Here is a 56441-nt window from a genome sequence, read left to right as displayed (position 1 = left end):
GAGAACCTGCTCAAGGGGCTGAAGTACCCGAGGACGGCGTACGCGGAGGCGAAGGCCGGGCGGATGCGGCCGATGATCCTGGTGATGCTGCGTCCGACGGTGGCGCCGCCGCGTGACACCGAGTGCGTGGACATCCCCGGGGGTCCGCAGACGGAGACCTTCTTCGCGGAGGACCTGCCGAAGGCGGTGTCGGAGACGTACCGGGTGGGGACGAAGCCCCGGAACTGGGGCTTCATGGGGCACTCGACGGGTGCGTACTGCGCGCTGAAGATCGCGTTGCACCACCCGGACCGGTACGCGGCGGGGGCGGGTTTCTCGGCGTACTACAAGGCGGCGGAGGACGTGACGACGGGGGACCTCTTCCACGGCGACGACCGGCTGCGCAAGCGGGCCGACCTGCTGTGGAGCCTGGACCATCTGCCGCAGGGGAAGACGTCGTTCCTGGTGACGACGTCGAAGCAGGGCGAGGGCAACCTGAAGGGGACGCTCGACTTCGTCAGGAAGGTGAGGAGCCCGGCGCGGGTCTCGTCGATCACGCTGGAGAGCGGCGGCCACAACTTCAACACGTGGAACCGGGAGATCCCGCCGGGGATGGTCTGGATGGGCGCGCGGCTCAGCGCTTCCTGACGCTCAGGCGACGGTGGCCCTGCGGAGCGCGCGGTGGACTCCCTCCGGGGTGAGGACGCCGACCGGGCGGTCGTCGGCGCCGGTCACGGTGAGCCGGCCGGTGTCGTGCTGGAGGAGTACGGCGAGCGCGTCCTTGAGGGAGGTCCCGAGGGGTACGGGGGCGGGGGCGCCGGCGCTGTTCGCTCCGATGTCCTTGGAGAGCGGGTCGAGGTCGGCCTCGGTGACGGGTGTGACGGCGAGCCGCTTGAGCCCGCGGTCGCTGCCGACGAAGTCCGCGACGTACGGGGTGGCGGGGGCGCCGAGCACGGTGGCGGGGGTGTCGAACTGCTCGATGCGGCCCTGCCCGTAGACGGCCATGCGGTCGCCCATGCGGACGGCTTCCTCGATGTCGTGGGTGACGAGGAGGACGGTCTTGCGGACGGTGGCCTGGAGCGCGAGGAACTCGTTCTGGAGGCGCTCGCGGACGACGGGGTCGACGGCGCCGAAGGGCTCGTCCATGAGGAGGACGGGCGGGTCGGCGGCGAGCGCGCGGGCGACGCCGACGCGCTGGCGCTGTCCGCCGGAGAGCTGGGCGGGGTAGCGGGAGCCGTAGACGGCCGGGTCGAGGCCGACGAGGTCGAGGAGTTCGGCGGCACGCGCGCGTGCGGCGGCCTTCTTCCAGCCGAGGAGGGCGGGGACGGTCGCGGTGTTGTCGAGGACCGTGCGGTGGGGGAAGAGCCCGACCTGCTGGATGACGTAACCGATCTTGCGGCGCAGGGCGACGGGGTCGACGCCGGCGATGTCCCGGCCGTCGACGAGGACGCGTCCCGAGGTCGGTTCGACGAGCCGGTTGACCATCATCATCGTGGTCGTCTTGCCGCAGCCGGACGGCCCCACCAGGGTGACGAGTTCGCCCTCGGCGACCTCGAAGGAGAGGTCGTCGACGGCGGTGGTGCCGTCCTCGTACCGCTTGGTGACGTTCTCGAACCGGATCATGGTTCCCCATTCTTACCCGTCGGCACCGGGGGTGTGTGAAGGGCGTGTTGCCGCATTGTGGCGGATCCCGGTGATTGTCAGTGGCGGGGGTTAGGGTCGTCAGACATACGTTCGGAGCGAGCGGACGACCCGGGGGGAGGGACGGATGAGCACGCCGAACTGTCTGGTCACCAACGACTGGATCTGCGGGGAGTATCTGCGCACGCGCGGCGAGGAACTGACGGAGGCGACCCTCCAGCATGTGGGAATCACGGTCGTGTCCGTGCTCCTCGCGCTCCTCGTCGCGGTGCCGCTGGCGCTGCTCGTGCGGGCCAGGCCGCGGTTCGCGGGACCGGTCCTCGGGCTGACGACCCTGCTCTACACGGTGCCGTCGCTCGCCATGTTCTCGCTGCTCCTGCCCGTCTTCGGGCTCTCGGCGGCGCTCGTCGTGACCGGCCTCGTGCTGTACGCGCTGACGATCCTCGTGCGGAACACCCTGGCGGGGCTCGACGCCGTCCCGGCCGAGGCGCGCGAGGCCGCCCGGGGCATGGGGTACGGCTCGTGGCGACTGCTGTGGCAGGTCGAACTCCCCCTGGCGCTCCCGGTGCTGATGGCCGGCATACGGATGGCGACGGTCTCCACGATCGCGCTGACCACGGTCGGCTCGGTCGTGGGCCGCGGCGGGCTCGGCAATCTCATCGAGGACGCGCTGCCGACCTTCTTCAAGGCGCAGGTGCTCGCGGCCTCCGTGCTGTGCGTGCTGCTCGCCGTCACCGCTGACCTGCTGCTCCTGGGCCTCCAGCGGCTCCTCACGCCCTGGGCCCGCATACGGACCGTGCGGGGAAGTGCGTGAGAGGGGGTGCCTGAGATGGGGATCGTGACGGACGCCTGGGCCTGGCTCAGCACCGGCGCGCACTGGACCGGCGAGGAGGGCATAGGACAGCGCCTCGCGGAGCACGTGTACGTGAGCGGGGCGGCCCTGCTGATCGCCTCGGCGATCGCACTGCCGCTCGGGCTGTGGCTCGGCCATCTCGGCCGGGGCGGGGCGCTCGCGGTGAACGTGTCCAACGTGGGGCGGGCGGTCCCGGTCTTCGCGGTGCTGGCCCTGTTCATGGTCTCGCCCCTGCGGAACGCCGGCTATGTGCCGACCGTCGTCGCCCTGGTGCTGTTCGCGATACCGCCGCTCCTCACCAACGCGTACGTGGGGATGCGGGAGGTGGACCGGGCCGCGGTGCGGGCCGCGCGGGGCATGGGTATGACCGGCGGCCAGCTCTTCCGGCGCGTCGAACTCCCGCTCGCGCGACCGGTGGTGATGACCGGGGTGCGCTCGGCGGCGGTGCAGGTGATCGCCACGGCGACGGTCGCGGCGATGGTCGGCCAGGGCGGCCTGGGCCGGATCATCACGGCCGGCTTCGCCCTCTACGACACCGCGCAAGTCGTCGCGGGCGCCGTGCTCGTGGCGCTGCTCGCCCTCCTGGTGGAGGCGGTGCTCGCGGGAGCGGACCGGCTCCTGGCGGGGCCGTCGCGGGCGCGCGCCGAATGACGGAACGACCTACGGAAGCCGATGAATGAGATGGGTGGTCTTGTGAACAGGGTCTCGCGTATCGCGGGTGCGGTGCTGGGGACGACGGCGCTGGCCGTCGCGCTCGCCGCGTGTGGCGGTGACAGCCTGGAGGGCGGCAAGAAGAAGGAATCCGGCAGCTCGGGCGGCGCGTCCGCGGGCGGGGAGAAGGGCTCGCTGGTCGTGGGCGCCGCGGCCTTCACCGAGTCGAAGGTGCTGGCCGAGCTGTACGCCCAGTCGCTGCGGGCCGCCGGATACTCCGTATCCGTCACCACCGTGAAGAATCGCGAGCTGTACGAGCCGTCGCTGGAGAACGGCGAGATCGACGTCGTTCCGGAATACGCGGCGACGATCGCGGAATTCCTCAACGCGAAGGTGAACGGCCCGAAGGCGCCCGAGGACAAGCCGGTCGCCTCCGGTGACGCGGCCGCCACGGTCGAGGGGCTGCGGAAGCTCGCCGAACCGCGCGGCCTCAAGGTTCTCGCGGTCGGTGAGGCGGTCGATCAGAACGCCTTCGCGGTGACCAAGGAATTCGCCGAGAAGAACAAGCTGACGACGCTTTCCGATCTCGGCCGCGCGAAGATCAAGGTGAAGATCGCGGCCGGTGACGAATGCGCCGTACGGCCCTTCTGCGCGCCCGGTCTGAAGAAGACGTACGGGATCGACGTGGCCGGCATCGACCCCAAGGGGGTCGGGACCCCGCAGGCCAAGCAGGCCGTCAAGGACGGGGTGGACCAGCTGGTCCTGACGACCACCACGGACGCCACGATCGACAGCTTCGGACTCGTCTTCCTGGAGGACGACAAGAAGCTGCAGAACGCCGACAACGTACTGCCGGTGGTCAACGCCAAGGATGCAGGCGCCCCCGAGATAGCCACCGCCCTCGACGGCATCACCAAGGTGCTGACCACAGCGGATCTCGCCGAACTCAACCGCAAGGTGGACGCCGAGCGGGCCAAGCCGGAGGACGTCGCGAAGGAGTATCTGACGGCGAAGGGGCTGCTCAACAAGTAGGTGCCGGGTGAGGGGAGTCGGCCCGAAACGGAACCGGAAGGGTTCATATCCACTTCTTGTGGCGAGAAGTGGCCAAGAGATTGCCGGGCCGACACCCCACATGGCGCCTACGCACGGTAAATTTCAGGCCATGCCACGTGGACGCCACCGCCATTCCCCGCCTCTGCACAAGTTGCTGCCGCCGTCCGCGGTCGCGGGCGCCGCGGTCGTGTGCGCCGCGGTCGCCTGGCTGCCCGGCGACCTGTTGGTCGTCCGGCTGCTCGCGGTCGCCGCGGCTGCCGCGGCCGTCACCGGTGCCGTCCTCATGCGCAGTTGGGACCGGAGCGCCGGCGCCCGGGTCGCCGAGTTGAACCGGGCCCGCACCGCGGACCAGTGGAAGGCCGAGGAGCGGGTCGCCGAGCTGGAGTCCGACCTGGAGGAGTCCCGCGGCCTGCGGACCCGGCTCGACGCCAAGCTCCGCGCCAAGCGCGTGGAGCTCGCGGCGCTGCGCGGCGAGCACGCCGACCTCCTCCGCCGGTACGCGACGGCGGAGACCGAGCGGGCCAGCGCCCTGGAGGGCCGCCGCGTCCTCGCCCTGGAGGCGACCGCCACGGCCGCGACGACCGACACGCCGGGTGCGACCGGCCCGACCGGCGCCGGGGCGAAGGAGCTGCCGGCCGCCGGGTCCACGCCCACCCCGGAGGCGTACCGCCGCGCCGCTCAGGCCCTGAAGGACCTCCCGCGCAACGCCGCGGCCCAGCACGCCCGGCGCACCGCCGAGGCGGCCCGCGCGCGGGACCTCGCCGAGCGGGCCCGCGAGCCGGAGGAGCCGCGGGGGAAGCACGCTGCGGCCGCCGGGACCGAGCAGCACAGCCGTACGGCCGCCCCCGCCCTCGGGCCCGCCCCCGCACCGGCGGCACTGCCCGCCGGTCCCACCACGCCCGCCGCGCCCTCGTCGGGCTCCGCGGCGGAGTCGGTCCCGGGGGCGGACGCCTCCGCGCCCGTGCCCGTCGCCCCCACCGGCCTCGCGCGCGTGCCCGCCGTCCAGGCCGCCGCGGCGATCGTCCCGTACGCGGCCCGCAGGCCCGCCCCGCGCCCCGAGGGCGGTTTCGACTTCTTCGGTACGCAGAAGGTGGCGGCGGCCATCGAGGCCGTGCAGCACACCGACCTCGCCGACGTCGTGGGCGAGGAGGTCCTCGAAGAGGCCCTGGCCGCCGAGACCCCGTTCCTCGTCCCGCTCGCCCCGCTCGCGGCGAAGGTGCCGCCCCGGGCCATCGGCCAGGTCATCGACCTGACCGCGCACGACGAGACCGAGCAGATCGACGTGGCCGAACTGCGCGGCGCGGTCAGCTCGTGACGTACCGCCTCGCCCTGCTCCCGGCGGCCGAGCTGGCCGGGCGCAGGGACGAGCTGATCGCCCTGTGCGCCCAGGCCTTCGGCGGATCCCCCTGGTACGAGCCGCCGCTCGGCGCCGTACGGACCGTGGACCGGCTGCTCGACAGCGCCGAGCGGCGGGACGGCTTCCGCGCGGCGGCCGCGTACGCCGCCGACACCGACACCGACACCGACACCGACACCGACACCGTCACCGACACCGTCACCGACACCGTCACCGACGACTCCGCCGCCGCCCTGCTCGGCTTCGCGGCCGGCTGGACCGACACCGTCCTGTCCGGCGACGCGCCCTTCTTCGAACTGGCCGAGCTGGTCGTCGTCCCCGGCCGCCAGGGCCAGGGCATCGGCCGCGCCCTCCACGACGGGCTGCTCGTGGCCGGGGCACCGGGACCGGCCCTGCTCATGACCCTCGACGTCCCCGAACTGACGGACAGGTACGTGCGCTGGGGCTGGACGGTCGTGGACCGCCGCCGCCCCGGCAAGGAGCAGTGCGACTACGTCGTGATGCGCCACGCCTGACCCCCCGGACGAGGGGGGAGGCTGGAGAGCGGCCTACTTGTCGATGTCGCCGACGACGAAGAACAGTGAGCCGAGGATCGCGACCATGTCGGCGACGAGCGTCCCCGGCAGCAGCTCGACCAGCGCCTGGATGTTGTTGAACGACGCCGAGCGGAGCTTCAGCCGGTACGGCGTCTTCTCGCCCTTGGACACCAGGTAGTAGCCGTTGACGCCGAGCGGGTTCTCGGTCCAGGCGTACGTGTGCCCCTCCGGCGCCTTCAGCACCTTCGGCAGCCGCTGGTTGATCGGCCCCTGCGGCAGCTCGGCCATCCGGTCCAGGCAGGCGTCCGCCAGGTCCAGGGAGTTGTGCGTCTGGTCGAGCAGGCACTCGAAGCGGGCCAGGCAGTCGCCCTCCTCGCGCACGGCGACCCGCAGGGTGTTCTGGAGCTCCCCGTAGGCGAGGTACGGCTCGTCGCGGCGCAGGTCGAAGTCGACGCCCGAGGCGCGGGCGATGGGCCCGGACACCCCGTACGCGTGGACCGCGGCCTGCGACAGGACGCCGACCCCGCGCGTACGGCCCCGGAAGATCTCGTTGCCGAGGACCAGCCGGTCGTACACGTCCATCCGCGACCGCACGTCCGCGACGGCCTGCCGCGCCCGCCCCAGCCAGCCGGCGGGCAGGTCCTCCTTGAGGCCGCCGACCCGGTTGAACATGTAGTGCATCCGGCCGCCGGAGACCTCCTCCATCACGGCCTGGAGCTCCTCGCGCTCCCGGAAGGCGTGGAAGACAGGGGTGATCCCGCCCAGTTCGAGGGGGTACGAGCCGAGGAACATCAGGTGGTTGAGGACCCGGTTCAGCTCGGCGAGGAGCGTACGGGTCCACACGGCGCGCTCGGGGACCTCCATGCCCAGCATCCGCTCGACGGCCATGACCACGCCGAGCTCGTTGGAGAAGGCGGAGAGCCAGTCGTGACGGTTGGCCAGCATGATGATCTGCCGGTAGTCACGCGCCTCGAAGAGCTTCTCGGCGCCGCGGTGCATGTAGCCGATCACCGGCTCGGCCTGCCGGACGACCTCGCCGTCGAGGACGAGCCGGAGGCGGAGCACGCCATGGGTCGAGGGATGCTGCGGTCCGATGTTCAGCACCATGTCGGTGCTCTCCGCCGCGCCGCCGATTCCGACCGTCGTCTCCGTCATGCGGGACAGTATCCCCTGCCCCGCATCGCCGGGTCCCCTGGCCCGCATCGCCGGATCGTCTGCCCCGCATCCCGCTGCCCGCGGGTCATCCGGTGGCGGGCGGGACCCGTCGGGTCAGCCACAGGAAATCGCCGAGGCCGCCGCGGGCGGTCAGCTCGGCGGCCTCGCCGGCGGAGGCGAGCGCGCGGACATAGCCGGCGGGATCGGTCGAGGCCAGGGAGAGCGGTGGCCGCCCTCCGGACACCCCGAGCCGGTGCAGGGCCTCCCGCTGCGTGACCAGTTCGGTGACGGGTCCTGCGGTGGCTCCCCTCTCCGTCGCCTCTGCCGTAGCCGCCGCGCACGCGTCCAGGGCCACGTGGGCCGTGATGTCGCAGCTGCCGTCCGGGACCGGCGGCACCTCGCGGCCCGCCCGGAAGCCGGTCAGGGTGCCGAAGGGCGGCCGGGAGTCCCGTACGTGCGCGTAGTCCACGGCCACCGCGCGGCCCGCCGCGAGCGAGCCCGCCGCCGCCGCCCACGCCTCGTCCCGTGGCCGCCCGATCTCGGCCCGCGCGCCGGGCTCCCGTAGGGGCCACCAGCGGGCCAGCCACGCCGCGTCGGCGCCCGAGACGGGCGCGCCGAGCCGCTCCGTACCGTCCGCGCGGACCTCCACGTACCGGGCGACGCCCGCCGCGTCGACCTCGGCGACGTCCACCGGCACGTTGTCGAGCCACTCGTTCGCGAAGAGCAGGCCGCGCACGCTCCCCGGCTCCGGCAGCCGGTCCGTCCAGGTGATCCGCGGGTCGAGCCCCGCCGGGCGCTCGGCGCGCTCGACCGCGTACGCCCGCACCCCAAGGCCCGTCCCCGCGGTCGCCGCGAGCACCGCCGTGAGCAGCTCGCCCCGCCCCGCGCCCACGTCCACCAGCGCGACCTCGGCCGTTCCCAGCTCCTCCGCGACCTCACCGAGCAGCCCGGCCACGGCCCCCGCGAAGAGCGGCCCCGCGTGGACCGAGGTGCGGAAGTGCCCCGCGGGACCCTCGGGGCGCCGGTAGAAGCCTCCCGGGCCGTACAGCGCCTGCTCCGTGGCCTCGCGCCACCCCTGCCACTGACACGTCTCACCAGGGACGTCGCCAAGTACGTCCCCCGGCACGTCATCCGTCACGTCATCCGTCACGCGCCCCAGTCTCCACCTCGGGGAGTACGGGCCCGTCGCCAAGGATCGACCCCACGGTTGATCCCTGCACCTATCCGCTTTCCCTACTCTGGGTGACGTGCAGCGCCTCTACGACTTCCTCCGCAGACACCCGACGGGCGTCGACACCTTCTGGGCCGTCGTCCTCCTCGGGTTCTCCCTGCTGTGGGTGGGGACGACCTACCCGGCGGTCGGGCAGCCCTTCGCCTTCGGGGCCGTCGCCGTACTCTTCTCCCTGGTCGTGGCCCTGCGCCGACGCGCCCCCGAGAAGATGCTGCTGCTGTCGGTCGCCCTCGGCACGGCCCAGCTCGCCCTCGGCCTGGAACCGTTCATGGCCGACTTCGCCATGCTCGTCATCGTCTTCACGGTCGCGGCGCACGACGGGCCCCGCTGGGCGTCCCGCCTCGCCCTCGTCGGCGGACTCAGTGCCTCCGCGCTCTCGCAGCTGCGCTGGAACACGGAGGGCATCGACTCCGTCGCGGCCCGGATCTTCTTCACGGTCATCATGACCGTGCCGTTCGCGCTCGCCTGGGTCCTCGGCGACTCGCTCCGCACCCGCCGCGCCTACTTCGCGCAGCTGGAGGAGCGGGCGTCCCGCCTGGAGCGGGAGCGCGAGGCCCAGGCCAAGGTCGCGGTCGCCGCCGAGCGGGCCCGGATCGCCCGCGAGCTGCACGACGTCGTCGCGCACAACGTGTCGGTGATGGTCGTCCAGGCCGACGGCGCCGCCTACGTCATGGACTCCTCACCCGAGACCGCCAAGCAGGCCCTGGAGACGATCTCCACCACGGGCCGGCAGGCCCTCGCCGAGATGCGCCGCCTCCTCGGCATCCTGCGCACCGGGGAGCACCAGGAGGCCGGCGAGTACGTGCCGCAGCCCGACGTGGGCCAGATCGAGGACCTCGTCGAGCAGGTCAGGAGCGCCGGTCTGGCCGTCGACTTCGCGATCGAGGGGAGCCCGCGCCCGCTGCCCAGCGGCGTCGAGCTCACGGCGTACCGGATCGTGCAGGAGGCGCTCACCAACACGCGCAAGCACGGCGGGCCCGACGTCGGCGCGAGTGTCCGGCTGGTCTACTTCGACGACGGTCTCGGGCTGCTCGTCGAGGACGACGGCCGTGGCGCTCCGCAGGAGATGTACGAGGACGGGGGCGCCGACGGGCGCGGTCATGGTCTGATCGGAATGCGCGAGCGGGTCGGCATGGTCGGCGGCACGCTGGACGCGGGGCCGCGTCCGGGCGGCGGGTTCCGCATCAGCGCGCTGCTCCCTCTCAAGCCCGCCCACTGACGAAGCCGTCCACTGACGAAGCCGCTCGAAGACGAAGCCCGCTCGACGAAGCCCGCTCACGGCGAAGCCCGCTCACAGACGACCTGTAAGGAACTGACCTCATGTCCATCCGCGTGATGCTCGTCGACGACCAGGTGCTGCTGCGCACCGGTTTCCGCATGGTGCTCGCCGCCCAGCCGGACATGGAGGTCGTGGCGGAGGCCGGCGACGGTGTGGAGGCGCTGGAGGTCCTGCGGTCCACGGCCGTGGACGTCGTCCTGATGGACGTGCGCATGCCGAAGCTGGACGGGGTGGAGACGACCCGGCGGATCTGCTCCCAGCCGGACGCGCCGAAGGTGCTGATCCTGACCACGTTCGACCTCGACGAGTACGCCTTCTCGGGGCTGAAAGCGGGCGCGAGCGGCTTCATGCTGAAGGACGTGCCGCCGGCGGAGCTGCTGGGCGCGATCCGCTCGGTGCACAGCGGTGACGCGGTGGTGGCGCCCTCGACGACCCGCCGACTGCTCGACCGCTTCTCGCCGATGCTGCCGTCCACGGGCAAGGAGACCCGGGCCGTCGACACGGCGCTCGCGCGGCTCACCGACCGGGAGCGCGAGGTGATGATGCTGGTCGCGCAGGGCCTGTCGAACGGCGAGATCGCCGCCCGGCTCGTCCTCTCGGAGGCGACGGTGAAGACCCACGTGGGCCGGATCCTGACCAAGCTGGGCCTGCGCGACCGGGTGCAGGTCGTGGTCCTGGCGTACGAGTCGGGCCTGGTCCGCGCGGGCGGCGGCACCGCGTAGCGCCTGCCCGGCGGATCAGGGTCGGACACCCCTAGCTAGGGGGCGTCTTGCCGATCACGCTGGACTAGCGCAGCACGCTTTCCAGGAAGTCGCTGCCGATCCTGGCGACGACCGTCACGTCGAGCTGGTGGAGCACGTACCGGCCGCGGCGCTGGGTGGTGATCAGGCCCGCCTTCTTCATGACCGCGAGGTGCCGGGAGACCTCGGGGGCGGAGATGTTGTAGGCGTCGGCCAGCTCGCTCGTCGTGTTCGCGCTCCGGGCCAGGCTGCGGCAGAGCCGCATCCGCATGGGGTGGGAGAGGGCCTCAAGGCGCAGGGTGACCGCCTCGGTCGCGGCGGCGCCGCCGAGGTCGCGGGTGGGCACGGGGTACTGGACGACCGGCTGCCAGCCGGGCGCGTGCAGCGCGAAGAGGTGCGGCCAGCCGAAGGCGGTCGGCAGGAACGTCACGCCCGAGCCCTCGGCGCTCGTCCGCCCCTGGACCAGCTTGTCGACGACGATCCGGGAACCCCGCTCGTCCTCCTCCAGGACCATCGCGGCCGAGGCGGCGGAGACGGCCTCGCCCAGCCCCTTGTGGCGCATCAGCTCCGTCTTGTGGCGGGCGTCGGCGGCGAGCTGCACGCCGACGCGACGCCAGGTGTCGGCGAAGAAGGCCTCGTCGCAGTCCTCCAGGAGCCGCCGGATCCACGCGCGCGTGCCGGGCGGGTCGGCCAGCATCCGCTCCACGAAGGCGACCTGCCGGGGCCCGCGCGCGGTGGCCAGATCGAGGGCGCGGCGGCGCATCGGCTCGTCGACGAGCGGGGAGGGGGCGCCGTGCTTGTACTTGCTGTTGCAGGAGATCTCCAGGGCCGAGCCCACGAACTTCTCGTCGTCCATGCGGTCGAGGTCGTCCAGCTCCTCCGCGAGGGTCTCCCGTGGTTGTGCCGGCAGCAGGATGTCCGAGCGGGTGGCGTTCCACATGAAGTCGGCCTCGAGGAGCCGGTCCGCGAGCTCGGGCTTGAGGGCGGCGGCGGTCGTGGTCGTCCAGGCGTGGAGCCGCGGGTGGTGCGCGGGCTCGGAGAGGGCATGCAGGGCGGCGCCCAGTTCGGCCAGGGGCGAGGGGCAGAAGACGATGCGCTCCTGCGGCAGTCCGGTGATGTCGATCGTCACGCTCACGCCCCCATGGTGCGGGGTGCGGCGGGGGTGGTGTCGCGCCGTTTGACGAGGGCCGTCAATCGACGCGCAGGACGGCCCGTGGCACCGTTTGACGAGGGCCGTCAATCGACGCGCCGGACCGTGGTGGCGCGGCGCACGGTGGGGTCATGAACGCCCTGCATCAGTACCTCTTCGACACGTACCGCGCCGAGCAGCTCGGCGAGCCGCTGCCACCGGCGCCCGGCACCCACGACGTCGCCGTCCTGCGGGCGATCGCCGACCGCCGCCGCTTCGAGCGGGTCCTCGCGGGCCGCCTGGCGCGCGGCGGCCCGAGGACGGCCCTGCGCCGGTGGCTGCGCCCCCTGTGAGGCCCGTACGGCGGCCTCAGCCCTCGATCCGGGCCAGGAAGTCCCGTACCGCCTCCTTCACGTCCTCGGCCGTCCACTCGAGACCGTGCCCCGCCACGGTGCACTCGGTCTTGGCGACCCCCGGCGGGCCACCGGCGCCGGGGGAGAACCAGCGGCGGAAGAGGACGGTTCCGGTGGCCTCGGCCTGCGCGACGGACGCGGCGGTGAGGGCCTCGGGGGCGTACGGGAGCCAGACCTGGAACTGGTGGGTGTGCGGGACCTCCGGGTGGACCCGGAACCAGCCCACGCCCGCCTCCGAGAGAGCCTCCCGCAGCGCTTCGGTCACCACGCGCGCGTGCGCCACGTACGAGGGCAGCCGGGGCAGCTCGACGTCCATGCCGCGGAGCGCGGAGAGCGCCGCCGGGTACTGCTGGAAGACGAGCCCTCCGTACCGGTGCCGCCAGATCCGTGCCTCCTCCATGACGTCCTCGGGGCCTGCGAGCACGGCCCCGGACATGCCGCCGAGGGACTTGTAGAACGAGACGTACACGCTGTCGGCGAGCCCGGCGATCTCCGCCAGCCCGCGGCCGAAACGCGTCGTGCACTCCCACAGGCGCGCGCCGTCGAAGTGGACCACCGCGTCCCGCTCCCGGGCCGCCTCGACGACGTCCGTCAGCTCTTCCCAGGACGGCAGGACGAAGCCGGCGTCGCGCAGCGGCAGCTCCAGCATCAGCGTCCCGAAGGGCTCCGGGTGGTCCCGTACCTCCTCGGCGGTCGGCAGCCTCGGGGCGTCGGTCGGGTGGACCGTACGGAGCCCGGAGACGGTCCCGAGCGCCCCGCCCTCGTGGACCTCGGGGTGGGCGAGCGGGTGGAGGGCGACGACGGGGTTGCCGGTGCGCCCGGCCCAGCAGCGCAGCGCGACCTGCTGGGCCATGGTGCCGGTCGGGAAGAAGACGGCGGCGGCCAGTCCGAGCTCCTCGGCGACGCGCCGCTCGACCTCCTCCACGAGGTCGGTGCCGTACATGTCGACGGGGGCGTCCCCGTGCCCCGCGAGGTCCGCCCAGTCGGCGAGCTCGCGCAGCCGCTGTCCGGCCGTCCCGTCGACGGAGGTGTGCCACAGCTTCCGCTCGGCGCCTCCCCAGAGCTTCGCCCGGTACAGCCGGGCGGCTTCCTCGTCTGCGGGATCCTTGTCCACAACCGTCTCCGCCATTTCCACGTCCATGGGTCGATCATCACACCGCCGCCCACACCCTGTGGACAGCCACGGAGCAGCGCGAAACGCTGGCGTAGCATGACCAGAAATCGTCCGGTACCCGCCGAGGACTGGAACGGAAGGCCGTCCCCACCGTGAACGCACCAGCAGCGCCAGAGCCCCGAGCCACGGAGCCCCGCCCCGAGGACCGTCCCGCCCGGCTCACCGTCGGAGTCGTCGGCGCGGGCCGCGTGGGCCCCGCCCTCGCCGCCTCGCTCCGGCTCGCGGGCCACCACCCCGTCGCCGTCTCGGCGGTCTCCGACCGCTCCCGGCGCCGCGCCGCCGAGCTCCTGCCCGACGTGCCGGTCGTCGAGCCCGCCCGCGTCCTCGCCCTCGCCGACCTGGTCCTGCTGACGGTCCCGGACGACGCGCTGCCGGGTCTCGTCGAGGGCCTCGCCGACACCGGGGCCGTACGGCCGGGGCAGCTGCTCGTCCACACCTCCGGGCGGTACGGCGTACGGGTCCTCGACCCCGCCCGCCGAGCCGGCGCCCTCCCGCTCGCCCTGCACCCCGCCATGACCTTCACCGGCACCGCCGTGGACGTCCAGCGGCTCGCCGGCTGCTCCTTCGGGGTGACCGCGCCCGAGGAGCTGCGGCTCGCGGCCGAGGCCCTGGTCATCGAGATGGGCGGCGAGCCCGAGTGGATCGCCGAGGACGCCCGCCCGCTCTACCACGCGGCCCTGGCCCTCGGCGCGAACCACCTGGTCACCCTGGTGGCCCAGTCGATGGAGCTGCTCCGCAAGGCCGGCGTCGCCGCGCCCGACCGGATGCTGGGCCCGCTCCTCGGCGCGGCCCTGGACAACGCCCTGCGGTCCGGAGACGCGGCCCTCACCGGCCCCGTAGCGCGCGGTGACGCCGGCACGGTCGCCGCCCACGTCGCGGAGCTGCGCAAGCACGCGCCCGGCACCGTCGCCGGCTATCTGGCGATGGCCCGCACGACCGCCGACCGGGCGCTCGCGCACGGGCTGCTCAAGCCCGAGCTGGCCGAGGACCTGCTCGGCGTGCTCGCCGCCGACACCACCGCCACCGCCGACGGGCCGCAAGGAGACGACCGATGACCCTGTTCGCCCGCAAGAGCGCCGGGAGCGCCGGGAGCGGCAAGAGCGGCCGGCCGGTCCGCTACGAGCCGGCCGAACTCGTCCCCACGGTGGAGGACCTGGAGTACGCGGCCGCCCACTGGGGCGTGTCCGCCCCAACCGCCGTCGTCATGACCATGGGCGCCCTCCACGACGGCCACGCCACCCTGATCCGTACGGCACGCGAGCGCGTCGGCGCGAAGGGCTTCGTCGTCGTCACCGTCTTCGTCAACCCCCTCCAGTTCGGCGCGGGCGAGGACCTCGACCGCTACCCCCGCACCCTTGAGGCCGACCTGGAGCTGGCCTTCGACGCCGGCGCGAGCGTCGTCTTCGCGCCCTCCGTCGACGAGGTCTACCCGGGCGGCGAGCCCCAGGTCCGGATCACCGCCGGCCCCATGGGCGAGCGCCTCGAAGGCGCCTCCCGGCCCGGTCACTTCGACGGCATGCTGACCGTCGTCGCCAAGCTCCTCCACCTCACCTCGCCCGACCTGGCCTTCTTCGGCCAGAAGGACGCCCAGCAGCTGGCCCTGATCCGCCGCATGGCCCGCGACCTGAACTTCCCCGTCGAGATCGTCGGCGTGGAGACCGTCCGCGAGGACGACGGCCTCGCCCTCTCCAGCCGCAACCGCTACCTGTCGGCCGAGGAGCGCCGTACGGCCCTCGCGCTGTCCGGCGCGCTGTTCGCGGCCCGTGAGCGGCTCGCCGCCCAGGAGGCGCTGCGCGCGCGTGCCACCTCCCTGCCGGGCGCCCAGGGCCGGGCGGGGAACCGCGCGGAGGCGCTCTCGCGGCTCGGCGAGGCCCGGGCCGCCGCCGACGCCCACGCGGTCGCGCAGGCGGCCGAGGGCGGCGGCGCCGAGGCCGTCCGGGCCGCGGCCCGTGCCGTCCTCGACGACGCGGCGAAGGCCGAGCCGCCGCTCACCCTCGACTACCTGGCCCTCGTCGATCCGGCGGACTTCACCGAGGTCGCCGACGACCACGACGGCGAGGCGGTCCTCGCCGTCGCCGCGCGGGTGGGGACCACGCGGCTCATCGACAACATCCCCCTGACCTTCGGAGCCACCAAGTGACCGGAATACGGCTGCACGCGCCCGCACCGGGCTGGGCCATCGACGCCGATGTCGTCGTGGTCGGCTCCGGCGTCGCGGGCCTCACCGCCGCCCTGCGCTGTACGGCCGCAGGGCTCCGTACCGTCGTCGTCACCAAGGCCCGGCTCGACGACGGCTCCACCCGCTGGGCGCAGGGCGGCATCGCCGCCGCGCTCGGCGACGGCGACACCCCCGAGCAGCACCTCGACGACACCCTCGTCGCCGGTGCCGGTCTCTGCGACGAGGAGGCCGTGCGGCTGCTCGTCACCGAGGGCCCCGCCGCCGTCCGCCGTCTCATCGCGACCGGCGCCGACTTCGACAAGACCGCCGACGGCGAGATCGCCCTGACCCGCGAGGGCGGCCACCACCGCCGCCGGATCGCCCACGCCGGCGGCGACGCGACCGGCGCCGAGATCTCCCGCGCCCTCGTCGAGGCGATACGGGACCGGGGCGTGCGCACCATCGAGCACGCCCTCGTCCTGGACCTCCTGACGGACGCCGAGGGCCGTACGGCGGGCGTCACCCTGCACGTCATGGGCGAGGGGCAGCACGACGGCGTCGGAGCCGTCCACGCCCCCGCCGTGGTCCTCGCGACCGGCGGCATGGGCCAGGTCTTCTCCGCCACGACCAACCCGGCGGTCTCCACCGGCGACGGCGTCGCGCTCGCGCTGCGCGCCGGGGCCGAGGTCTCCGACCTGGAGTTCGTCCAGTTCCACCCGACGGTGCTCTTCCTCGGCGCCGACTCCGAGGGCCAGCAGCCGCTGGTCTCCGAGGCGGTCCGGGGCGAGGGCGCGTATCTGGTCGACGCCGACGGGGTCCGCTTCATGCTCGGGCAGCACGAGCTGGCCGAGCTCGCGCCCCGCGACATCGTCGCCAAGGCGATCATGCGCCGGATGCAGGAGCAGGGCACCGAGCACATGTACCTCGACGCCCGGCACTTCGGCGCCGAGATGTGGGCGGAGCGCTTCCCCACGATCCTGGCGGCCTGCCGCTCCCACGGCATCGACCCGGTGACCGGGCCGATCCCGGTCGCGCCCGCCGCGCACTACGCCTCCGGCGGCGTCCGCACGGACCTGCGCGGCCGGACGACGGTCCCGGGCCTGTACGCGTGCGGCGAGGTCGCCTGCACGGGCGTCCACGGCGCCAACCGGCTCGCCTCGAACTCGCTCCTGGAGGGCCTGGTCTTCGCCGAGCGGATCGCCGACGAGATCATCGAGGACCTGGGAGGAAACCTCGGAGCGGACCTCACGGGGAACCCCGGAGCGGCGGACCTCACGGGGAGCCTCGGAGCGGCGGACCCCACGGGGAAGCTCGGAGCAGGGGACCTCACGGGGAACCTCGGAGCGGTGGAGCCCACAGGGAACCTCGCCGGGGAGACCAAGGCCGCCGCCCCGCGCGTGCCCGGCGCCCCGGTGCCGCACCCGGCCCCGGTGACCCTGCCCCTGCCGGTGGCGGGCGCCCGGACCCGTATCCAGCGGGTCATGACGGCCGGCGCCGGCGTGCTCCGCTCCGAGCGCAGCCTGCGCGAGGCCGCCGAGGCCCTCGACGCCCTGCACAGCGACGCCCTGGCCGGCGGCACCGACGACACCAAGGCGGCCGAGCCCGGCGTGGAGTCCTGGGAGACCACCAACCTGCTGTGCGTCGCCCGGGTCCTGGTCGCCGCCGCCCGCCGCCGCGAGGAGACCCGCGGCTGCCACTGGCGCGAGGACCACCCCGACCGGGACGACGAGACCTGGCACCGCCACCTCGTCGTGCGCCTCACCCCGGAGCGGACGCTCGACGTCCGCACCACCGGGACCCCCGACTTCCCCCCGACCCTCGACGCCCCCAGGGAGCCGTAAGTGACCACGCCCGAGGAAGCCCGTCCCGAGCCCGTGGACGTCCCTCTGATCCAGATCAGCGCCCCCTCCGCCGCCCCCGAGGCCGGCGGCTGCGGCGACGGCTGTGCCTGCGGCGAGGGCGAGGAGTTCGAGTGCGGGCTCGACCCCGCGCTCGCCGAGCTCCTCGCGGACGCCGGCCTCGACCCCGTACAGGTCGAGGACATCGCCCATCTCGCGATCGCCGAGGACCTCGACGGCGGCGTGGACGTGACGACCGTGGCGACCGTCCCCGAGGACGCCGTCGCCACCGCCGACTTCACCGCCCGCGAGGCCGGTGTCGTGGCGGGCCTGCGGGTCGCCGAGGCCGTCCTGTCCATCGTGTGCGCGGACGAGTTCGAGGTCGAGCGGCACGTCGAGGACGGCGAGCGCGTCGAGGCGGGACAGACGCTCCTCAGCGTCACCGCCCGCACGCGCGACCTGCTCACCGGCGAGCGCAGCGCGCTCAACATCCTCTGCCGCCTCTCCGGCATCGCCACCGCCACGCGCGCGTGGGCGGACGCCCTGGAGGGCACGAAGGCCAAGGTCCGCGACACCCGCAAGACGACCCCGGGCCTGCGCGCCCTGGAGAAGTACGCGGTGCGCTGCGGCGGCGGCGTCAACCACCGCATGTCGCTCTCCGACGCGGCCCTGGTGAAGGACAACCACGTGGTGGCGGCCGGCGGCGTGGCCCAGGCCTTCAAGGCCGTACGGGAGCTGTTCCCCGAGGTCCCGATCGAGGTCGAGGTCGACACGCTGGACCAGGTCCACGAGGTCCTGGCCGCGGGCGCCGACCTGATCCTGCTCGACAACTTCACCCCGGCGGAGACGGAGGAGGCCGTCGCCCTCGTCGCAGGCCGTGCGGTCCTGGAGTCCTCGGGCCGGCTGACCCTGGAGAACGCGGCGGCCTACGCGGCGACCGGCGTCGACTACCTGGCGGTCGGCGGGCTCACCCACTCCTCCCCGATCCTCGACATCGGCCTCGACCTGCGCGAGGTGCGGGCCTGATGCTGCTCACCATCGACGTCGGCAACACGCACACGGTCCTCGGCCTCTTCGACGGCGAGGAGATCGTCGAGCACTGGCGGATCTCCACGGACCCGCGCAGGACGGCCGACGAGATGGCGGTCCTGCTCCAGGGCCTCATGGGCATGCACCCGCTGCTCGGCGTCGAGCTGAGCGACGGCATCGAGGGGATCGCCATCTGCGCGACGGTCCCCTCGGTGCTGCACGAGCTGCGCGAGGTGACTCGCCGGTACTACGGGGACGTGCCGGCGGTCCTGGTGGAGCCGGGCGTCAAGACGGGCGTCCCGGTCATCACCGACAACCCGAAGGAGGTCGGCGCGGACCGCGTGATCAACGCGGCCGCGGCGGTCGAGCTGTACGGCGGCCCGGCGATCGTCGTCGACTTCGGTACGGCGACGACGTACGACGCGGTCACCGCGCGCGGCGAGTACGCGGGCGGGGCGATCGCGCCGGGCATCGAGATCTCGGTCGAGGCGCTGGGCGTGAAGGGGGCCATGCTCCGCAAGATCGAGCTGGCCCGCCCGCGGAACGTGATCGGCAAGAACACGGTCGAGGCGATGCAGTCCGGCATCATCTACGGCTACGCGGGCCAGGTCGACGGCGTGGTCGCCCGGATGAAGCGCGAGCTCGTCGGCCCGCAGGGTGACCCCTCCGACGTGACGGTGATCGCGACGGGCGGACTGGCCCCGATGGTCCTCGGCGAGTCGGCGGAGATCGACGAGCACGAGCCCTGGCTGACCCTGATCGGCCTGCGCCTCGTCTACGAGCGGAACGTCTCCCGCATGTGAGGCCGGCGCCCGGCGCCGCGGCGACGGGCCGAGTGGCGACGGGCCGAGTGGCGACGGGCCGAGTGGCGATCGTTCCGGCGGCGATCATTCCGGCGCGCCGGAATGATCGCTAAGAGAAAATTGTCCGATTAGCGCGTATCGTCGGCCCATGCCCACGCCATACGGATCTCGCGGCGGCATGGCATTCAGTGCGGACGAGCTGCGTGTGCTCCGACGCGCCCTTGCCATCGCCCTCCACCCTGCCCCCCTCCAGGACGAGGACGTCCAGGACTGCCTGCGCCTGGCCGAATCCGTGGACGAGGCGGTACGCGAGGCCGGCCGGCTGCGCGCCTTCCTCCTCGACGACCTGGCCCGCTACCGCGAGGCCCTCCCCGGGGCGCTCACCGGCTATCTGCGGCTCCTCCGGGACGCCCTGGCCGCCGGGTACGACCCCGGGGTCGACGACCTCGCCGCCCTGCGCGCCCTGCGCCGCAACCCGGCCGCGGCCTCGCTGCTCGCCCGCTGTCAGATCCTCGCCGAGCGCTCCGTACGCGCCCGGCTCGCCCGGGTCTCCCAGGCGACGGGCTCCGTCGCCCCCGCTGTCCCCGTCGGTGCGGCGATCGCGCCCCGGGCGCGGCTGCTGGCCCTCCCGGGCGGGCTGGCGGCGGCCGGCGACCCGAAGCCGAACCCGCCGTCGGGCCCCACTCCCGGCGAGCGCCCGGTGCCCAAGCCCTCCGAGGTGTTCCCGCCGCGCCGGCGGCCCGTCCCGCCGCCCCCGCCAGAGGAGCGGGTCGCCGGATAGCTACTCTGGACGCCATGGACTACGTATCCGCGCTCCTGCCCCCCGTCGTGATGGCCGCCTTCTTCATCGGCCTCGTCGTCACGATCGTCAAGAGCCAGGGCGGCCCGAACAAGGCCAAGGAGGACGCGGTCGTCGACGCCGCGATCGCCCGCGCCGAGGCCACCCGCCAGGCGGAGGGCTCCGCCTAGACCCCGCCGAGGCGGAGGGCCGCCTGAGCCCCCGTCGAGGGACCCCGCACCACCGGGACGTGCGACCTTTCGAGGTCGCGCGTCCTTTTTGTTGCGTTTCTCCATGTAAATAGCCGCTTATCAACCCTTTGCGAACTATGGTGGCACTGTGCCCCGCCCATTGGGAGACCTTGAGGACGCCGTCATGACGCGCGTCTGGCAATGGAACCGCCCGGTGACCGTCCGGGAAGTTCTGGAAGACCTCCAGCAGGAACGGTCCATCGCCTACACCACCGTCATGACCGTCATGGACAATCTCCATCAGAAGGGCTGGGTGCGCAGGGAAGTCGACGGCCGCGCCTATCGATATACGGCGGTCTCCACCAGGGCCGCTTACTCGGCCGCGCTGATGAACGAGGCCTGGGCCCAGAGCGACAACCCGGCCGCCGCCCTCGTCGCCTTCTTCGGGATGATGTCGCAGGACCAGCGCGAGGCGCTGAACGACGCCATCCGTATCGTCCAGCGAGACAACCCCCTTCCCGCCCCGCCCGAAGAGGCCGTGGGCGACAAGGGCGCCGAAGGATCCGAGGGCCGGGAGCGATAGCGTCCCCCCATGTCGCCGTCTGCTTCCCCGGCCGCTTCCGCGGCCTCAGCCAAAGCCGTCACCGTACGCAGGGCCCGCACCAGCGATGTCGCCGCGGTCCGCCGTCTCGTCGATCCTTTCGTCCAGCGCGGCATCCTTCTCGACAAGGCGACCGTGACTCTTTACGAGTCCATCCAGGAGTTCTGGGTCGCGGAACGCGACGAGGACGCCACGGTCGTCGGTTGCGGCGCTCTGCACGTCATGTGGGAAGACCTCGCGGAAGTCCGCACACTCGCCGTCGATCCCGAGTTCAAGGGAGCCGGCGTAGGACATCAGGTACTGGGCAAGTTGTTGCAGACCGCCCGATGGCTCGGGGTGCGGCGCGTATTCTGCCTGACCTTCGAAGTCGACTTCTTCGCGAAGCACGGCTTCGTCGAGATCGGCGAGACCCCGGTCGACGGAGATGTCTACAGCGAGCTCCTCCGTTCCTATGACGAGGGCGTCGCCGAGTTCCTCGGTCTCGAACGAGTGAAGCCGAACACCTTGGGCAACAGCCGCATGCTTCTGCACCTGTGACCCGGAACCCCGCGGCGATCCCGAACCCATCGTCAAGCGATCCCGAACCGGATCCCTATGTCCGAATCGCGCATGTTTCCCGTGCCGTCGGGGTTCTGAACCTCTCCCAGGGGTTTGTGTTTTTCCGGGAAAAGCGGTTTCCTTTCCGCGTACTGCATTTTCGATGAAAGGAAATCCGGTGGCACAGAAGGTTCAGGTCCTTCTTGTCGACGACCTCGACGGCGTCGAGGCGGACGAGACGGTGACGTTCGCGCTGGACGGCAAGACCTACGAGATCGATCTCACCACCGCAAACGCGGAAAAGCTCCGCGGCCTGCTCGAGCCGTACACCGCGGGCGGTCGTCGCACCGGTGGCCGCACCACGGGTGGACGTGGCAAGGGCCGTGTGGCGGCCGGTAGCCCCGACACCGCGAAGATCCGCGCGTGGGCCAAGGAGAACGGCTACGACGTGAACGACCGCGGTCGTGTGCCCGCCACCGTCAAGGCGGCCTACGAGGACGCGAACCGCTGAGGCGGCCGCTGCTGAGGCGCCGGGCCGCCGGTCCGGGCACTCAGCAGCCGCACCCGGTGGCACTCCGCGGCGGCGGCGGCCACGAGCCGCACCAGGGAAGGGGCGTCCGCACCGCCCCAGGGCGCGGACCGCAGGGCCGGAAGCGAGGTCTCGACCTCACGCCCCGGCACGGGCGCCCGCAGCCAGAGCGCCGGACCCGGCGCGCCGGAACCGCCCCGCCCCGGGGGGAGGGGCGCGGTCATCCGGCCGTCGGTGCCCAGCATCGCGAGATCCAGCGAGATCCCGCCCCATTCGAGCCAGTCGAGCAGCCCAGGCAGCTCCTCCGCGCTCCCCGCGGCCACGAGCAGCCGCATCCGGCGGCCCATGAGGGCCACCGGCCCAGTCGCCGCGCCCATCCTGCGCAGCACCCCACGGCCGGCCGTGGCGGGCAGCTCAAGGACGTCGAAGCGCAGCCCCGTGACCAGCTGCACCGGGGGACCGGCCACCGCCGCCCAGCCGAGCTCGTGCTCGTACCACCGCACCAGACCACTGTCGCCGTGGCCGGGGCCGATGCCGTCGCGGACGCCATCGCCGTCGAGCGGCGAGCGGGGAAACGGGACGGTGAAGGGCATGCCCTGCGCAACTCCCGCGAAGCCCTCTTGGTTACGCCGGGGCCTCGTCCGCGCTCGCACGTGCCTCGATCCCGGCTCGTACGTGCCTCGATCCCGGCTCGCTCGCGCCTCACTCGCGCCACATCCGCGGTGACGTACGGTCCCGATCCGGATGCGCAAGGTGTCCGTGATGGGGCGTACGGGCGCATTCGGCAGCGCAAGGGTGTTCGCTGGTAGCGGAGGGAACCGGGGTGCGCCGCATGGAGTGTCAGTGCTTACGGGTAAGACATTCCTAGTGGAGTGGGGTGACTCGCGGGCTTCGGCGTCTCACGTTCGCCATCGGCGTACTCAAGGCGCGGGTAACTACTTGGCCTGCGGGAACATCGTCTCGCACCATCGGGTTGGAGCATTTGTCGGTTGTTCGGCGGCAGGTCTCCCCGCGGAAGAGGGGTGATCCGGACGGATGTCGGCAGTTGGAATGAGCGGTCCCCGCTTGCGGGACTAAGCTGCGGAAGGACAGGGAGGGGATCGACCCCTAACTGACTGACCGCTCTGAGGAGCGATTAACGATGTTCGAGAGGTTCACCGACCGCGCGCGGCGGGTTGTCGTCCTGGCTCAGGAAGAAGCCCGGATGCTCAACCACAACTACATCGGCACCGAGCACATCCTTCTGGGCCTTATCCACGAGGGTGAGGGTGTCGCCGCTAAGGCCCTGGAGAGCCTCGGGATTTCGCTCGAGGCGGTCCGCCAGCAGGTGGAGGAGATCATCGGACAGGGGCAGCAGGCCCCGTCCGGGCACATCCCCTTCACTCCTCGTGCCAAGAAGGTCCTGGAGCTCTCGCTCCGCGAGGCACTCCAGCTCGGCCACAACTACATCGGCACCGAGCACATCCTGCTCGGCCTGATCCGCGAGGGCGAGGGCGTCGCCGCCCAGGTCCTCGTGAAGCTGGGCGCCGACCTCAACCGGGTGCGGCAGCAGGTCATCCAGCTGCTCTCCGGCTACCAGGGCAAGGAAGCCGCCACGGCCGGCGGCCCTGCCGAGGGCACCCCCTCGACGTCCCTGGTCCTCGACCAGTTCGGCCGGAACCTCACCCAGGCGGCCCGCGAATCCAAGCTCGACCCGGTCATCGGGCGCGAGAAGGAGATCGAGCGGGTCATGCAGGTGCTGTCCCGCCGTACGAAGAACAACCCGGTCCTCATCGGCGAGCCCGGCGTCGGCAAGACCGCCGTCGTCGAAGGCCTGGCGCAGGCCATCGTCAAGGGCGAGGTGCCCGAGACCCTCAAGGACAAGCACCTCTACACCCTGGACCTCGGCGCGCTGGTCGCCGGCTCCCGCTACCGCGGTGACTTCGAGGAGCGCCTGAAGAAGGTCCTCAAGGAGATCCGCACCCGCGGCGACATCATCCTGTTCATCGACGAGCTCCACACCCTCGTGGGTGCGGGTGCCGCCGAGGGCGCGATCGACGCCGCCAGCATCCTCAAGCCGATGCTGGCCCGTGGTGAGCTCCAGACGATCGGTGCCACGACGCTCGACGAGTACCGGAAGTACCTGGAGAAGGACGCGGCCCTCGAGCGCCGCTTCCAGCCCATCCAGGTCGCCGAGCCGTCGCTGCCGCACACCATCGAGATCCTCAAGGGTCTCCGCGACCGGTACGAGGCCCACCACCGGGTCTCCATCACCGACGAGGCCCTCGTCCAGGCCGCGACCCTGGCCGACCGGTACATCTCGGACCGCTTCCTCCCGGACAAGGCGATCGACCTGATCGACGAGGCCGGCTCCCGGATGCGCATCCGCCGGATGACCGCGCCGCCGGACCTCCGCGAGTTCGACGAGAAGATCGCCGGCGTCCGCCGGGACAAGGAGTCCGCGATCGACTCGCAGGACTTCGAGAAGGCCGCCTCTCTCCGTGACAAGGAGAAGCAGCTCCTCGCCGCGAAGGCCAAGCGGGAGAAGGAGTGGAAGGCCGGCGACATGGACGTCGTCGCCGAGGTCGACGGCGAGCTGATCGCCGAGGTCCTCGCGACCGCCACCGGCATCCCGGTCTTCAAGCTGACCGAGGAGGAGTCCAGCCGCCTGCTCCGCATGGAGGACGAGCTCCACAAGCGCGTCATCGGCCAGAAGGACGCCGTCATCGGCCTCTCCCGGGCGATCCGTCGTACGCGAGCCGGTCTGAAGGACCCGAAGCGCCCCGGTGGCTCGTTCATCTTCGCCGGTCCGTCCGGTGTCGGTAAGACCGAGCTTTCGAAGGCCCTCGCCGAATTCCTCTTCGGCGACGAGGACGCGATGATCTCCCTCGACATGTCGGAGTTCAGCGAGAAGCACACGGTTTCCCGCCTCTTCGGTTCGCCGCCCGGATACGTCGGCTACGAAGAGGGCGGCCAGCTCACCGAGAAGGTGCGCCGCAAGCCGTTCTCCGTCGTGCTCTTCGACGAGGTCGAGAAGGCCCACCCCGATATCTTCAATTCCCTTCTCCAGATCCTGGAGGACGGTCGCCTGACCGACTCCCAGGGCCGGGTCGTGGACTTCAAGAACACGGTCATCATCATGACGACCAACCTCGGGACCAGGGACATCTCGAAGGGCTTCAACCTCGGCTTCGCGGCCCAGGGCGACACGAAGTCCAACTACGAGCGGATGAAGGCGAAGGTCAGCGACGAGCTGAAGCAGCACTTCCGCCCCGAGTTCCTCAACCGTGTGGACGACATCATCGTCTTCCCGCAGCTGACGCAGGACGACATCCTCCAGATCGTCGACCTGATGATCGGCCGCGTGGACGAGCGACTCAAGGACCGGGACATGGGCATCGAGCTCTCCCAGTCCGCGAAGGAGCTGCTCGCCAAGAAGGGCTACGACCCCGTGATGGGCGCCCGGCCGCTGCGCCGGACGATCCAGCGCGAGATCGAGGACACGCTGTCGGAGAAGATCCTCTTCGGCGAGCTGCGCCCCGGTCACATCGTGGTCGTGGACACGGAGGGCGAGGGCGAGGAGCGCACGTTCACCTTCCGCGGCGAGGAGAAGTCGGCCCTGCCGGACGCCCCGCCGATCGAGGCCACGGGCGGCACCGGCCCGAACCTCTCGAAGGACGCGTAACGCTTCCGCTGAGCCGGTAGCACCGAAGGGGCGGCCCCGGAACCATCACGGTTCCGGGGCCGCCCCTTTGCGCGTACTCAGGTGAGTACGCGCACCGTGGGCGCGAGGTGCTCGGTGCCCGTCAGACGCAGGTCGTCGGCGTGGAGCTCGGTCAGACCCGCCAACCCCGCCAGCGGGGTCACGTCCACCTCACTCCCCGGGTCGGAGAAGAGCGCCAACACCTGGAGTCCGGGAAAGGCCCGCACAGCCTGCTCGAACCGCGGCGACTCGTCGTGGGCGGAGACCACGATCTCGCTGATCCATGGGAGGACGACATCCTCCGGGAGCTCTTCGAGATCCACGGACGCGACGGCGAGCTGCCGGAGCTGTGTCAGCAGCGTCAGCTCTCGCCAGTCGTACGCGGTGACCGCGTGGGCGTCCCAGAGGGTGAGCTGGCGGAGATGGGAGGCGTGGCGCAGACCCTTGATGCCTTCCGCCGGCCAGCCGCCGAAGGAGAGTCTCCGCAGGGGCGCCCTGGAGGGGAGGCCGCTCAGGGGCCAGAACAGGCCATCGGGGAACTCCAGGGCCAGTTCTTCGAGCCGGGTGAGGCCGACGAGCGCGGTGAGGTCGGGGTCGTTGCCCTCGCGCGCCAGGAACAGCATGCGCGGGTCGCAGGCGGCCAGGAGCTCGTCCAGCGCCCGGCCCGAGACGCCGTCGCCGATCTCCAGCCGGTCCGGGGCGATGCCGAGCCGCAGCAGCTCGGCCGCCTGGTCGTCGTGCAGGACGGTGAAGTGGAGATCGGTCGGGTCGATGACGGCGATGACCGCCTCGGCGTACGCGAGGGTGTCGAAGCGCTGCCATCCCCAGACGAGCTGGGCGCGGACGTCCAGCGTGGATCCGCGGGCGAAGCGGGCCAGGTAGGGGATGGCGGCGTCCGAGGGGATGTGCGTCGCGGTGGTCACCGCCAAGAGGGCGTTTAATTCGCTCAGCCCCTCCGGGCCGGGGAGCAGGTCCAGCACCATGCGGCCCGCCGTCGCCAGCTCGCGGGCCTCGTCGGGCGTGCGGGGCGGGACCAGTTCCGCCGCCCGGGACAGGACTTGTTCCCGTACCTCCGGTGTCACCTCGGTCGCGTGGTTCAGCGCGGTCGCCGCCAGGATCAGGAGGCGGAGCTGGTCCCGGCGGTCCTCGGCGGCGTCCGCCGCCTTCAGGAGCTCGCGGAGGATCTCCGCGCACTCGTGGGGGCGGGCGTGGCCCACCGCCATGCGGATGACGTCCTCCCAGGTGTCGTCCGTGGCGTGCTGGATCAGGACGCCGATGTCCCAGACGTCCACCAGGGCCTTGGCGGCCAGGTAGTCCTGGAAGGTGCGGTGGACGAAGTCGACGGTGTCGGTGGTCGGCTCGCGCAGCAGGCCGCTGCGGTGGAGGAGGTGGGCGAAGACCCGGTCCGGGGCGTAGGCGGACGCCTCGACCATGGCGGGGACGGCCTCCGCGATGACCGACTCGGCGTGGGCGCGGTCCATCTGGAGCCGGCCGTTCCGGGTGAGCCAGTAGGCGAGCCGCTGGACCAGCTGGATCTGCGGGGCCGCGTCGAGATCGATCCCGTACGGGTTCCCCATGCCCCGCTCCCGGTCGCGGCGGGACAGGAGCATCGACAGCGCGGACTCGTAGAGCGCCTTGCGGCCCCGGGGCAGATAGCCGCGCCGGTCGAGGTGCAGGGCGCAGACGAGGCCGCACATCAGGGGGTTGGTGGCGAGCTGGGCGACGTGTTCGGTGGCGCGGAGCGCGTCGAGGAGCTGCTGCTCGTACGGCTCCGCCCCGGGCCCGGCGGCCTGGTGCCAGCGGCGTACGAAGGTGGCGACCTCGGTGCGGGACATGGGGGAGAGGGTCAGGTCGGTGAAGCCGTCCCGGGCCAGCCAGTCGTTGTCCACGGCGGTGGGGCGGGCGGTCACGAGCCAGCGGTTGCCCTCGTACGCGCTGAGCAGGTCGCGGAGCCACTCACGGGCCCGGCCGCGCTCGGTCTCGGGGATCTCGTCGATGCCGTCGACGAGGACCAGGCCCCGCCCGGCGGCCAGGACCCGGTCGGCCCAGCCCTCGGGGGCGGTGAGCGGGCAGCCGGCGGCGGAGAGGAAGCGGTCGGGGCCCGGGAGCCGCTCGCCGTGGCGGGTGAGCGTGCGCAGGGGGAGGACGAAGGGGATGCGGCCGTAGAGGTACGCCATGCCGTCCGCGCGGTCGTCCGAGGCGGCGGCGACGGTCAGCCACTGGACGAGGGTGGTCTTGCCCGAACCGGCCAGGCCCCGTAGGAGGACCTTGTCGTGGCGGGCGAGGGCATGGTCGGCACGGAGGTGGGTCTTGGCGAGTTCCTGCCGTACGGGAGCGGGCGTGGCCGGCTCGGCGGGTCCCGCCGCCTCAAGGGACAGGTACGCCACGTCCAGCGGCCACTCCTTCGCCGAGTGGTGCAGATCGATGCCGTAGATCGTCAGGCTGCCGTGCTTCTTCGCCAGGTGCCCCAGGTACCGCCGCTCGAACTCCGCGTGCCGGACGTCGACGTGCGGCGTGCGGGCGAGGACGGCGTCCACCTTCGCGATCAGCTCCGCCTGCCCCCGGGTCTGCTCCACCAGGCTGCGGGCGACGAACGTCGAGCGCTGGGTGAAGAACTCCAGGAGGTGGAGGGAGGCCCACTCGGTCATGGAGTCCAGGTAGAGGACGGAGTCGGTGGAGAGGCCGTCGGGGGCCGGGGCAGCCGCCCGCAGTCGGCGGGCGAGGGTGCGGTGGCCGAGGCGGACCGCCTGGACGTCGTCCATGTCGAGGTCGCCGAGGGCGAGGAGGGTCGTCCCCAGGGTGTGGGCGACGGCCTCGGTCTCGTCGGCCGGGAACGGCGCTTCGCCGGGCCCGCCGCCCGAGCGCTCGACGAGGGCGGTGGCGAGCTTCCGGACGTCCTTCTCCGTGAGGGTGCGCTTCTCACCGCGGAAGGAGACCAGGGAGGAGAGCCGGATGGCACGGGCCCCACCGGTGAGCCCGGCCCCTGGACCGTCACTGACCAGCAGTTTCTTCAGCAATGGGCTGATCGCTGCCGAAGCGAGACGGGTGCCGATGAGTGCCGGTTCCATGTCTGTCCCCCTGAAGATCACCGAATCCGCCAGCGTAGTGCTGGACGGCCTTTCCGATCGCTCGGTTGCGTGACCCAGGTCCCATTCACCGTCGGCGCCGGGTGACAAGGCGCACAGGCGTTTTGGCGGGTACTAACCGGAATAGTGGCGACCTTTAGGTGGGATTCGGGACGTTCAGTGATCAATTATCGGGACTTTGGTCCCAGAGGGTCCCGAACCGGGCGGTGTACGGCCTTTCGGGCAGTTTCGGCCCCCTGTCACATGCGGTTGAACCGTTTCCCTTGTGGCGGTATGTCCGGTTTCAGGAGTTGAAGTCAAGGGCGTCAAGGGTCGATCTCCCCCGGAGATCGCTACGACGCTATGTCGTAGATGGGGTGTTTTGGGCTGGGCGGGGGTCCGGGTTACCAAGGATGAGCAAGCCCGGCGCCACGCACCGTTCGCGTCGGGTCCCGTTCTTCCCCGGAGGTTTTCCCCCGTATGTCGAAGCGCGTTATGAACCCCGCCGCCCGTGTCACCGCCGTCGCTCTCACCGTCGCCGGTCTGGGAGCGTCGCTGGTGGCCGGGGCAGGGTCCGCCTTCGCCGCCGAGGGCAAGGCCGTCGCCCCGGTCGCCGCGACCGCGTCCGCCGCCGTCGCGGCCCAGGCCGAGGCCCAGGCGCACGTCGCCGCCCAGGTGAAGGCCGCCGCCGCGAAGGCCGCCACGGCCAAGGCGGCCACCGCCAAGGCCGTCGCCGTGAAGGCGACCCCGGTGAAGGCCGCCAAGAAGGCGACCCCGTCCTGGGTCAAGCCGGTCACCTCGTACACCCTCTCGGCCAGCTACAACCAGGGCGGCGCCATGTGGGCCCACAAGCACTCCGGCCAGGACTTCGCCGTCCCGACCGGCACCCCGGTCAAGGCCGCGGGCTCGGGCACCGTCGTGAAGGCCGGCCCGAACGGCGGCGGTGACGGCCCCGCGTACGGCAACGCGATCGTCGTCAAGCACGCCAACGGCACGTACTCGCAGTACGCCCACCTGTCGAAGATCAAGGTGAACGTCGGCCAGAAGGTCGCCGCCGGCCAGCAGATCGCCCTCTCGGGTAACACCGGCAACTCCTCCGGCCCGCACCTGCACTTCGAGATCCGCACGACCCCGAACTACGGCTCCTCCGTGAACCCGGCCGCCTTCCTGCGGTCCCACGGCGTGAGCATCTGATCCGGCTGACGGACTCCCGCTACTTGGCCCCGTGGGCCTGGTTCAGCAGATCGAGGGCGACCTCGAGGACGGCTTCGCGCTTGTCCTCGGAGTCGCCCTCGACGTTGTCCATGAAGAACATCCCCGCGTGCAGGGTGAAGATCGCGCTCACGCAGCGGACCCGGTCGCGCACGGTGAAGTCGGGCTCCTGGATCAGACCGCTCAGTTCGAGCATCCGCTCCTTGAAGGTCAGGCCGATGCTCAGCTCGCGGACGGCCGCCTGGTTCTCCTGCATGAAGCGGAACAGCGGATACGCGCTGATCAGGGACTCCTGGTAGCGGCGCAGGATCTCCTCCCTGACCTCCAGCGTCCGTGGCTGCTCCCGTGCCCACTCGATCAGCTCGTCCACGGGCCGGGTGAGGTCCTGGAAGATGCTGATGATGATGTCTTCCTTGGTCTTGAAGTGGTAGTAGAGCGCGGCCTTGGTGACATCGAGGTGCTCGGCGATCTCGCGCAGCGAGGTCTTCTCGTAGCCCTGCTCGGCGAAGAGTTCGAGGGCCACGTCCTGGATGCGCTGGCGGGTGTTGCCTCGTGCCTGGGCCATGACTGCTCTCGCTCTCCGACTTTTACTTACTTGACGACCGGCAAGTTACGGGTCTACCGTCCCCATCATAGTAACTAGCCGGGCGGCAAGTAAGGGGATGGCGATGGCGACCGACGGGACAGTGCGAGCAGTCGAGGAGAAGGCACCGCCGGCGCGCAGCGTCCGCGTCGTCCTCCTCGCCCTGATGATCGCGATGCTGCTCGCGATGCTGGACAACATGATCATCGGCACCGCGATGCCGACGATCGTCGGCGAGCTCGGCGGCCTGGAGCACCTCTCCTGGGTCGTCACCGCCTACACCCTGGCCACCGCCGCCTCCACGCCCCTCTGGGGCAAGGTCGGCGACATGTTCGGCCGCAAGGGCGTCTTCCTCACCTCGATCGTGATCTTCCTGATCGGCTCGGCGCTCAGCGGCATGGCCCAGGACATGGGCCAGCTCATCGGCTTCCGCACGATCCAGGGCCTCGGCGCCGGCGGCCTCATGGTCGGCGTCATGGCCATCATCGGCGACCTGATCCCGCCCCGCGAGCGCGGCAAGTACCAGGGCATGATGGCCGGCGTCATGGCCCTCGCCATGATCGGCGGACCGCTCGTCGGCGGCACCATCACCGACCACTGGGGCTGGCGTTGGTCCTTCTACATCAACCTGCCGCTCGGCGCCGTCGCCCTCGCCATGGTCACCACCGTCCTGCACCTGCCGAAGAAGCAGCGCGCCACGGGCACCCGGATCGACTTCCTCGGCGCCGCGCTGCTGACCGTCGGCATCACCGCGATCGTCCTCGTCACCACCTGGGGCGGTACGGAGTACGCCTGGGGCTCGGCCACGATCGTCGGCCTCACGGTCGCCGGACTCGCCTCCCTCGCGGCCTTCCTGTGGGTGGAGACCAGGGCCGAGGACCCGATCGTGCCGCTGCACATCTTCCGCAGCCGCAACTTCACCCTGATGTCCCTGATCGGCTTCATCACCGGCTTCGTGATGTTCGGCGCGGTCCTCTACCTGCCGATCTTCCAGCAGTCCGTCCAGGGCGCGTCGGCGACCAACTCCGGCCTCCTGCTCCTGCCGATGCTGCTGGCCATGATGATCGTCTCGCTCCTCGTCGGCCGGTTCACCACCAGCACCGGCAAGTACAAGATCTTCCCGATCGTCGGCGGCGTCCTCATGACGGCCGGCCTCTTCCTGCTCGCCACGATGGACACCGGCACCTCGCGGCTGACCTCCGGTGTCTACATGGCCGTCCTCGGCGCCGGCATGGGCTTCCTCATGCAGATCACCATGCTCGTCGCGCAGAACAGCGTCGAGATGAAGGACATGGGCGTCGCCTCGTCCTCCACCACCCTCTTCCGGACGCTCGGCTCCTCCTTCGGCGTCGCGATCATGGGCGCGCTCTTCACGAGCCGCGTCCAGGACGAGATGGCGGCGCGCGGCGGGTCCGGGCTGACGGAGCGGACCGCCCAGCTCGACGCGGCGAGCCTGGCCAAGCTGCCGGAGGCGCTGCGCGAGGCCTACCAGTACGCGGTCTCCGCAGGCACCCACTCCGCCTTCCTGGTCGCCGCTTCGGTCTCCGTCCTCGGCTTCGTCCTCGCCTTCTTCGTCAAGGAGGTGGCGCTGCGCGGTGCGGGACCGGCGGAGCCGAAGGCGCCCGAGGGTGACGACGCACCGAAGGTCGCCGAGACGGTCTGACGATGTGACGGTCGGACGCCCGGGCGCTCGTGCGGCCGAGAGGGCCTGACGCCCGGGCGCTCGTACGGCCGAGAGGGCCTGACGCCCGGGCGCTCGTACGGCCGAGAGGGCCTGACGGCCGGGCGCTCGTACGGCGAGACGGTCCGACGCTCGGACGCTTGTGTACGGCGGTGGGGCCGGTCCCGGAAAAGGGGCCGGCCCCACCGCCGTACGCGCTCCGCCAGGACGGGTCAGTCCGGCAGCCGCAGCATCGGGAAACTGCCCGTCGCCGTCGGCGCGTGGTCCGGCAGCCACAGCACCGCGATCGCGCCGCCGACCCCCTCGGGGGCCGTCGCCGAGGCCACGTTCCGGAAGGTCAGCCGGGCGCCCAGCACCCGCGCCTGGCCCGCCGCGATCGTCAGCCCCAGGCCGTGGCCCTGGCCCGCGCGGTCGCTCGTCCCCGTACGGAACCGGCTCGGGCCCTCCTTGAGGAGCGCCTCGGGGAAGCCCGGACCGTGGTCGCGGACCCGCACGACCCGGCCCTCGACGGTGACCTCCACCGGCGGCTTGCCGTGCTTGGCGGCGTTGGCGAGCAGATTGCCCAGGATGCGCTCCAGGCGGCGCGGATCGGTGCTCACCCAGGACTCGTGGACGACCCGGACGACCACCTCGGGATCGAGGCTCCGCACCCGCCGCTCCACGAACTCGCCGAGCGCGATCTCCTGGAGCTCGGCCCGCTCCGACGCGCTGTCGAGCCGGGCCACCTCCAGGACGTCCTCGACCAGCGTCCGCATCGCCTGCGCCCGGTCCCGTACGAGCTCGGTCGGACGCCCCGGCGGCAGCAGCTCGGCCGCCGTGAGCAGCCCCGTCACGGGGGTGCGCAGCTCGTGCGCGATGTCCGCGGTGACCCGGCGCTCGGCCTCGATCCGCTCGTTCAGCGCGTCCGTCAGGGCGTCGATCGCCCGGGCCAGCTCGTCGGTCTCGTCCCGGACGACCCCGCCGATCGCGTCCCGTACGCGGACGTCCGTGTTGCCCTGGGCGACCCGCCCGGCCGCGGCGGCGGCCTTCCGCAGCCGCCGCGAGAGCTGGCCGCCGATGAGCACGCCGAGGGCACAGCCGCCGAACACCACCGAGACCGAGCCGATGACGAGCGCCCGGTCCAGATCGGTCATGATCGCCGCGCTGCGGTCGGCGAAGGGGATGTGCAGCGACAGCACGTCGCCGTTGGCGAGCGGTACGGCGGCCCACACGTCCGGTGGCCCGCCGTGCCGGTGCTCCTGCACGAACGTGCCGCGCCGCCGGTCGCGCATCAGCTGGTCGAGCTGAGGCGGCAGCGCCGGGTCGTTGATCTTCGTGCCGAAGCGGGGATCCTTCGGCTTGGACGTCTCGTACATCCGCTGGGCGAAGAGCAGCCGCTCCATCTGCACCTCGCGCGCGTTGTCGAGCATCGAGATGCGGGCGGCGTTGTGCACGACCACGCTCAGGGTGACCGCGATGAGCGCGCCGACCGCCGCGATGGCGACGGCGATCTTCCAGCGGACCCCGGTACGGAGGGCGAGCGGCTTCACGGGCCGGCGGAGGCGCGGCTTCACGGAGCGGAGGGAACGCGGGCTCACGGGGCGGCGGAGGCGCGGGCTCACGGGGCGGAAGGACACCGTCCGCTAGCCCTTGAGCTTGTAGCCGAAGCCCCGGACCGTCTCGATCCGGTCCTGGCCGATCTTGGCGCGCAGCCGCTGCACATGGACGTCCACAACCCGGGTGTCGCCGCCCCAGCCGTAGTCCCAGACCCGCTCAAGGAGCTTGTCCCGGGACAGGACGGTGCCCGGGGCGGACGAGAACTCCAGGAGCAGCCGCATCTCGGTCGGGGTCAGCGCCACCGGCGTCCCGTCCTTGCGGACCTCCATGCCCTCGGTGTCGACCTCCAGGTCGCCGAAGGCGAGCAGCCCGCCGCCGTCCGCCGCCCCGTCCCCGCGCTCTCCGGCGCCGGGGCCGCCCGCGTGCCCGAAGCGCCGCAGGACGGCCCGGATGCGGGCCATGAGGACGGAGCCGTCGAAGGGCTTCGTGACGTAGTCGTCGGCCCCGGCCTCCAGGCCGAGGACGACGTCGATCGAGTCGGCGCGCGCCGAGAGCATGATCACCGGCACGGTCGACTCGTCGCGGATGCGGCGGCAGAGGCTGACGCCGTCCATGCCCGGCAGCATCACGTCGAGGAGCGCGATGTCCGGTCGCCGCGCCCGGAAGGCGTCCAGGCCGGAGAGCCCGTCGGGCATCGCCGTGACCCGGAAGCCGTCCCGCTCCAGGGCGAGCTGGGTGGCCTCACGGATGACGTCGTCGTCCTCGACGAACAGGACATGGGTTTCGGCCATCGTGCGTGCCCTTCGGGGTCTGTGCTGCTGCGGTGCTGCGGTGCTGCTCGGGTGGTGCGCGGTGCTGCTCGTGCGGTGGGGACTCAGCTCTGGGCTGGTTGGCTCGTGGCAGGCTCCACGACGGCCTCGCCGTCCTCCCCGACGGCACGGCTGTAGTCGTTGTGCACCCAGTCGTGCTGGGTGAACCTGTTCCCCGACCAGCGGTACGTGATCACGTCCTCGCCCGAGGGATACGCGACGGGGTCGCCCTTCGCGTACACCTGCTTGGTGACGATCAGGTCGCCCCGGTCGATCGTGGCGTAGACCGCCGCGTCCTCCGCCATGAACACGTTCTCGTACCGGTCGCTCTGCTTCCGGTAGACGTACGTACCGATACCGACGGCATCACCGCAGGTCATCACGTTCACGACGACATCGGGGGCGGCGCTGCCCGTGAGATTGCCGTAGGACGCGTCCACCGGGTAGGCGTCCGCGACGCACGGCTTCAGATCGTCCTTGAGCCGCTCGCCGATCTTCGGGTCGGCCTTCAGCAGCGCGATCGGATCCACCCGCTCGGCGGACTGCGGACCGCTGGTGGCGGCGGGGGAGGAGGGGCTGGGTGCCGCCGCAGCGGTCTCGTCGACGCGCGCCGCGCCCTCGTCGCGGGAGCCCGTACCGCCCGTGGAGCAGGCGGCCATGGACAGCCCGACGGCGACGAGCCCGGCCACCGCCGTGACACTCGCCGCCTTGACGGTACGGCGAGGGCGGCGCCGCCCGGTGCCGTACCGGTCGTCGCCGCCACTCCTGCCGTCTTCGTCGCCGCCGTGCTTTCTGCCGTCGTCGTGCACTCTGCCGTCGTCGGCTTCGGCGTCTAGGCCGCGCACCGCCCCCGCCCCCCTTCGTCACCTCGTACGTCCGTCCGCTCCCCCGTCCGTCCCAGGGCGCGGGCGTCGAGGTCGCGGCTCTCCAGCTCCTGGCGGAGCCGGGCCAGCGCGCGGTGGAGCGTCGACTTCACCGTACCCGTCGACATCCCGAGCGCCGCCGCCGTCTCCTCCGTGCTCATCTGCTCCCAGTGGCGGAGGACGACGACGCTGCGCTGCTTCGGTGCGAGCACCTTCAGGATGTCCATGAGGAGGGCCCGGTCGGCGTGCTGCTCGGTCGGGTCGTCGACGCTCGCGTCGGGCAGCTGCTCGGTGGGGACCTCTTCGAGCTTGCGGGAGCGCCACCACTCCGTACGGGTGTTGATCATGACGCGGCGCAGGTAGGCGTCGGCGAGGGACTTGTCGGCGATGCCGTCCCAGCGGCCGTACGTCCGGGCCAGCGCGGTCTGGAGGAGGTCCTGGGCGTCGACAGGGTCGGGTACGAGACGACGGGCACTGCGCAGCAGCGCGTCCTGCCGCGTGCGTACGTACTCCTCGAAGTCGAGCACCTCTCCGTGCCTCATCCGAACCGCCTCCATCCCCGTGACCTGCCATTTCCTCGTGTCGTGGACGACGCTACGGAGGAGTTGTCACGGGGCTGTGCGGGGCAGCCGTCGGTGGACGCACGGCTACCCATCGGTTGTGTAACAGAGGGCACGGAGGTGGTTTCGCGGAGGCGGCCCCGGGAGAGCGCCTGCCCGGGAGAGCGCCTCCCTCAGGAGAGCGGCAGCCGGTAGAGCCCGCCCTCCAGCGGTTCGACGAGACCGTCCGCGACCAGGCCGTCCAGGGCCCGGCCCCGCTGCATCGGCTCGTCCCAGACCGCGTCCAGGGCGGCCTGCCCGACCGGGTCCGTCGACTCGCGCAGCACGGCGAGGAGCCGGCCCCGCACCTGCCGGTCCGTGCCCGCGTACGTCTGGCCGCGCCGCGGCGGCCCGTCGTGCGCCGGCTTCCCCGCCAGCTGCCACGCGCAGCGCTCGGCGATCGGGCAGCGCCCGCAGTCCTCGTTCCGCGCCGTGCACACCAGCGCGCCCAGCTCCATCGAGGCCGCGGCCCAGCGCGAGGCCGTCGCCTCGTCCTCCGGGAGCAGCGCCCTGGCGAGGCGGCGCTCGGCGGCCGTGGTCGCGTTCGGCGGGTACTGGACGCCGGTCGCGGCCCGCGCGAAGACCCGGCGCACATTGGTGTCCAGGACCGCGTGCCGCTGCCCGTACGCGAAGGAGGCCACCGCCGCCGCCGTGTACTCGCCGATGCCGGGCAGCGAGAGCAGCTGCCCGTGGTCGCGGGGGACGTCGCCGCGGTGCCGTTCCGTTATGGCCGTGGCCGCCGCGTGCAGCCGCAGGGCCCGGCGGGGATAGCCGAGCCTGCCCCAGGCGCGCACCGCCTCGCCGGGGGCCTCCGCGGCCAGGTCGGCGGGGCGCGGCCAGCGCGCGAGCCACTGCTCGTACACCGGCAGGACCCGGACGACCGGGGTCTGCTGGAGCATGAACTCGCTGACCATCACCCCCCAGGCGCCGGCCTCGGGGTGGCGCCAGGGCAGGTCACGGGCGTGCCGGTCGAACCACGCGAGGACGGGCCCGTGCAGCTCCGGGGGAAGAGAAGGAGCTACGGGGGCCTCGGGACCGGGGGGAGTGTCGATGGAAGTCATGGCACCCCGATCCTGGCACGTCCGCGGTGGGATCACCGCGCGCCGTGGCGCGAGCGTTCGGGCCGGTCGGCGCGCGGGGAGGCGTGCGTAGGAGCGTACGCCGAGGCGTGCGCGACGGCGTGCGCCCGGGGCCCGCGCCCCGCGCACCACACGACGGCCGAGCTCCGGCTCGACCTGGCCGTCTCCACGAGCGCCCGCACGGGCCGCTCAGCCGCCCGCATGACGAGGAAGGCGACCAGGGCGCCGAGCAGCAGGCCGACGGTCACGTCGTGCGGGTAGTGCACGCCCACGAAGACCCGGGAGAACGCCATGAGCAGCGCCATCGGCGCGGTCAGCCAGACCATCCCGCGCCAGGACAGGGCGAGCGCGACGGCGGCGGCGCCCGCGATGGCCGAGTGGTTGCTCGGGAAGGACCAGTCGCCGTACGGCGGGCACTGCACGAGCGCGGTGGGCGCTCCGAGGACCGCCCGGCACGGCCGCTCCTCGTCGACCAGCGACTTCAGCGCCTCGCTCACCACGTAACCGAAGGCGGTGGCGAGCGGGGCGAGCAGCGCGAGCGCCATCATCCCGCTCGATCCCGTACGGGAGCGCCACCAGCCGGCGAGGAACAGCACGCCGAAGAGCAGCAGTCCCGCCTCGGTCCACACCTCCGCGAGCCACTGGAACCAGTGCGGGGTGGAGTGGGCGAAGTCGGCGACGTCGAGGTAGAGCCGATCGGAGAGGTCGAGGAGGGAGTCCATGGGGGACGACGCTAACCGGAATCCGGAGCTCTCCGCCCCGGGCCAACGGCCAGAGCGACCCCCGACGAAAGTCGGGGGCCCCGCCGGAACCCGGCGAATCCCCGCCGCTACGGCCCTGTTCGGGAAAAGTTCCCGGCACCGAAGGATGTGATCATCGGCAAAACTTGACGCCTCGGGCGGCGGGTGGGGCGGGAGTTGGGCCGGATCTCTCGTAAGGTTCGGGTCGTGGGATCTTTGCGCAATCCGGTCGGGCCGCTTCCCTCCACCATCTACTGGCGACGGAGGGCGGTCGCGCTGTGCCTGGTGGCGGTTCTCGCTGTGCTCGCCCTATGGGCCGTCACCTCGGGTGACGGCGACGGGAAGAAGACGAACGACGCGGCCAACGGCTCGTCGCCCACGCCCCCTTCGATCACTCCGGGCCCCGCCGGCACGGGCCCGGCGATCACCCAACGCCCCGGCGGCCGCGACGAGTCGGACGACTCCGACGAGACGCCGGGCGGCGGAGGCGGCGATGGCGGCTCCGGTACGGGCGCAGGCTCCGGTTCCGGTTCCGGTACGAGCTCCGGTACGGGCGCCGACGCCAATACGGGCTCGGGCGCCGGCGGCACCGGGAAGAACGGCGACACCGACGGCGCCGGCGGCGACGGCGGCGCGGGCACCGGAGCGGGACAGCAGGTTCCGGCCGATTCTCCGCTCCCGAACTGCCCGTCCGGAGCACTGCAGTTGACGTTGCGCAGCACCAAGCTCTCCTACGAGGCGGGCGAGAAGCCCCGCTTCCACCTGGTCGCCAAGAACACCTCGAAGACCGCCTGCAAGGCCGACTTCGGGCCGCGCAGCGCGGTGCTGACGATCAGTGACAAGCAGGCCGACGCGGTCTGGGCCTCCGACGACTGCCCGCGCCCCGGCGACCCGCTCCTGCTGAGCGTCCCCGCGGGGGCGACGGTCACCCACACCGTCGAGTGGGACCGCGGGCGCAGCGCGCCGCGGTGCGCCACCGCCCCGGCGGGCCAGGCCGGTCCGGGGACCTACCTGGTGGAGGCGACGATGGCGGGCGCGAAGGTGCCCCCGGCCTCGTTCACCCTGGCCAAGGACTGAGCGAAACAACCCGGCGCCCTGGCCAAGGACCGAGCGAACAACCCGACGCCCGGCCTCCGACCTCAGCCCGATCCAGGACCCCGCCCCCGGCCCAGTCCTCTTGCCGGATCAGACGTAGCGCTCCAGGATCGAGGACTCCGCCAGTCGCGAGAGGCCCTCGCGCACGCTGCGGGCGCGGGCCTCGCCGACGCCGTCGACGGTCTGCAGGTCGTCGACGCTCGCCGCGAGGAGCTTCTGCAGCCCGCCGAAGTGCTCGACGAGCCGCTCGATGATCGCGCCCGGCAGTCGCGGCACCTTCGCGAGGAGCCGGTAGCCGCGCGGCGAGACGGCCGAGTCGAGGGTCTCGGGCGAGCCGCTGTAGCCCAGTGCCCTCGCCACGACGGGAAGTTCGAGCAGCTCGGTGTGGGTGAGCGCGTCCAGCTCGGTGAGCGCCTCGGCGACCGTCCGCGAACGCTTGGCCGTGGGCTCGGGCACGTAGTCCCGGACCACCAGCTCACGCTCCGGCTCCACGCCCGCGATCAGCTCGTCGAGCTGGAGCGACAGGAGCCGTCCGTCGGTGCCGAGCTCGACCACGTACTCGGCGATCTCGGTGGCGATCCGGCGCACCATCTCCAGGCGCTGGGCGACGGCGGTGACGTCCCGGACGGTGACCAGGTCCTCGATCTCCAGCGCGGAGAGCGTGCCGGCCACCTCGTCGAGCCGGAGCTTGTACCGCTCCAGCGTCGCGAGCGCCTGGTTGGCGCGGGAGAGGATCGCGGCCGACTCCTCCAGGACCCGGCGCTCACCGTTCACGTACAGCGCGATGAGCCGCATCGACTGGGAGACGGAGACGACCGGGTAGTTGCACTGCTTGGAGACCCGGTCCGCGGTGCGGTGGCGGGTACCGGTCTCCTCGGTGGGGATGGAGGCGTCCGGGACCAGCTGCACACCGGCGCGGTGGATCTTGGTGATGTCCTTGTCGAGGACGAGCGCGCCGTCGAGCTTGCACAGCTCGCGCAGGCGCGTCGCGGCGAACTCGACGTCCAGCACGAAGCCGCCGGTGCACATCGAGTCGACCGTCTTGTCCAGGCCGAGCACGATGAGACCGCCGGTGTTTCCCCGGAGGATCCGCTCCAGGCCGTCGCGCAGCGCGGTGCCCGGGGCGACCGCGCTGAGAGCGGCACGCATCAGTGCTTCGTTGCCGGAGCCCGCGCCGGACTTCCCGGGAGCTGCTGCCCCGTCCTTCGCTGCCACTGCACTCCTCCGGCTCGTACGGATGGGCGAGACCAGGGCAAAGTCTAGCGACACCACCCCGCCGCCCTCCGCCTCGCGCCGGTCAAGGGTGCGGCGGAAGCGGCCGGAGGCACCCGGTCGTGCCCCCTCGCCTACCCCTCAGGGCCCTTCGTCTATCCCCCGGCGCCCGCCCGGCACTCCCCGGGCGCTGCCCTCGGCTGCCCCTCGTCGACCGCCCGGGCACCCCTCGGCGACCGCCCGGCTACCCCTCTGCGTTCTTCGGGCTCGGCGCGCGGCGGCTGCGCGGCAGGACCCGCAGGGCGTCTCCCATGTCCGCGACCTCCGTGACCTTCATGCCCGTCGGCACCTTGCCCGGGTCGGGCGGGACCAGCGCGTGGGTGAAGCCCAGCCGGTGCGCCTCGGCCAGCCGGCGCTGGACGCCCGTCACCCGGCGGACCTCGCCCGCGAGCCCGACCTCACCGATCGCGACCAGGTTCTTCGGCAGCGGGGTGTCGCTCGCCGCGGAGGCGAGGGCGAGGGCGATGGCCAGGTCGGCGGCCGGCTCGGAGAGCTTCACGCCGCCCACGGTCGCGCTGTAGATGTCCCGCTTGCCCAGCGCGCTGATCCGGCCGCGCTGCTCCAGGACCGCCAGCATCATGGAGACCCGGGAGGTCTCCAGACCGGAGACGGTCCGCCGCGGGGAGGGGATCTGGGAGTCCACGGTCAGCGACTGGACCTCCGCGACGAGCGGCCGGCGGCCTTCCAGGGTGACCGTCAGACAGGTGCCCGGCACGGCCACGTCACGCCGGGTCAGGAAGAGCCCGGACGGGTCGGCCAGGCCCGTGATGCCCTCGTCGTGCAGCTCGAAGCAGCCGACCTCGTCGGTCGCCCCGTAGCGGTTCTTCACACCCCGGACCAGGCGCAGGCGCGCGTGCCGGTCGCCCTCGAAGCTCAGGACGACGTCGACCAGGTGCTCCAGGAGCCGGGGCCCGGCGATGGCGCCGTCCTTGGTGACGTGGCCGACGAGGAGCGTGGACATGCCCCGCTCCTTGGAGACCCGGATGAGGGCTCCGGCGACCTCGCGGACCTGCGCCATGCCGCCGGGCGCGCCGTCGATCTCGGGGGAGGCGACCGTCTGCACCGAGTCCATGATCAGCAGCGAGGGCTTCACGGCGTCGAGGTGCCCGAGGACGGCCGACAGATCGGTCTCGGCCGCCAGGTAGAGGTGGTCGCTGAGCGCGTTGATCCGGTCGGCGCGGAGCCGGACCTGGCTCGCGGACTCCTCGCCCGTGACGTAGAGCGTGCGGTGCTCGTCGCTGGCCGCCTTGGCCGCCACGTCGAGCAGGAGCGTGGACTTGCCGACGCCGGGCTCGCCCGCGAGCAGCACGACGGCGCCGGGCACCAGGCCCCCGCCGAGGACCCGGTCGAGCTCGTCGACGCCGGTCGAGCGCGCGGTCGCCTGCCGGCCGTCGACCTGGCCGATGGGGACGGCGGCGGTGGAGACCCGGCCGGCCGCGGTCGTCCGGACAGCGGGCGCGCCGTACTCCTCGACCGTCCCCCAGGCCTGGCACTCGGGGCAGCGGCCGAGCCACTTGGCCGTCTGCCATCCGCACTCGGTGCAGCGGTAGGACGGCCTGTCCTTGGCGGTTTTCGTACGGGCAGCCATGGTCCACACCGTAGCGGCCCCCACTGACAGCGGGCCGACGGCGAGGCACCGGCAGGAGCCTTCGCCCACCCAGAGCGAGGCGCAGGCCCGCGCCCGACCTCGATCGAGTGACGGAATGTGAGGTTCCTGTCCCCTTTCGAGCGATAGCTTCACCCGTAAGAATGAGAAGTGTTCAACCGGTACGAAGAGTGCCCCCCTCCCTGCCTACGGTCGCCCCGTGACGAGCAGCAGGCTGGATTCCCCCACACGCACCACCGGCGCACACCGGGCGCACCGCGGCGCCGCGGAACAGGGACCGCGCACGCTCGGCCGCCGGCCCCCCGCCCGCTACGAGGCCGCCCTCGACGGCCTCTACACGTACTGCCTCTCCGTGCTCTGCGAGCACGACACGGCCACCGCCGTCCTCGGTGACGTCCTCGCCGTCGCCGAGCGCCACCACGGCCGCTGCCCCTCCGACGAGGAGGGCCGTACGGCCTGGCTGTACGCGCTCGCCCGGTGGGCCTGCCTGCGCAGCCTCGGCGAGCAGCGCCGCAAGCGCCAGGGCGCCCACACCGGCCGCCCCGCCGTCACCGCGCCCGAGCCGCCCCCGGTCTCCGAGGAGACCGCCGAGCGCCGCCGCGCCGAACTGGCCCGGCTCGCCTGGCCCGAGGCCGCCGGCACCAGCCCGGAGCAGCGGGAGGCCCTGGAGCTCGCCGTCCGGCACGGCCTGAGCCACCGCCAGGTCGCCGCCGTGCTCTCCCTCGACCCGCTCGCCGCCCGCGAGCTCCTCGCCACGGCGGCCTGCGAGGTCGAGCGGACCCGCGCCGCCCTCGCCGTCGTCGAGACCGGCGGCTGCCCCACCGTCGCCCGGCTCACCGGCGATCACCAGGTGCTCCTCTCCGCCGCCCTGCGCGCCGAGCTCGTCCGGCACGTCGACGACTGCCCCCGCTGCCGCCGGGTCGCCGAGCGCGTGGGCGCCGCGGGCGCCTGGCCCGGCGCCGCGCCCCTCCCGCCGGACCGGCTGCCGCTCGTCGAGGCGCCGAGGGCCGCCGCGTACCTGGCGATGCTGCACGTCCCCCGCGCGCGTGCCGGTGCCCCGCGCTTCGCCCCGACCGGCTTCCCCCTGGACCCGAAGGACCACACGGCCCGCCGCGACCGGCTGCGGGCCCGCGCGGTGACGACCACCGTCGTCGCGGCCGTCGTGGCCGCCCCGGTCCTCGCCCTGTGGACCTCGTACCGCGGCACCCCGGTAGCCGACGAGGGCGTCAAGGACGGGCCCAGGATCAGCGCGCGCGAGGCGGACGAACCGGTGGACGGCGACGGCCGCCCGTACGACCGCTACGAGAACGCGGGCAACGCCCGCACCACCCCCGAACCCCGCTTCACCCGCGGCAGCCGCGCCCCGGACGTCTCGGTCGAGGTCGTCAGCCCCGGCGGCCCCACGGGTCCCTCCCGGCCCGGCGATCCCGCCGCCGGTCGGCTCACGGTCGGCGCGCGCTGCTCCGGCGACCTGACGCTGCTCACGCTCACCGCCGACGGCGGCTCGCCCGTCGCCTGGTCGCTGTGGACGGACGCCCCCTGGCTGTACGTGAGCCGGGCCTCCGGCATGCTCCGCCCCGGCGAGACGGTCACGATCGTCGTACGCGTCGACCACGGGCGCGCGCCCGCGGGCGCGTGGAGCGCCCGCGTGGGCGTGAACCCCTCGGGCGCGGTCGTCAGGATCGACGGTCAGGAGCGGACCGCACCGCCGCAGACCAGCGGCCCGGGCACCCCGCCACCGACGACGACCGACCCGACCACACCCCCGACGAGCCCGCCCACGACGGACCCGACCACACCTCCGCCGACGACCGACCCGGGCACGACGGACCCGGGCACGCCGACGACACCGCCGACATCACCGCCGACGACGGATCCGACGACACCTCCGCCGACGACGGACCCGACCACGCCTCCGACGACGACGGACCCGACGACACCCCCGCCGACCACGGATCCGACCACGCCCCCGCCGACGACCGACCCGGGCACGACGGCCCCCGGCACGCCCCCGCCGGCGACGGACGACCCGCCGCCGTCCGGCTCCTGAGACCCGTTACGAGGCCGGGCCCGCCGGACCGACGGGGTCGGCCGGGTGCGGGGCGACGAGCGGCAGCCGCGAGGCCAGCCGGGCCTCGCACAGTCCGACCAGGACCTCGTACGCCTCCTTGCCCATCATCTCCGTCAGCTCCGGCCGGTACGTGACGTAGACGGGCTCGCCCGCCCCGTGCGCCGAGGTGGCCGAGGTGCACCACCAGTGCAGGTCATGGCCGCCCGGACCCCAGCCCCGGCGGTCGTACTCGCCGATCGACACCTGGAGGACCTTGGTGTCGTCGGGCCGCTCGATCCAGTCGTACGTCCGGCGCACCGGCAGCTGCCAGCACACGTCCGGCTTGGTCTCCAGCGGCTCCTTGCCCTCCTTGAGGGCCAGGATGTGCAGCGAGCAGCCCGCGCCGCCCGCGAAACCGGGACGGTTCTGGAAGATGCAGGACCCCTCCCAGCGGCGGGTCTGCCGGTCGCCGTCCTCGTCGAGCTGCACCCAGCCCGAGTCCGTACCGACGTCGTGGAACTGCCACAGCTCCGGCGTGAGCCGGGCCACGTGCGACGCGACCCGCTTCTCGTCGTCGTCATCGGAGAAGTGCGCGCCCAGCGTGCAGCAGCCGTCGTCGGCCCGGCCCGCCTGGATGCCCTGGCAGCCGCTGCCGAAGACACACGTCCAGCGCGAGGTCAGCCAGGTCAGGTCGCAGCGGAACACCTGCTCGGCGTCGGCCGGATCGGGAAACTCGACCCACGCCCGCGCGAAATCCAGCCCCTTCTCGTCCGGCTCCATGCCCTTGCCCCGCTTCTTGCCGCTCTTCGCGGCCTTGTCCGCCTTGGCGGCCTTCACACCCGTCTCGCCGCTGCTGTCCTTGCCCGGCTTCGCCTGCTTCGTCTTTGGCACAACCACAAGCGTATGCGGGCGGGAGCAGTAGCGTTCCGCCCATGAGACTCGGAGTCCTCGACGTCGGTTCGAACACAGTGCACCTGCTGGTGGTGGACGCACACCCCGGTGCCCGCCCGCTGCCCGCGCACTCCCACAAGGCGGAGCTGCGGCTCGCCGAGCTGCTCGACGAGCGGGGCGCGATCGCGCCCGACGGAGTCGAGCGGCTCATCGCGACCGTCCGTGACGCGCTCCTGGCGGCCGAGGACAAGGGCTGCGAGGAGGTGCTGCCCTTCGCGACCTCCGCGGTGCGCGAGGCCAGCAACGCCGACGCCGTCCTGGCCCGGGTCAAGGACGAGACCGGCGTCGACCTCCAGGTCCTCACCGGCGAGGAGGAGGCCCGGCTCACCTTCCTCGCCGCCCGCCGCTGGTTCGGCTGGTCCGCGGGCAAGCTGTTGCTCCTCGACATCGGCGGCGGCTCCCTCGAAGTCGCGTACGGCATCGACGAGGACCCGGACACGGCGGTCTCCCTGCCGCTCGGCGCGGGCCGGCTCACCTCGGGCTGGCTGCCCGGCGACCGGGCCGACGCCGACGCCGTGAAGGCGCTGCGCCGGCACGTCCGCGCGCAGATCGCCCGCACGGTCGGGGAGTTCCGCCGCTTCGGCCGCCCCGACCACGTCGTGGCCACCTCCAAGACCTTCAAGCAGCTCGCCCGGATCGCCGGCGCGCCCGGCTCGGGGGACGGCCTCTACGTCCAGCGCGTCCTGTCCCGCAAGTCCCTGGAGGAGTGGGTCCCGCGCCTCGCCGCGATGACGGTCCCCGAGCGTGCGGCCCTGCCGGGCGTCTCGGAGGGCCGCGCCCCGCAGCTCCTCGCGGGCGCGCTCGTCGCGGAGGGCGCGATGGACCTGCTCGGCGTGGAGGAGCTGGAGATCTGCCCGTGGGCACTGCGCGAGGGCGTGATCCTGCGCCGCCTGGACCACCTGCCGGAGGAGTAGCGGCCGAACGGCGGCAGCCCCGCCGCACGCGCGCGCGTGCCCGGGACACCGGCCCCACGCGCGCGTGCCCGGGACCGAGCCCCACGCGCGCGTGCCCGGGACCCAGCCCCGCGCGCGTGGGACGCGGCGGGGGCCGTGGCCAGGACCGGCGCGACCAGCGTGACCGGAAGCACCTCCCGGCCCCCCGGCCCGCCCCGTACCCTGTCGGGGTGGCAGAACCAGTGGTGCGCATCCCGGATGCGAAGGTCGCCCTGTCGACGGCCTCGGTCTATCCGGAGTCGACGGCGACGGCCTTCGAGATCGCCGCGCGCCTCGGCTACGACGGCGTCGAGGTCATGGTGTGGACCGACCCGGTCAGCCAGGACATCGAGGCGCTGCGCCGCCTCTCCGACTACCACCAGGTCCCGATCCTGGCCGTCCACGCCCCCTGCCTCCTCATCACCCAGCGCGTCTGGTCCACCGACCCGTGGGTCAAGCTCCAGCGCGCGCGGGCGGCCGCCGAGAAGCTCGGCGCGTCGACGGTCGTCGTGCACCCGCCGTTCCGCTGGCAGCGCCAGTACGCCAAGGACTTCGTCACCGGCATCTGGCGGATGGCGGACGAGACCGACGTCCGGTTCGCCGTCGAGAACATGTACCCGTGGCGGTACAAGGACCGCGAGATGCTCGCGTACGCCCCCGAGTGGGACGTCACGAAGGACGACTACCGGCACTTCACCGTCGACCTCTCGCACACCGCGACCGCCCGCACCGACGCCCTCGCGATGATCGACCGCATGGGCGACCGCCTCGGCCACGTCCACCTCGCCGACGGCAAGGGCTCCGCCAAGGACGAGCACCTGGTCCCGGGGCGCGGCACGCAGCCCTGCGCCGAACTCCTGGAGCGCCTCGCGCTCACCGGCTTCGACGGCCACGTCGTCATCGAGGTCAACACCCGCCGCGCGATGTCAGCCGCCGAACGCGAGGCCGACCTCGCGGAGGCCCTCGCCTTCACCCGGCTCCACCTCGCGTCCGCCGCGGGCCGCCCCACCCGGGTCCCGCGCCCATGACCGAACCGGCCCCGCGCCGGCGCGGCCGCCCGTCCCGTACCGAAGAGGACAGCGGACCGGGCGCGCGTGAACGCATCCTGGAGTCGGCCCGTACGCAGTTCGCCGAGCGCGGCTACGACAAGGCCTCGGTCCGCGGCATCGCCAAGGCCGCCGGCGTGGACCCGGCCCTCGTGCACCACTACTTCGGTACGAAGGACGAGGTCTTCGCCGCCGCGATCGAGGTCTCCTTCGAACCGGCGCTCGTCGTCCCGGCGATCCTCGGAGGCCCGCGCGAGGCCATCGGCGAACGGCTCGCGCGCTTCTTCATCGGCGTCTGGGAGAACCCGGTCAGCCGCGCCCCGCTCCTCGCGATCGTCCGCTCCGCGCTGACCCACGAGGCGGCGGCGAAGGTGCTGAGGACCTTCGTGCTCCGGCGGCTCCTGGAACGGATCGCGGCGGAACTCGACGTACCGGACCCGCGCTTCCGGGCGGAGCTGGCGGCGTCCCACATGATCGGGATCGTGATCCTGCGGTACGTGATCGAGGTCGAGCCGCTGGCCTCGGCCGACCCGGAGGAGATCGTGGCCCAGGTGGCCCCGACACTCCAGCGGTACCTGACCGAGAGCTGACAACGTCGGGGGAGCGGCACCCGACCGAAAGCTGAACACCGAGTCCGCCATACGGACACCCTGTCCAGATCTTGGAGCGTCGGCGTACGCTCGAAGGCAAGCACACCCATCACGAGGAGCGAGCGACGATGCCCGAGCTGAGGTCCCGCACAGTCACCCACGGCCGCAACATGGCGGGCGCACGCGCCCTTATGCGCGCCTCCGGTGTACCGGGCGCGGACATCGGCCGTAAGCCGATCATCGCGGTCGCCAACTCCTTCACGGAGTTCGTCCCCGGCCACACCCACCTCCAGCCGGTCGGCCGGATCGTCTCCGAGGCCATCACGGCCGCCGGCGGCATCGCCCGCGAGTTCAACACGATCGCGGTCGACGACGGCATCGCGATGGGCCACGGAGGCATGCTCTACAGCCTGCCGTCCCGCGACCTGATCGCGGACAGCGTGGAGTACATGGTCGAGGCGCACTGCGCCGACGCCCTGATCTGCATCTCCAACTGCGACAAGATCACCCCCGGCATGCTGATGGCCGCGCTGCGCCTCAACATCCCGACGGTCTTCGTCTCCGGCGGTCCGATGGAGTCCGGCCGCGCGGTCCTCGTCGACGGCACGGTCCGCACGCTCGACCTGGTCGACGCGATGTCCGACGCCGTGAACCCGAAGATCTCGGACGAGGACATGCTCCGGATCGAGGAGAACGCCTGTCCGACCTGCGGGTCGTGTTCCGGCATGTTCACCGCCAACTCGATGAACTGCCTGACCGAGGCGATCGGCCTCTCCCTCCCCGGCAACGGCTCGCTGCTCGCCACGCACACCGGCCGCAAGGCGCTGTACGAGGACGCGGCGCGCACGGTCGTCGACATCACCCGCCGGTACTACGACGAGGACGACGCCTCCGTCCTGCCGCGCGCGGTCGCGACCCGCGCGGCCTTCGAGAACGCCATGGCGCTCGACATCGCCATGGGCGGCTCGACCAACACGATCCTGCACCTGCTCGCCGCCGCCCAGGAGGCCGAGCTCGACTACGGCCTCTCGGACATGGACGAGGTCTCGCGGCGGGTGCCCTGCCTGGCCAAGGTCGCGCCGAACGTCGCCAAGGACCGCACGTACTACATGGAGGACGTGCACCGGGCCGGCGGCATCCCGGCCATCCTCGGCGAGCTCTACCGCGCGGGCCTCCTCAACGAGGACGTCCACTCCGTCCACTCCCGCTCCATCAAGGAGTGGCTGGACGCCTGGGACGTGCGCGGCGGCTCCCCGTCGGCCGAGGCCGTCGAGCTGTTCCACGCGGCCCCCGGCTGCGTCCGCTCCGCGACCGCCTTCTCGCAGTCCGAGCGCTGGGAGGCGCTGGACGTGGACGCCTCCGGCGGCTGCATCCGCGACGCGGCCCACGCGTACTCGAAGGACGGCGGCCTCGCGGTCCTGCGCGGCAACCTCGCCGTCGACGGCTGTGTCGTGAAGACGGCCGGTGTCGACGAGTCGATCTGGACCTTCGAGGGCCCGGCCGTCGTCTGCGAGTCGCAGGACGAGGCCGTCGAGAAGATCCTGAACAAGCAGGTCACCGACGGCGACGTGGTCGTCATCCGTTACGAGGGCCCGCGCGGCGGCCCCGGTATGCAGGAGATGCTCTACCCGACCTCCTTCCTCAAGGGCCGGGGCCTGGGCAAGACCTGCGCGCTGGTGACGGACGGCCGCTTCTCCGGCGGTACGTCGGGCCTGTCCATCGGCCACGCCTCGCCGGAGGCGGCCTCGGGCGGCACGATCGCCCTCGTCGAGGACGGCGACCGGATCCGTATCGACATCCCGAACCGCTCGATCGAGCTCCTCGTCGACGAGGCCACCCTGGCGGCCCGTCGCGAGGCGCTGAACGGCGTGTACGCGCCGAAGAACCGTGAGCGCAAGGTGTCGGCGGCGCTGAAGGCGTACGCGGCGATGGCGACGAGCGCCGACAAGGGCGCGGTCCGGGACGTGTCGAAGCTGGGCTGAGCCCGGCGGGCGACCGCACAGAAGGACGCACACGCGACATACGACGGCGGGGAGCGGGCACAGCGCCTGCTCCCCGCCGTCGTACGTGTATGAGGTACGTGTACGTGTCAGGGCCTCACCAGGACTCCGGCTCCCGCGCGTCCACCGCGAAGACGGAGCCGTCGGGCGCCGTCCCGAACACCCGGTCCCCGGCGACCAGCGGCTCGGGGACCATGGGCGCGTAACCGAGCCGCCCGTTCCGCAGCCGCGGCCGGGTCTGGCCGATCAGCGCCCCGCGCTGGGTGTTGACGGCGAGCAGCCGTCCGTCCTGGACGGAGAAGTACAGCCGGTCGTCGCCGCCGAGGACCGGTACGGAGACGTTTCCGGCGCCCGTCTCCAGCTCCCACAGCACCCGTCCCTTCTCCGCGGCGGTGTCGAAGGCGGTGAGGTGCCCGTTCGCGTCGAGGACGTGGACGACCGCGCCGCGCACGGCGACGCCCCTGACGTCGATCCGGTGGGGCAGGGCCAGCCGCCGCACGGAGTCCGCCGAGCCGTCGGGGCCCATCAGGACGAGGCCGTCGATCAGCGGGTCCTGGTAGTGGTCGGCGAGGACGAGCGCGCCGTCGCCGGTGCGGCCCAGCGGGGAGAGGTTGCCGTCCAGACTCCGCTGCCAGACCACCTCGCCGGTCCGGGGACGGACCGTGCCGATCCGGGTGCTCGACCCGTCGGCCGAGGGCTCGGCGACGGACAGCAGCCCGGACGGAGCGTCGTACGTACCGAGCCGGGGGGCCGTGAAACCGGTCAGGCCATGCCGCCAGAGCTCTTTCCCGCTCCGGCTGTCGAGGGCCCGGAACCCGCCGCGGCCGTCGGACAGGACGACGGCGTCACCGGCCGTGCGGTACAGCTCGGGGGCGCCGCCGGTCGCTGCGACGCTCCAGCCCGGGGCGCCGGTCCCGGCCGCGTACGCCCGCAGCGGTTCCGTGGGAGCGGCGGCGCCGACGAGGCCTTCGGCCAGGAGGACGGGGGAGGTCGGGGTCTCCGAGTCGATGGGTGTGGTCCGCGACCAGAGGACCTGCCCGGTGACGGGGTCGAGCCGGGCGATGCCGACGCCCCGGGCCACGCAGTAGAGCGCGCCGCCGCCGTGCGCGCAGGCGGGGGCGGCCGTCGGGCCCCGCTCCTGGAGCGGCGTCCGCCAGCCCGCGAAGGCCGTGGCCACCTCGTCCGGACGGGCGGGGACCTCGGGCCCGGGGTCCGCCGGGGTGCTCAGTGCTCCGTAGAGGCCGGCGCCGGTGAGCGCGAGGACGGCGATGAGGGCGGCGGTCAGCCGCGGCCGGATCCGCGGGCGCCGGCGGCGGGCGGGGGGCACGGTGGTCGCCCGGACGCGTGTGTCCGCGTCCCAGGCCGGGGTGGAGCCGGGCTCGGTCTCCGGGAGGGTGGGGCGCCTGCGCTGAGCCGGTATGAACGCCTCAGCCTCGTACGAGGGCGGCAGCAGCCCCGACATGATCTCGGCGGGGGTCGGCCGCTCGGTGGGCTCCTTGGAGAGGCAGCGCGCGACGAGCGGCGCCAGCTCCTCCGGCACGCCCGACAGATCCGGCTCGTCGTGGACGACCTGGTAGGCCACGATGTACGGGCTGTCGGAGTCGAACGGCCCGTGCCCGGTCGCCGCGTGCACCAGCACGGAGCCCAGTGCGAACACGTCCGCGGCGGGCCCGACCTCCCTCGGCCGCTGGAACTGCTCGGGCGCCATGAAGGGCGGCGAGCCGATGAGCTTGCCCGTCTCGGTGTGCAGGTCGCTGTCGACGGGCCGGGAGATGCCGAAGTCGATGACCTTCGGGCCGGTGTCGGTGAGCAGGACGTTGCTGGGCTTGAGGTCCCGGTGGACGACCCCGGCCCGGTGGATGTCCCGCAGCGCCTCCGCGAGCCCGGCGGTGAGCCGGCGCAGTTCGGCGGGGGACAGGGGGCCGTTCCGCTTCACCTGGTCGGCGAGGGTCGGCCCGGGCACGTAGAGCGTGGCCATCCAGGGGCGTACGGCATCGGGGTCGGCGTCGACGACGGGCGCCGTGAAGGCCCCGCTCACCCGCCGCGCGGCCGCGACCTCCTGGCGGAAACGGGCCCTGAACTCAGGGTCCTCCGCATACCGAGCGTGCACGACCTTGACCGCGAGCCGGAGGCCGGAGGCCGAGGCGGCGAGGTGGACGACCCCCATGCCGCCGGCCCCCAGACACGCCTGAAGGCGGTAGTCGCCCGCGTACTCGGGCCCCTCCGCATCCCGCTCGGCGCCCGTACTGCGCAACGGTGGCATACCCACCCCCGTGTGATTGCCCGTCACCTCGCGCGCGTGCGCGACCCGACGGAGCCTAGTCCATGGTGCCCACGATGTCGGTGGGGCTTGCTAGCCTGCGCGTCGCAGAGAGTGAAACTCGGCGGAGCGCTTTTGCGCCAAGGGGGAGAGCACCATGGGAACCGACGACAAGCAGGCCACCGAAGCCGTGACGGCGACGGCGGCCGTGACGACGACGAGCACGGTCAACCGGTACGCGATCGCCCCGGGCTACCGGGTCAACGTGCGCTCGGGACCGAGCACCCAGTACCCGATCGTCCGGTCACTGGCCGCCGGCTCGACGGTCCCGATCCACTGCCAGAAGCCCGGCGAATGGATCACCGGCCCCTACGGCACCACCAACCTCTGGGACAACATAGCCCCGGGGGAGTACGTCTCCGACGCCTACGTGAGGACGGGCAGCGACGGCTACGTCGCACCGCGCTGCGCCTGAGGCCCCCCTCCGCCGCTCCGGGGATAATCGACCTCGTGAGCGACGACGAGCAGAGCCCCGGCACGGAGCAGAACCCCAGCGCGACGGCAGGCGGCCCGCAGCCCGAGGAGATCCGTTTCTTCGGGACGACCTGGGTCGACCACGGCGGCAACTACGCGCTGCGCCGCGTCGGCGTGGCCGCCGGCTCGCTGGCCGCCGCCGTCGCGGCCTGCTTCGTGCTGCGCTTCGCCTACCAGGGCCTGGAGATCGCGGACATCGGCGGCTTCGTCAACCTGCTGGTCGTCGTCATGTTCGCGGTCTGCAGCGCCATCGCCTTCCGCAAGACCTGGGAGGGCTTCACCCGGCGGCCCGCCGACCCCGGCCGCGAGGAGTCACTGCGCAGCCTGAAGGCGATCGGCTTCATCGGCTCGCTCCTCGCCTACTTCCTCCGCTGCTTCACCGAAGCGCCCGGCGAGAAGCTGCGCCGCACGGAGTACGAGACGTCCCGCGCCCAGTACGAGAAGCGCCGCGGCGCCCGCACGGGCAACCCGGCCGCCCGCAAGAAGCCCAAGCGCAAGTAACACCGGCCCCGTCCAGTACCCCTCCGGATGCTTGACGGTCGGCACCCCCAGGAGCACTATTCATCACATGATGAATTCCCCGACGGGCGCGACAGGCTCGACGGACCCGGCCCGGACAGCCGACGACGACGCCGCCGTCACCGCCCACGCCCTCACCGCCGTCCGCGGCGAGCGCACCGTCCTCCGCGGCCTCGACTTCACCGTCCCGTCAGGCCGTATCACCGGCCTGCTCGGCCCCTCCGGCTGCGGCAAGACCACCCTCATGCGCGCGATCGTCGGCACCCAGGCCAAGGTCGGCGGCACCCTCCAGGTCCTCGGCCGCCCCGCCGGCGACCCCGCCCTCCGCTCCCGCATCGGCTACGTCACCCAGGACCCCTCGGTCTACGGCGACCTCACCGTCCGCCAGAACCTCGACTACTTCGCTGCCGTCCTCTTCCCCGGCCGCGCCCTCCGCCACGACCGCCGCACCGCCGTCGACCGGGCCATCACCGACGTCGACCTCACCTCGCACGCCGACGCCCTCGCCGGCCGGCTCTCCGGCGGCCAGCGCAGCCGCGTCTCCCTCGCCGTCGCCCTCCTCGGCACCCCCGAACTCCTCGTCCTCGACGAACCCACCGTCGGCCTCGACCCCGTCCTCCGCCGGGACCTGTGGAACCTCTTCCATCAGATCGCCGCCGACCGCGGCACGACGTTCTTCGTCTCCTCCCACGTCATGGACGAGGCGGAGCGCTGCCACCGACTCCTCCTCATGCGCGAGGGCGAGATCCTCGCCGAGGACACCCCCGAAGCCCTCCGCCGCCGCAACGACACGGCCACCGTCGAAGAGGCCTTCCTCCACCTCGTCGACGCGGCAGCCGCCCGAGCCGCACACCCCGAACCCCCGCGGACCGCCGACGAGGAGCCCCGCCCATGAACAGCGCCCGCACCCTCGCCACCGCCGCCCGCGTCCTGCGTCAGCTGCGCCACGACCCCCGCTCGATCGCGCTGATGCTCCTCGTGCCCTGCGTCATGCTCTTCCTGCTCCGCTACGTGTTCGACGGAAGCCCCGGCACCTTCGACAACATCGGCGCCTCCCTCCTCGGCATCTTCCCGCTCATCACGATGTTCCTGGTGACCTCCATCGCCACCCTCAGGGAACGGACCTCCGGCACCCTCGAACGCCTCCTCGCCATGCCCCTCGGCAAGGCCGACCTCATCGCCGGCTACGCCCTCGCCTTCGGCCTCCTCGCCGTCGTCCAGTCCACCCTCGCCACCGGCCTCGCCGTCTGGTTCCTCGGCCTCGACGTCGTCGGCTCCCCCTGGCTCCTCCTCCTGGTCGCCCTCCTCGACGCCCTCCTCGGCACCGCCCTCGGCCTCTTCGTCTCCGCCTTCGCCGCCTCGGAGTTCCAGGCCGTCCAGTTCATGCCGGCCGTGATCTTCCCCCAGCTCCTGCTCTGCGGCCTGTTCACCCCGCGCGACCAGATGGCCCCCGCCCTCGAAGCGATCTCGGACGTCCTGCCCATGTCGTACGCCGTCGACGGCATGAACCAGGTCCTCCGCCACCCCGACGCCACCGGCGACTTCGTCCGCGACGCCCTCGTCGTCGCGGGCTGCGCCGTCCTCGTCCTCGCACTCGGCGCGGCCACCCTCCGCCGCCGCACGGCATGACCGCCCCTCGGACACCGGCACATCCCCCGCCCCGCCGGTGCGAGGATGGCGACACGTACCCCCCTCCGGCGAGGTGAACAGAGCCATGACCCAGACCGTCGCAGTCCTCGGCACCGGCAAGATCGGTGAAGCGCTCCTCAGCGGCATGATCCGCGCCGGCTGGCGCCCCGCGAATCTCCTCGTCACCGCCCGCCGCAGGGAACGCGCCGAGGAGCTCCACGCCCGCTACGGCGTCGAGGCCGTCACCAACGCCGAGGCCGCCAAGCGCGCCGACACCCTCATCCTGGCCGTCAAGCCCCAGGACATGGGCCGCCTCCTCGACGAGCTCGCCCCCCACGTCGCCGCCGACCGCCTCGTCATCAGCGCCGCCGCCGGCATCCCCACCTCCTTCATCGAGGAACGCCTCACCACCGGCACCCCCGTCGTCCGCGTCATGCCCAACACCCCCGTCCTCGTCGACGAAGGCATGTCCGTCATCTCCGGCGGCAGCCACGCCACCCCCGAGCACCTCGTCCACACCGAGGAGATCTTCGGCGGCGTCGGCAAGACCCTCCGCGTCCCCGAGTCCCAGCAGGACGCGGCCACCGCCCTCTCCGGCTCCGGCCCGGCCTACTTCTACTTCCTCGTCGAAGCCATGACCGACGCCGGCATCCTCCTCGGCCTCCCCCGCGCCCAGGCCCACGACCTCATCGTCCAGGCCGCGATCGGCGCTGCCGTGATGCTCCGCGACAGCGGCGAGCACCCCGTCAAGCTCCGCGAGGCCGTCACCTCCCCGGCCGGCACCACCATCAGCGCCATCCGCGAGCTGGAGAACCACGGCGTACGAGCCGCCCTCATCGCCGCCCTCGAAGCCGCCCGCGACCGCAGCCGCGAACTCGCCTCCGGCAACAGCTGAGCAGCCGGCCCCCCGCCGGGGTCACCGCACCCCGGCGGACGCCCCCTTCACGACCTCCTCCGTCGACACGACCTTCGCGAACCGGCCCCCGTGCAGGGACACGGCCGTCGCCTGCGCCAGCTCATCGGCGCTCCGCGACCATCCGAACGGCCCCTCCAGGTCGAAGGTGTGCATCGCGTCCAGCGGGAACACCACGTCGAAGCCGAGGTTCCCGCCCATCCGGGCCGTCGTCTCGTTGCACATGTTCGTCTGGATCCCGACGATCACGATCTGCGCGACGTCCTGCCCGGTCAGCCACTCCCGCAGCGACGGCTCCCCGTAGAAGGCCGAGTTCACGGACTTCGTCACCAGCAGTTCGGGCCCGGCACCCTTCCCCCGCCGCTCCTCGACGAAGTCCTTGAAGTCGTTCCCCACGTACCCCGTCCGCAGCGGCGACCGCGAGTCCTCCACCGAGTCGTGCCGGACGAAGACGACCGGCCGCCCGGTCTCCTGCCACAGGTCGATCAGAGCCGCGATGTTCTCCTCCGCGGCCGGATTGTTCCGCCTCCCCCAGAACTCATCCGCCGCAGCTCCCCGTCCGTGGCCGTGCACTCCAGCAGGTACGAGAGCCTGGCGTGCTCGTCCACATGGCTCTGCACGAACAGCGTGCACCGCTCCGGATCCAGCCCCGCGGCCAGCAGCAGCGTCGCCGCCTGCCGACTGAGCCGCCGCACCCGCCCGGGATCGTGCTCCACGGTCAGCGCGTGCAGGTCCACGACGCTGAACAGCGCCTCCGCCCGATGCTGATCGACCTCGACCCACCGCCGTACGGCCCCGAGGTAGTTGCCCAGCGTCAGATGCCCGGTGGGCTTGACCCCGCTGAAGATCCTCGTCATCGCGTTCCTTCTCCCTCAGTTACGGGCCGCCGGCCCGACGGCCCGGCTCCCGGAGGGGGAAACGCGAACGGCCGCCAGGGCGGCGGCCGCTTGGTACATGCGCGAGTGCGGGCCGCCGGTCAGGCGGCCCACCACTGGGTGGCGTGCGCATGCGTAGTCATACGGCGAGGCTACGCCCGAGGACCGGGGTTGACACGGGATTAACCGGACCGTAGTGTTCTCCGAGTTGTCCGACGTGAGCACCGACCCCGGTCGGCCCCGGACAGCCATTCCGCAAGACCTACAGAAGCTGACGACGCTTTGCCGCGCCGTCTCGCTTTCCGTGTGTTTTTGCGAAATGAGGAATCCGCGTTCGAAGGTCTGAGCGCAAGCCGCCCGATTAGCGTCGGAGGCAGGAATTCGCTAAAGTCTCACTCGTCGGAACGGCCCAACAGCCGGAAAGGCAAACCCCGCTGACTGGGAGTCAGACACCGAAAGGGTCTGATAGAGTCGGAACCGCCGGAAGGGCCCGGAGCGAAAGCGAAAGGGGCCGGAAAGCACCGAGGAAATCGGATCGGAAAGATCTGATAGAGTCGGAAACGAAGGAAAAGCCCGGAGGAAAGCCCGAGAGGGTGAGTACAAAGGAAGCGTCCGTTCCTTGAGAACTCAACAGCGTGCCAAAAATCAACGCCAGATTAGTTGAT

The 56441-nt window shown here is 72.4% G+C and carries 52 protein-coding genes and 1 pseudogene (1 of these 53 running past the window's edge); 33 read left to right on the top strand and 20 right to left on the bottom strand.

Annotation, left to right across the window (positions count from 1 at the left end):
• Window positions 1-627 carry the 3' portion of an alpha/beta hydrolase gene (locus tag ACWFR1_RS29950; RefSeq protein WP_453556675.1) on the top strand. The gene continues 486 nt to the left of window position 1, outside the view, so the window shows 627 of its 1113 coding nt (coding positions 487-1113); its start codon lies beyond the left edge, outside the window; the stop codon is at window positions 625-627.
• A 3-nt stretch (window positions 628-630) separates the two neighbouring features.
• On the opposite strand, the gene ACWFR1_RS29945 is transcribed toward ACWFR1_RS29950, so the two are convergent.
• Window positions 631-1602, bottom strand: coding sequence for an ABC transporter ATP-binding protein (locus tag ACWFR1_RS29945; protein ID WP_453556674.1), 972 nt, complete (start codon window positions 1600-1602; stop codon window positions 631-633).
• A gap of 145 nt (window positions 1603-1747) precedes the next feature.
• On the opposite strand from ACWFR1_RS29945, the gene ACWFR1_RS29940 reads away from it, so the two are divergent.
• From ACWFR1_RS29940 to ACWFR1_RS29920, 5 genes are all read left to right on the top strand, one after another.
• Window positions 1748-2434 (top strand): ABC transporter permease, encoded by a 687-nt coding sequence (locus tag ACWFR1_RS29940; RefSeq protein WP_453556672.1) that lies wholly within the window; start codon window positions 1748-1750, stop codon window positions 2432-2434.
• Between the two features lie 15 nt (window positions 2435-2449).
• Entirely contained in the window at window positions 2450-3124 is a 675-nt protein-coding gene (locus tag ACWFR1_RS29935) for an ABC transporter permease (RefSeq protein WP_453556670.1), read from the top strand.
• A gap of 30 nt (window positions 3125-3154) precedes the next feature.
• Window positions 3155-4156: an ABC transporter substrate-binding protein gene (locus ACWFR1_RS29930; RefSeq protein WP_453556668.1), complete on the top strand. Its 1002-nt coding sequence runs from the start codon at window positions 3155-3157 to the stop codon at window positions 4154-4156.
• Between the two features lie 130 nt (window positions 4157-4286).
• Window positions 4287-5492, top strand: a complete 1206-nt coding sequence (locus ACWFR1_RS29925) for a hypothetical protein (protein WP_453556666.1) — start codon at window positions 4287-4289, stop codon at window positions 5490-5492.
• Window positions 5489-6049 carry a hypothetical protein gene (locus ACWFR1_RS29920; protein WP_453556664.1) on the top strand — a complete coding sequence of 187 codons (561 nt, stop codon included), beginning with the start codon at window positions 5489-5491 and terminating at the stop codon, window positions 6047-6049. The genes ACWFR1_RS29925 and ACWFR1_RS29920 overlap by 4 nt, the downstream gene beginning before the upstream one ends.
• A gap of 33 nt (window positions 6050-6082) precedes the next feature.
• Here ACWFR1_RS29920 and ACWFR1_RS29915 read toward each other — a convergent pair whose 3' ends face one another.
• Window positions 6083-7225 carry an NADH-quinone oxidoreductase subunit D gene (locus ACWFR1_RS29915; RefSeq protein ID WP_453556662.1) on the bottom strand — a complete coding sequence of 381 codons (1143 nt, stop codon included), beginning with the start codon at window positions 7223-7225 and terminating at the stop codon, window positions 6083-6085.
• A gap of 85 nt (window positions 7226-7310) precedes the next feature.
• Window positions 7311-8351, bottom strand: coding sequence for an SAM-dependent methyltransferase (locus ACWFR1_RS29910; protein WP_453556683.1), 1041 nt, complete (start codon window positions 8349-8351; stop codon window positions 7311-7313).
• 121 nt (window positions 8352-8472) lie between these two features.
• Here ACWFR1_RS29910 and ACWFR1_RS29905 point away from each other — a divergent pair, with 121 nt between their 5' ends.
• Window positions 8473-9675, top strand: coding sequence for a sensor histidine kinase (locus tag ACWFR1_RS29905; protein ID WP_453556660.1), 1203 nt, complete (start codon window positions 8473-8475; stop codon window positions 9673-9675).
• Between the two features lie 101 nt (window positions 9676-9776).
• Entirely contained in the window at window positions 9777-10457 is a 681-nt protein-coding gene (locus ACWFR1_RS29900; protein ID WP_453556658.1) for a response regulator, read from the top strand.
• Window positions 10458-10521: 64 nt separating this feature from the next.
• On the opposite strand, the gene ACWFR1_RS29895 is transcribed toward ACWFR1_RS29900, so the two are convergent.
• Window positions 10522-11604, bottom strand: coding sequence for a DUF5937 family protein (locus tag ACWFR1_RS29895; protein ID WP_453556681.1), 1083 nt, complete (start codon window positions 11602-11604; stop codon window positions 10522-10524).
• A 152-nt stretch (window positions 11605-11756) separates the two neighbouring features.
• Here ACWFR1_RS29895 and ACWFR1_RS29890 point away from each other — a divergent pair, with 152 nt between their 5' ends.
• Window positions 11757-11957, top strand: coding sequence for a hypothetical protein (locus ACWFR1_RS29890; RefSeq protein WP_453556656.1), 201 nt, complete (start codon window positions 11757-11759; stop codon window positions 11955-11957).
• Between the two features lie 16 nt (window positions 11958-11973).
• On the opposite strand, the gene ACWFR1_RS29885 is transcribed toward ACWFR1_RS29890, so the two are convergent.
• Entirely contained in the window at window positions 11974-13158 is a 1185-nt protein-coding gene (locus ACWFR1_RS29885; RefSeq protein WP_453556654.1) for a threonine aldolase family protein, read from the bottom strand.
• Between the two features lie 125 nt (window positions 13159-13283).
• Between ACWFR1_RS29885 and ACWFR1_RS29880 the strand changes: the two genes are divergently transcribed.
• The 10 genes from ACWFR1_RS29880 to ACWFR1_RS29835 all read left to right on the top strand — a co-directional run bounded on the left by ACWFR1_RS29880 (window position 13284) and on the right by ACWFR1_RS29835 (window position 21637).
• A complete protein-coding gene (locus ACWFR1_RS29880) occupies window positions 13284-14246 on the top strand; it encodes a Rossmann-like and DUF2520 domain-containing protein (RefSeq protein ID WP_453556652.1) in 963 nt (320 codons plus the stop codon).
• Window positions 14243-15331, top strand: a complete 1089-nt coding sequence (gene panC, locus ACWFR1_RS29875; RefSeq protein ID WP_453556650.1) for a pantoate--beta-alanine ligase — start codon at window positions 14243-14245, stop codon at window positions 15329-15331. The genes ACWFR1_RS29880 and panC overlap by 4 nt, the downstream gene beginning before the upstream one ends.
• Window positions 15328-17190: an L-aspartate oxidase gene (locus tag ACWFR1_RS29870; protein ID WP_453556648.1), complete on the top strand. Its 1863-nt coding sequence runs from the start codon at window positions 15328-15330 to the stop codon at window positions 17188-17190. Before panC ends, ACWFR1_RS29870 begins: the two co-directional genes overlap by 4 nt.
• Entirely contained in the window at window positions 17191-18213 is a 1023-nt protein-coding gene (gene nadC / locus ACWFR1_RS29865; RefSeq protein WP_453556646.1) for a carboxylating nicotinate-nucleotide diphosphorylase, read from the top strand.
• Window positions 18213-19019 (top strand): type III pantothenate kinase, encoded by an 807-nt coding sequence (locus ACWFR1_RS29860; RefSeq protein WP_376406815.1) that lies wholly within the window; start codon window positions 18213-18215, stop codon window positions 19017-19019. Before nadC ends, ACWFR1_RS29860 begins: the two co-directional genes overlap by 1 nt.
• A 178-nt stretch (window positions 19020-19197) precedes the next feature.
• Complete coding sequence (locus ACWFR1_RS29855; RefSeq protein ID WP_453556644.1) at window positions 19198-19800, top strand: hypothetical protein; 603 nt, start codon at window positions 19198-19200, stop codon at window positions 19798-19800.
• Between the two features lie 14 nt (window positions 19801-19814).
• Window positions 19815-19988: a hypothetical protein gene (locus ACWFR1_RS29850; RefSeq protein WP_453556642.1), complete on the top strand. Its 174-nt coding sequence runs from the start codon at window positions 19815-19817 to the stop codon at window positions 19986-19988.
• A 148-nt stretch (window positions 19989-20136) separates the two neighbouring features.
• Entirely contained in the window at window positions 20137-20571 is a 435-nt protein-coding gene (locus tag ACWFR1_RS29845) for a BlaI/MecI/CopY family transcriptional regulator (RefSeq protein WP_453556640.1), read from the top strand.
• Between the two features lie 9 nt (window positions 20572-20580).
• Window positions 20581-21126 carry an amino-acid N-acetyltransferase gene (locus ACWFR1_RS29840; protein WP_453556638.1) on the top strand — a complete coding sequence of 182 codons (546 nt, stop codon included), beginning with the start codon at window positions 20581-20583 and terminating at the stop codon, window positions 21124-21126.
• Between the two features lie 178 nt (window positions 21127-21304).
• The gene (locus ACWFR1_RS29835; protein WP_017240029.1) at window positions 21305-21637 is read left to right on the top strand and encodes a histone-like nucleoid-structuring protein Lsr2; all 333 of its coding nucleotides are present in this window, start codon (window positions 21305-21307) and stop codon (window positions 21635-21637) included.
• Here ACWFR1_RS29835 and ACWFR1_RS29830 read toward each other — a convergent pair.
• Window positions 21616-22248: an SCO3374 family protein gene (locus ACWFR1_RS29830; RefSeq protein ID WP_453556636.1), complete on the bottom strand. Its 633-nt coding sequence runs from the start codon at window positions 22246-22248 to the stop codon at window positions 21616-21618. The two genes, ACWFR1_RS29835 and ACWFR1_RS29830, sit on opposite strands and share 22 nt — an antisense overlap.
• Before the next feature lie 548 nt (window positions 22249-22796).
• Here ACWFR1_RS29830 and ACWFR1_RS29825 point away from each other — a divergent pair.
• Entirely contained in the window at window positions 22797-25319 is a 2523-nt protein-coding gene (locus ACWFR1_RS29825) for an ATP-dependent Clp protease ATP-binding subunit (RefSeq protein WP_453556634.1), read from the top strand.
• Between the two features lie 77 nt (window positions 25320-25396).
• Here the strand turns inward: ACWFR1_RS29825 and ACWFR1_RS29820 are convergent, their stop codons facing one another.
• Entirely contained in the window at window positions 25397-28405 is a 3009-nt protein-coding gene (locus tag ACWFR1_RS29820; protein ID WP_453556632.1) for an NACHT domain-containing protein, read from the bottom strand.
• Window positions 28406-28882: 477 nt separating this feature from the next.
• Between ACWFR1_RS29820 and ACWFR1_RS29815 the strand changes: the two genes are divergently transcribed.
• Window positions 28883-29596: a M23 family metallopeptidase gene (locus ACWFR1_RS29815; protein WP_453556631.1), complete on the top strand. Its 714-nt coding sequence runs from the start codon at window positions 28883-28885 to the stop codon at window positions 29594-29596.
• A 19-nt stretch (window positions 29597-29615) separates the two neighbouring features.
• Here ACWFR1_RS29815 and ACWFR1_RS29810 read toward each other — a convergent pair whose 3' ends face one another.
• Window positions 29616-30179: a TetR/AcrR family transcriptional regulator gene (locus ACWFR1_RS29810; protein WP_453556629.1), complete on the bottom strand. Its 564-nt coding sequence runs from the start codon at window positions 30177-30179 to the stop codon at window positions 29616-29618.
• A gap of 103 nt (window positions 30180-30282) precedes the next feature.
• On the opposite strand from ACWFR1_RS29810, the gene ACWFR1_RS29805 reads away from it, so the two are divergent.
• Window positions 30283-31860, top strand: a complete 1578-nt coding sequence (locus ACWFR1_RS29805) for an MDR family MFS transporter (RefSeq protein WP_453556627.1) — start codon at window positions 30283-30285, stop codon at window positions 31858-31860.
• Window positions 31861-32090: 230 nt separating this feature from the next.
• On the opposite strand, the gene cseC is transcribed toward ACWFR1_RS29805, so the two are convergent.
• The 6 genes from cseC to ACWFR1_RS29775 form a co-directional block, all read right to left on the bottom strand.
• On the bottom strand, window positions 32091-33407 hold the full coding sequence (gene cseC / locus ACWFR1_RS29800; protein WP_453556679.1) for a two-component system sensor histidine kinase CseC: 1317 nt from the start codon (window positions 33405-33407) through the stop codon (window positions 32091-32093).
• A gap of 93 nt (window positions 33408-33500) precedes the next feature.
• Window positions 33501-34205 (bottom strand): two-component system response regulator CseB, encoded by a 705-nt coding sequence (gene cseB, locus ACWFR1_RS29795; RefSeq protein ID WP_453556625.1) that lies wholly within the window; start codon window positions 34203-34205, stop codon window positions 33501-33503.
• An 83-nt stretch (window positions 34206-34288) separates the two neighbouring features.
• On the bottom strand, window positions 34289-35068 hold the full coding sequence (locus ACWFR1_RS29790; protein ID WP_453556623.1) for a hypothetical protein: 780 nt from the start codon (window positions 35066-35068) through the stop codon (window positions 34289-34291).
• The gene (locus ACWFR1_RS29785; protein WP_453556621.1) at window positions 35056-35628 is read right to left on the bottom strand and encodes a SigE family RNA polymerase sigma factor; all 573 of its coding nucleotides are present in this window, start codon (window positions 35626-35628) and stop codon (window positions 35056-35058) included. Before ACWFR1_RS29785 ends, ACWFR1_RS29790 begins: the two co-directional genes overlap by 13 nt.
• 191 nt (window positions 35629-35819) lie before the next feature.
• The gene (locus ACWFR1_RS29780; protein ID WP_453556619.1) at window positions 35820-36746 is read right to left on the bottom strand and encodes an A/G-specific adenine glycosylase; all 927 of its coding nucleotides are present in this window, start codon (window positions 36744-36746) and stop codon (window positions 35820-35822) included.
• Between the two features lie 32 nt (window positions 36747-36778).
• On the bottom strand, window positions 36779-37486 hold the full coding sequence (locus tag ACWFR1_RS29775; protein ID WP_453556617.1) for a phosphatase PAP2 family protein: 708 nt from the start codon (window positions 37484-37486) through the stop codon (window positions 36779-36781).
• A gap of 225 nt (window positions 37487-37711) precedes the next feature.
• On the opposite strand from ACWFR1_RS29775, the gene ACWFR1_RS29770 reads away from it, so the two are divergent.
• Window positions 37712-38581, top strand: coding sequence for a hypothetical protein (locus tag ACWFR1_RS29770; RefSeq protein ID WP_453556615.1), 870 nt, complete (start codon window positions 37712-37714; stop codon window positions 38579-38581).
• A gap of 108 nt (window positions 38582-38689) precedes the next feature.
• On the opposite strand, the gene disA is transcribed toward ACWFR1_RS29770, so the two are convergent.
• Both disA and radA read right to left on the bottom strand, forming a co-directional pair.
• Window positions 38690-39814, bottom strand: a complete 1125-nt coding sequence (gene disA, locus ACWFR1_RS29765; RefSeq protein ID WP_453556613.1) for a DNA integrity scanning diadenylate cyclase DisA — start codon at window positions 39812-39814, stop codon at window positions 38690-38692.
• Window positions 39815-40055: 241 nt separating this feature from the next.
• Complete coding sequence (gene radA / locus ACWFR1_RS29760) at window positions 40056-41459, bottom strand: DNA repair protein RadA (RefSeq protein ID WP_453556611.1); 1404 nt, start codon at window positions 41457-41459, stop codon at window positions 40056-40058.
• 217 nt (window positions 41460-41676) lie between these two features.
• Between radA and ACWFR1_RS29755 the strand changes: the two genes are divergently transcribed.
• Window positions 41677-43527: a BACON domain-containing protein gene (locus ACWFR1_RS29755; RefSeq protein ID WP_453556609.1), complete on the top strand. Its 1851-nt coding sequence runs from the start codon at window positions 41677-41679 to the stop codon at window positions 43525-43527.
• A gap of 6 nt (window positions 43528-43533) precedes the next feature.
• Here ACWFR1_RS29755 and ACWFR1_RS29750 read toward each other — a convergent pair whose 3' ends face one another.
• Complete coding sequence (locus ACWFR1_RS29750) at window positions 43534-44418, bottom strand: hypothetical protein (RefSeq protein WP_453556607.1); 885 nt, start codon at window positions 44416-44418, stop codon at window positions 43534-43536.
• Between the two features lie 41 nt (window positions 44419-44459).
• Here ACWFR1_RS29750 and ACWFR1_RS29745 point away from each other — a divergent pair, with 41 nt between their 5' ends.
• The 4 genes from ACWFR1_RS29745 (at window position 44460) to ilvD (ending at window position 49028) form a co-directional block, all read left to right on the top strand.
• A complete protein-coding gene (locus tag ACWFR1_RS29745; protein WP_453556605.1) occupies window positions 44460-45392 on the top strand; it encodes a Ppx/GppA phosphatase family protein in 933 nt (310 codons plus the stop codon).
• Between the two features lie 209 nt (window positions 45393-45601).
• On the top strand, window positions 45602-46438 hold the full coding sequence (locus ACWFR1_RS29740; RefSeq protein ID WP_453556603.1) for a sugar phosphate isomerase/epimerase family protein: 837 nt from the start codon (window positions 45602-45604) through the stop codon (window positions 46436-46438).
• The gene (locus tag ACWFR1_RS29735) at window positions 46435-47046 is read left to right on the top strand and encodes a TetR/AcrR family transcriptional regulator (protein ID WP_453556601.1); all 612 of its coding nucleotides are present in this window, start codon (window positions 46435-46437) and stop codon (window positions 47044-47046) included. The genes ACWFR1_RS29740 and ACWFR1_RS29735 overlap by 4 nt, the downstream gene beginning before the upstream one ends.
• 128 nt (window positions 47047-47174) lie before the next feature.
• Entirely contained in the window at window positions 47175-49028 is a 1854-nt protein-coding gene (gene ilvD, locus ACWFR1_RS29730) for a dihydroxy-acid dehydratase (RefSeq protein ID WP_453556599.1), read from the top strand.
• A gap of 115 nt (window positions 49029-49143) precedes the next feature.
• Here the strand turns inward: ilvD and ACWFR1_RS29725 are convergent, their stop codons facing one another.
• Window positions 49144-51309, bottom strand: a complete 2166-nt coding sequence (locus tag ACWFR1_RS29725) for a serine/threonine-protein kinase (RefSeq protein ID WP_453556597.1) — start codon at window positions 51307-51309, stop codon at window positions 49144-49146.
• 154 nt (window positions 51310-51463) lie between these two features.
• Between ACWFR1_RS29725 and ACWFR1_RS29720 the strand changes: the two genes are divergently transcribed.
• From ACWFR1_RS29720 to proC, 5 genes are all read left to right on the top strand, one after another.
• Window positions 51464-51781: an SH3 domain-containing protein gene (locus tag ACWFR1_RS29720; RefSeq protein ID WP_453556595.1), complete on the top strand. Its 318-nt coding sequence runs from the start codon at window positions 51464-51466 to the stop codon at window positions 51779-51781.
• A gap of 35 nt (window positions 51782-51816) precedes the next feature.
• On the top strand, window positions 51817-52341 hold the full coding sequence (locus ACWFR1_RS29715; protein WP_453556593.1) for a hypothetical protein: 525 nt from the start codon (window positions 51817-51819) through the stop codon (window positions 52339-52341).
• A gap of 67 nt (window positions 52342-52408) precedes the next feature.
• Window positions 52409-53254, top strand: a complete 846-nt coding sequence (locus tag ACWFR1_RS29710) for an ABC transporter ATP-binding protein (protein WP_453556590.1) — start codon at window positions 52409-52411, stop codon at window positions 53252-53254.
• Window positions 53251-53988 (top strand): ABC transporter permease, encoded by a 738-nt coding sequence (locus ACWFR1_RS29705; RefSeq protein ID WP_453556588.1) that lies wholly within the window; start codon window positions 53251-53253, stop codon window positions 53986-53988. The genes ACWFR1_RS29710 and ACWFR1_RS29705 overlap by 4 nt, the downstream gene beginning before the upstream one ends.
• Before the next feature lie 85 nt (window positions 53989-54073).
• Window positions 54074-54883 carry a pyrroline-5-carboxylate reductase gene (gene proC, locus ACWFR1_RS29700; protein WP_453556586.1) on the top strand — a complete coding sequence of 270 codons (810 nt, stop codon included), beginning with the start codon at window positions 54074-54076 and terminating at the stop codon, window positions 54881-54883.
• 21 nt (window positions 54884-54904) lie between these two features.
• Here proC and ACWFR1_RS29695 read toward each other — a convergent pair whose 3' ends face one another.
• Complete coding sequence (locus ACWFR1_RS29695; RefSeq protein WP_453556584.1) at window positions 54905-55474, bottom strand: isochorismatase family protein; 570 nt, start codon at window positions 55472-55474, stop codon at window positions 54905-54907.
• Window positions 55441-55758: pseudogene (locus tag ACWFR1_RS29690) on the bottom strand (tryptophan--tRNA ligase); the annotation flags it as partial. The pseudogene ACWFR1_RS29690 and the gene ACWFR1_RS29695, both read right to left, overlap by 34 nt.
• Window positions 55759-56441 lie beyond the last annotated feature (683 nt).

It is taken from the genome of Streptomyces sp. NPDC055103, assembly GCF_053607625.1.
Note: the sequence above shows the minus strand (reverse complement) of the source record. Positions and strands in the feature narration are given on the sequence as shown.

Excerpts from the sequence above, each read along its gene's own strand:
- ACWFR1_RS29855 (WP_453556644.1), top strand. The coding sequence starts at position 19,198 with ATGGCATTCAGTGCGGACGAGCTGCGTGTGCTCCGACGCGCCCTTGCC.
- panC (WP_453556650.1), top strand. The coding sequence starts at position 14,243 with ATGACCCTGTTCGCCCGCAAGAGCGCCGGGAGCGCCGGGAGCGGCAAG.
- ACWFR1_RS29945 (WP_453556674.1), bottom strand. The coding sequence starts at position 1,602 with ATGATCCGGTTCGAGAACGTCACCAAGCGGTACGAGGACGGCACCACC.
- cseB (WP_453556625.1), bottom strand. The coding sequence starts at position 34,205 with ATGGCCGAAACCCATGTCCTGTTCGTCGAGGACGACGACGTCATCCGT.
- ACWFR1_RS29830 (WP_453556636.1), bottom strand. The coding sequence starts at position 22,248 with ATGCCCTTCACCGTCCCGTTTCCCCGCTCGCCGCTCGACGGCGATGGC.
- ACWFR1_RS29840 (WP_453556638.1), top strand. The coding sequence starts at position 20,581 with ATGTCGCCGTCTGCTTCCCCGGCCGCTTCCGCGGCCTCAGCCAAAGCC.
- ACWFR1_RS29825 (WP_453556634.1), top strand. The coding sequence starts at position 22,797 with ATGTTCGAGAGGTTCACCGACCGCGCGCGGCGGGTTGTCGTCCTGGCT.
- ACWFR1_RS29935 (WP_453556670.1), top strand. The coding sequence starts at position 2,450 with ATGGGGATCGTGACGGACGCCTGGGCCTGGCTCAGCACCGGCGCGCAC.
- ACWFR1_RS29925 (WP_453556666.1), top strand. The coding sequence starts at position 4,287 with ATGCCACGTGGACGCCACCGCCATTCCCCGCCTCTGCACAAGTTGCTG.
- ACWFR1_RS29810 (WP_453556629.1), bottom strand. The coding sequence starts at position 30,179 with ATGGCCCAGGCACGAGGCAACACCCGCCAGCGCATCCAGGACGTGGCC.
- ACWFR1_RS29940 (WP_453556672.1), top strand. The coding sequence starts at position 1,748 with ATGAGCACGCCGAACTGTCTGGTCACCAACGACTGGATCTGCGGGGAG.
- ACWFR1_RS29775 (WP_453556617.1), bottom strand. The coding sequence starts at position 37,486 with ATGGACTCCCTCCTCGACCTCTCCGATCGGCTCTACCTCGACGTCGCC.
- radA (WP_453556611.1), bottom strand. The coding sequence starts at position 41,459 with ATGGCTGCCCGTACGAAAACCGCCAAGGACAGGCCGTCCTACCGCTGC.
- ACWFR1_RS29820 (WP_453556632.1), bottom strand. The coding sequence starts at position 28,405 with ATGGAACCGGCACTCATCGGCACCCGTCTCGCTTCGGCAGCGATCAGC.
- ACWFR1_RS29725 (WP_453556597.1), bottom strand. The coding sequence starts at position 51,309 with ATGCCACCGTTGCGCAGTACGGGCGCCGAGCGGGATGCGGAGGGGCCC.
- ACWFR1_RS29885 (WP_453556654.1), bottom strand. The coding sequence starts at position 13,158 with ATGGACGTGGAAATGGCGGAGACGGTTGTGGACAAGGATCCCGCAGAC.
- ACWFR1_RS29785 (WP_453556621.1), bottom strand. The coding sequence starts at position 35,628 with ATGAGGCACGGAGAGGTGCTCGACTTCGAGGAGTACGTACGCACGCGG.
- ACWFR1_RS29860 (WP_376406815.1), top strand. The coding sequence starts at position 18,213 with ATGCTGCTCACCATCGACGTCGGCAACACGCACACGGTCCTCGGCCTC.
- ACWFR1_RS29710 (WP_453556590.1), top strand. The coding sequence starts at position 52,409 with ATGATGAATTCCCCGACGGGCGCGACAGGCTCGACGGACCCGGCCCGG.
- ACWFR1_RS29735 (WP_453556601.1), top strand. The coding sequence starts at position 46,435 with ATGACCGAACCGGCCCCGCGCCGGCGCGGCCGCCCGTCCCGTACCGAA.
- ACWFR1_RS29705 (WP_453556588.1), top strand. The coding sequence starts at position 53,251 with ATGAACAGCGCCCGCACCCTCGCCACCGCCGCCCGCGTCCTGCGTCAG.
- proC (WP_453556586.1), top strand. The coding sequence starts at position 54,074 with ATGACCCAGACCGTCGCAGTCCTCGGCACCGGCAAGATCGGTGAAGCG.
- ACWFR1_RS29915 (WP_453556662.1), bottom strand. The coding sequence starts at position 7,225 with ATGACGGAGACGACGGTCGGAATCGGCGGCGCGGCGGAGAGCACCGAC.
- ACWFR1_RS29890 (WP_453556656.1), top strand. The coding sequence starts at position 11,757 with ATGAACGCCCTGCATCAGTACCTCTTCGACACGTACCGCGCCGAGCAG.
- ACWFR1_RS29780 (WP_453556619.1), bottom strand. The coding sequence starts at position 36,746 with ATGACTTCCATCGACACTCCCCCCGGTCCCGAGGCCCCCGTAGCTCCT.
- ACWFR1_RS29815 (WP_453556631.1), top strand. The coding sequence starts at position 28,883 with ATGTCGAAGCGCGTTATGAACCCCGCCGCCCGTGTCACCGCCGTCGCT.
- ACWFR1_RS29805 (WP_453556627.1), top strand. The coding sequence starts at position 30,283 with ATGGCGACCGACGGGACAGTGCGAGCAGTCGAGGAGAAGGCACCGCCG.
- ACWFR1_RS29930 (WP_453556668.1), top strand. The coding sequence starts at position 3,155 with ATGGGTGGTCTTGTGAACAGGGTCTCGCGTATCGCGGGTGCGGTGCTG.
- ACWFR1_RS29720 (WP_453556595.1), top strand. The coding sequence starts at position 51,464 with ATGGGAACCGACGACAAGCAGGCCACCGAAGCCGTGACGGCGACGGCG.
- ilvD (WP_453556599.1), top strand. The coding sequence starts at position 47,175 with ATGCCCGAGCTGAGGTCCCGCACAGTCACCCACGGCCGCAACATGGCG.
- ACWFR1_RS29900 (WP_453556658.1), top strand. The coding sequence starts at position 9,777 with ATGTCCATCCGCGTGATGCTCGTCGACGACCAGGTGCTGCTGCGCACC.
- ACWFR1_RS29745 (WP_453556605.1), top strand. The coding sequence starts at position 44,460 with ATGAGACTCGGAGTCCTCGACGTCGGTTCGAACACAGTGCACCTGCTG.
- ACWFR1_RS29850 (WP_453556642.1), top strand. The coding sequence starts at position 19,815 with ATGGACTACGTATCCGCGCTCCTGCCCCCCGTCGTGATGGCCGCCTTC.